Below are 54,746 nucleotides of genomic sequence, written 5' to 3' on the forward strand. Positions count from 1 at the left end.
CATCGCCCAGGCTGTCACTGATTATGAAGAACGCGACGGGCAGCGCGCAGAGATATGGAAAACAAGGTTTGCTTTTCGTTAAACCCATACAAAGGCAAGCCAAGCATAGTTGGAGCAAAAACAACTGTTTATGCTGAACTACGCAATGATCTATTCCGTAGAGGCATCGGCATTGTAAATCGTCTTACCCCACAAAAAAAATTTTCGTGGGGTAAGGTGATGATCACGAACACACGGCAACCGGAACAGCCGCCTGCACTGACCTTTTGGGACTTAAAAAGCGATCCGGCCTCCAATCTCTTTGGATCAACCGAACTCAAGCCCACTGGCAATAAGACCTATTGGTGCGGTCGACACCGGGTCGGCAAAGGAGTTATCGATCAAAGTATCGCTGAACACAGTGACCATCTCAGAGATCTGACATCCCGCCACAGGACAATCGTCGTGGCTGCGGTTACGAATTTGTTTTCTACTGCAAGTTTCTCGAGATTCACGCACATCCCGCGTCCTTCAATATTCTTAACATCTCCGCCTTTTCGTCTGCGCTCGCGGCTTCATCCCGCAGCATGATCTCAAAGGCGTCACGACGTTCACAAATGATCGAGATGCCGATCGCAGGAAGCGCAGCTTCAATGAATGTCCTCGCTGACGGTATGACACTCGAGTCGACGCGCATAACGATAAACGAGGATACAGAATTCCGGTCCGATCCGGCGTGCTGCTCGAAACTGAAATGGGCGCCATCAAACCTATCTTTGACAATGTCGTATAGCACCCGCAGTTTGTCAGCGCGCCTCTCGATAGCCAGCCGATCCTCCTCCTTAAGCTCCCTAATTTTGATTTCTTTCATATTCATCTGATCCTCTCCGCTTGCGTCTCCGATCCCAGCACCAGGAACTTGGCGTTTTGTGAATACGGCCCACATTCAGGAGTCACGTGCGCCGAATTCTCCTCAAATGCATCGGCCCAGATCTCATATTCCTCTTTAGTAGCCTCATCAGGTGACAACGCATTGTGCAACGCAGATACGACGCATTCACTGGCGGCTTTACGCAACAAACGACCTTTGGTTTCCCGTCGCCCCAAGAGCTTCTTTGCATGGTCATCACACATGCGAGAAATTTTACTCTTGGCTCTCGGCAACAGCAAAAGGGCGGAGCGTAACCAAGTTATAGGCTTTTGTTTTACAACAATTCTTTTTCTGGGGGTTTTTCCCGACAACTTGATTTTTGGATTTCTCGGGGGGCGTAGCGTAACCAAGGCTTGTGAGAGATGATGGAAATTCCCGACCCGCCGTCTCTCAGGCCTCTCCATGATTGCACTCTCGAAGCTGGAACAACCCCAGAGCACTCACGACTTCGCGCTTCGTCGCATCGGTTCGCTCGCGGGCCCGCTCAGTGCCGTTCCGGATGACATTCAGAACATGGTCGCGATGTTCAGACAAATGCGCCCGCTGCTCGCGGATGGGTGCAATGAACGCCTGCAATATGTCTTCCAACCGTGCCTTGATCTTACCATCGCCAAGGCCGCCGCGTTGATAATGCGCCTTGAGATCTGCCAGATCATCCTTGGCCTCATCAAAGGCATCCAGATAGTTGAAGACCACATTGCCCTCGACCTGACCGGGATCCTCTACGCGCAAGTGGTTCGGGTCCGTGAACATGGCCCGGACGGCGCTACGGATCTCGTCGGGAGACGCAGAAAGCGAAATCGCATTGCCTCCGGACTTGGACATTTTCGCCTTTCCGTCAATCCCTGGCAGCCGGCCGGATTTGGGAATGACAGCGCACGCTTCAGGCAGAACCACCGCGCCTGCGGTTGCATTTATCCTGCGCACCAGCTCGTTTGTTTGCTCGATCAGGGGCGCCTGGTCTTCGCCGACGGGCACGACCGTAGCCTTGAATGCGGTGATATCCGCCGCCTGTGCTGCGGGATAGCAGAGAAAGCCGGCGGGGATGTTTCTGCCGAAACCGCGTGCCCGGATTTCATCTTTGATCGTCGGGTTGCGCTCCAGCCTCGCGACGGTGACGAAGTTCAAATAGAGCATCGACAGCTCCGCCAGCGCAGGCAGGTGCGATTGCAGGCAGATCGTTGTCCGCTCGGGGTCGATGCCCACAGCCAGATAGTCCAGCGCGACTTCGATGACGTTGCGACGCACCTTGTCGGGATCATGCGCGTTGTCGGTCAGGGCTTGCGTGTCCGCCAGGAGCAGGAATTGTTCATGGCTGTCTTGATAGCGCAGGCGATTGGAAAGCGATCCCGCGTAGTGGCCGATATGCAGCGGCCCCGTGGTGCGGTCTCCGGTCAGTATGACAGGTTTGGTCATATGGGTGTCCTCGTAGATTGTGAGGCACCGCATTGGGGAGCATGGATACAAAAAGACCGCCCAAGCGGCGGCCTCGGAATAGATGGTATTGTCCGGCCGCGTTATTTCGGGGCCAGCCACCAGAGTGTCGAAAGGAGCATCAGGTTATCCATGCCGACAGCAGTATTGCCGGAAACGAATGCCGTCAAGCTGACACTGTGGGTGATTCAACCGCAGATCGCTTCACATAACACCCGTTCAGCGACGCTCGTGGTTCGTGATCCGGCGCGGGTTGAAGACCTTCACGAAGAAAAAGATGGTCCGCAGTATTCTGCCATTGCCTCGATGTTTGTGTAGCTGAAATCTCTGTAACCGATTTTGTTACACTGAAGTGTGCCAGACAAGCTTACCTGTCTCCAACTGACCTTCACTCATATCCTCTCTCGGGCACCAGATAGAAAAGCCATGCTCATGCTCTCTTAGAATGCCCAAAGCGTCATCAGATCGGAAAGTGATCAAACAATCCATGCCGCGCAGTTCAACAGGATGCGTTGACGGGGGCAATGCGCGTCCAAACAAACGATGGAACCGGTATCCCGTGAGGACATCGGACAGAACACACTGTAGATACGAAGGTATGTCAGCGAGGTCACCCTTGTCGATACCGTCTTTCCTGTTTTTGACGTATGCCCTCAGATGCCGGGAAATGAACGCTTCGCGGCTTGGTGCAAGCGCCCATTTCATCGAAACTTCACCAAGTTGTTCAGCAAATGCTCTGCGCTTCTCGAGGATGCTCTTCAGTTCACCCTGGTCGATTGGAGCATCAGGTGGCATCGCCTTTGCTTTCGCCACAAATTGATCGAAAGCTTCAAAAAATTCAGGGCCAAACCTTTCCATTGCCGCATAGTGCTGTGCCATCCGCTTGTCATGGCCTTCCAGGGGAGGCGAGTTTTCGTCACGTTGTGACATCTTCTGATTAAACTCCTGCCGCCACTTGTCGTCATAAGTGCGGTTGTAGGCAACGCGCTGGGCTTCGCCTGCTGCAATTCCCCAATTGGTGATCCACTCTTCGGCGGGTGGGTCGATAAACGCGCGGTCCTCGCCAGCGTCCATCTCGTAATGCAGATCGAGCGCCCAACGCGGGAACGTCTTTCCAAGATTGAAGAACCCGGCATCATTCAGATCCGGAAGATCCTCCGGGGCCTGCCTTGGCTGCGCTTTCTGCATCTGCTCCTCGGTCAGCTGAACAACGCGATAGCTACCCGTATCCTGGCGCAGGAAAGACACAAACAGAAGCAGCGCCCCACTGTCATTCAATTTGACAGGCTTTGGCTCTAACAAGGCACCAAGGTCGATCTGAAGAACAAAATGCATCGGTCTCCCGTCAGGGTCGCGCGGCCATGCGTGAGCAATCGGCAAAAGCGGCAAACCACCAAACCAGGATGTTGCGGATTGGTTTGCCTCAAACGGTGAGCGGAGGTGCAAAAACCAAGTGGGCAGTTCCGCGGCACGATCAGCCTCACCATCCATAGCGAGAAGTTCGCTGTTTCGGAAATCATCGTCCTTGGTGTTCCAGACGGTTTCCTTCTCGGGTGTTGTGTTCAGCTTTGTTTCTTCCGGCCAGTGCTTGACAAGAAGACCGACAAAACAAAGGGCAATGAAAAAGAACAGGCACAGAACGCCTTGCGCCAATGATATTTCACGTAGCTGGATGCCAATGGCGGCAATTGCCACAAACATGAAAGCTGCCGCGAAGAAAAAGGAGCTTATTATCTTTTGCATGGGTGGATCGTTCAATTGTTGCTCTCAATTGATCCACATCTAAACTTGAACTTTAGCAACCTAAAGCAGAATTAGACGCGACTAAAATTCGACCTTCCGTCTGTCGCCAACGTCGAAGTTAAAAGGGCTACCACGCAACTGGCGCCGGGGCCTTACTTGTGTCCCACCACACGGAATGCGCCGCCAGGAGACACGCCGCAGATACTCGTCAACCGGATGCCGCAGTTCAGGCCGCCGCGTAGTGCCTAAACACTTCCGTAGTGCCATCCTTTAGGATCAGGAAGACCGAATAGGCCTCTCGCTCAAGCCCAACGATCGGAGGCCCGGTCGGTCGCCGAGAGAGCGTGCAAGAAAGAAGGCCCCGCTCGACGTTTTATTGGCTCAGAAGTGAATGACGGTGGATGGCCGGCCAAACAATCAAACGACAAAAAAGACTTTACCGGTTGAGTTTTCGACAAACGGTTGAACTCAAGACGTTGCGAAGCATAACCTGACAGATACGATAATAATTCAAGAGATTACAAACAGATGCCAGACCCTAAATTGCAATCGATGGAGTGGTCGGAACGTGCCCTTGAGGCGTGCGATAATCTGGACTTCCCTGAGAACTTTGAGGCCGCAGAACTGTTGTTCAAACAAGCTTTCGAACTGGATCTGTTACAGCCGCTCGATGAGTTGCATGTCAAGCGCGCGGGTGACTATGCACGGGTGCTCACTGAACAATCAAAATTTGATGAAGCAAAAAGCGTAATAAATCGGACCCTGAGCAGGACTTCACGCTATTCAGATGTTGAAGAACTTATGGTTGTCGAATTGCTGGCAGCGCTCGCTAACTTCGAAATGCAACAAGGCAATCTGGAAGAGGCGGAAGCCAATCTGAATGAAGCTGTTACACTTCGGCGCCAGCTTGGCACCACGCTTAAGACGGTGGACCAAACCAGAGAGAAAAATCTGGCGGAGGTTAGAGCTCTGTTGGGACGCCCGAAAGATCTGGAAGCACAGCTGCAAAGCAAATTAGATTCGCATCGCGCCACCCCCCTGGAAGCACCAGGTGGTTACAACACAGTGCTGGAAGAACTTTCTGCCATATTGATCTCGCAACACAGATACGATGAAGCAAGACAGCTGATCGCAGAGGGACGCGAGCTTCGTATCAAATGCCGGCAATCGATCTCGGCACCAGATCAATGGGATCGAATGGAAGAGACAATTAGGTCTCGACCCAGCCGCAGCTATTAGGCCGAGGAACGTTGCCAACCAAACTCCTCTCAAGGCTTTTCAGCCCTGCGATATTTGAGGTCTCCGGGCTGCTAAGCCATGCTACCGTCGCGCACTTTGGTGACACTTCTGCTTTGCAGACCGAGTGACGTTTCTACTTGGTTGCAACATCGTAGTTCGTTTTGTAGCCAAGCTCTGCCGCATGATGCTTGCTGGAGCATTACAGACGTAATTGCAATCGACGGATTTCGAGGTTCTTTTTGCTCTCCCCAGCGCGCCTGGATTGGCGTCCGCCAAACTGGCAGGCGGTGGCGTTGCGGACAGTCGAGAAAACGTAGCGAAGGCACCCTTTGTTGCGCTCCACCAACGCCGTTCGGTTTCTGGAATGAATTCGGGGTGCCGCCAAGTGAGTTTGGCCGATAGCAGATATACTGAAATTGGCTTCGTTCAGCCTTCGTGGCTTTGCTGGCACACAGCTTTGTAAATCTCCACGTCACTTTCTGTCGGCAGGTCGCCAGTGGGCGCTTCAAGTCGCTCAATCTGGTCGAGAGAAAGTCCCGAGACATCCGCTAGCGCGTCTTTCGTGAGCCCCGCCAGCTTTCTCAGTTTCAAGAGCTCCAGGGCAAGGTCCGTCTTCTCCTGATATTGCGCGAGAAACTCTTTGAGTTCTGGCCTCTCCGCCAGGATCTCCTGCTTCAGTTCTTCGACGCTCATACTGATTCCTTTCCCAACCAACCCCTCCAAATCGGTGCCATACTACCAAAAACTGCCTGTCCGGGCACCCCTTGCGGAGCCATCTTCGAGTCCGGTGGACAGATGCTCCGTGTAAAGCCCGTCCAATCCGCCGATGGTATGTTGACACATCCAGGTTCGAACAGTCCAAATGCAGCGAAAGTCAGAAAGGCTCCGGCGATGTCGAAACAAAGCAAGACTTTATCACGGATTCTGAGACACGAGCCCGAACTCGTTAGCTTGTCCCTGATGCCGGGCGGATGGGTGCGCGTTGACGATCTTCTGCGGGGGATGAAACGGAATGGCCAATCACTGAGCGTCGAGGAACTGCACAAAATCGTCGAGGAAAACGACAAGAAACGGTTCACGCTTTCGGAGGATGGAACTCTTATAAGGGCCGCCCAAGGGCATTCCGTTGAGGTCGATTTGGGTCTCGAAGCCGTAGCGCCGCCGGAAACCCTGTATCATGGCACCGCCAGATCAAATCTCGACAGCATATTCAGCGAAGGTCTGAAACCAGGTAGGCGGCAACAGGTCCACCTTTCTCCTGATCCTGAAACCGCTGAAAAGGTAGGGCAACGGCACGGGAAACCGACCGTCCTTCGAATAGAAACTGGCAGTATGCATCGGGATGGTTATGCGTTCTATCGGGCGGACAATGCGGTTTGGTTGACGGATTTCGTTCCAGCGCAATACTTGGGTTTCTAATCCGACCGCGATACTTGCAAAACGGACGGGCAGCTGAACCCAGCGGGCTTACTGAATGAACATGGTGATGGAGGGCAACGGTCGTGAGCAATCCATCTATGAAACAATGGTTGTCGCTCACCACAAGCACAAGCTGCACTGTTGAGATCGGCAATGCGTTGGCAATGATACAAGCTCCGTCAATTGCTTGCCCTTGGCAACCAGAAATCAAGCATCCTCCTCGCCCTTGGTCGTTGCATCGGTATCTGTCTCGATTGCCTCCGTCAGAGCATCCCTTTTGGGTTTCAGCTCGCCTGGAACGTCGAAATTTGGGTTGCGGCCATCCTCAATCCGTTCAAGAATGGCACTTACTGCTGAAGCGGCAACAGCTTCTTCAGCCACTGCCTCTGCGCTGTCACGACACCAAACATTTGATCTTTTGATTTTCTGTTTCAGCAAATCGTCCGGACAGCGCTCCAATTCGTCTGCAGGAACAAACTTGCGCAGAAGTGCAATCAGGTCGGCGCGGCTGAGAGATTGGAGCTTGCTGTCCATTCTGAGACCATAATCCAAAACGAGGCCCAGAGCCATGTTTGGTAAGGACTTCGCCAAAAGCTGACGGAGCCAGGCGGCGGCTGAAAATTGCAGATACCGCCCGTTGATATCTCATGCAAAAAGGTGATCTGAACGAAATCAACAATCGCCGTGTGCTCTGCTGCTCATGCTGGCAATCGGAACTGAATAGTAGGCGGTCCCTCGCAAACCTCAGGAAGAGATCAGTCCCCTGCCGTCCCGGTAAACCTGCTTCCAGGGCAGAATGGAAAAGGAGGCCCTGAGACCCGTGGGCCAAAACGGATCGGCGTGGATCAGCTTCTCGACCTCACTTTGATCCTCTGCCTCAACGATCCAAAGACCATCGCGCCCTCTGTTCTCACCATCCGTCAGGGGCCCGGCGGCTTCCACGGCCTCGGCGTTGTCTTCGAGGAAAGCTATATGCTCCTTCATGAGAGCCGCCCGAATACCGGGATCGGCATCTGTGGCATCTTCAAACAGGACTATGAATTTCATTGCGGACCCTCACTTTGCTGTGCCGAGTGATTATGGCATGGCAAAGTTGCTGTTTGGCAAAGACCTTTTGCCAATCTATTCTGCAAAAATGCAGGATCATGATTGGGATGATTTCAAATATCTGCTCGCGCTGCACAGAACGGGCACGCTGTCAGACGCGGCGCGGCGGTGCGGTGTGAATGAAACGACGGTCGCACGGCGTTTGAAACGGCTGCAACAGGCGCTGCGAGTGACCCTCTTTGTCCGAAATGAAGCGGGTCGCCACCAATTGGCGGAAGCAGCGCAGCAAATACTCGATCACGCTGAAACCATGGAACGCGAAAACACGGTGCTAACAGAGCATCTGGACCAGTCCTCCGGCCAGATTGGAGGCACGATCAGGATCAGCGCCGTTCCGGTGATCATCAATCACGTCATTCTGCCTCACCTCGGAAAGCTGGGCGACAAGCATCCACACCTGGCTGTCGAGCTGGTTCCTGAAGCACGAAACATCGACCTGACAAAACGCGAAGCCGACTTGGCTATCCGTTTCTCCCGTCCCGAACAGGGCGGCTTGGCGACAATGGCCCAAAAACTCGGCGAATTGGGGTTTGATGCGTATTGCGGATCGCAGCTCACACCAGAACAGCAGGATGACGCAGACTGGATTTGCTATGACGACGCATCCGCCTCCCTTCCGCAGGCGCGATGGACAGAGGAGCTTCGAAAGCGCCTCAAACAGCGCCCAAGCAGATTCCGGGTATCGGACATCGATACCGCTCTTGAGGCGGCGGCCCGAGGTTATGGGAAAGCTGTCCTGCCTAAACTCGTTTGCGAGGGTAACAAAAGGTTTCGTTGTATCGGCGCAGAGACATCGAGATCGGGCATGGCGCGAGATGTGTGGCTGCTATCGCATTCAGATGAAGCGCGTTTGTCGGTAACCACAGTCAAGTCCTGGTTGGGCGAATTGCCTTGGGCCTGATCACCGCTCGAATGCATTGCCACGTTAGACATCGCCGGTCACCTTCAGATCTGCGTATAGGGCCTCCACTGGCGTGAAGGGCGGGATACCGGCGCAGCTCATCAATTCGTAAAATGGCGTTGAAACCTGTTCGGGGAAATTGAGTTCGGCGACCATGGTCAGGCTTCGCAGCTCCGCCAGCGCAGCCAGTGTGTCGAAGCTGATATCGCCGGAGGCCAAAAACTGAACGACACGGGGAAGAGCAGCTTCAACTTCAACAGCAAGCTGCGGAGTTCGCGCAAGTGCATCCGCAAATGCCATTCCTATCCGCTCTGGCATTGCACTTTCAAAGAAGGCCAAGGCCTCAGAAGATGCCAGCTCGGGAACATTCAAGCGCGGCATGCGTGGATAGCACAGAGCGTTTAGTGCCGAGGATACCGTCTCGCGCCATTTTTCCAATTCCAGACCGGTGTCATAGGACGATAGCAATGGCGTGCCAATTGCATCAAAATGACGAATGATTTCTGTGCTGTCCTGAATCAGCGTCTCACCATCCACCAAAATCGGAACGGTCAATCTGTCGACCCAACCCTCAAGCTCGGCTGGAACCTGCCCCGGCGCCACATAGACGAGTTCGGGCGACAGATCCTTCAGGCCAGCCATTATGCGGGCGCGCACGCAAAATGGACAGGTTTCAAAGACAAAGAGTTTCATCGACGTTACTCCGCCACCCTCACAGGTAGACAACGCCAAAACGTTCCTCGATCAGCTTCAGATCTCGCACGCCGGTTTCATTCTGGCGAGACGTTTCGGCCATGAAGTCCTCGGCCCAATCGCCGGGGAAGATGTAGCTGATCAGCTTGGCGGTCGTATCGCCCACGTTTTTCATGTAGTGGGAGACACCGCGCGGGCATTGGATGCTGGCGCCGGGCCCGGCCCTGAAAACCTCATCGCCGATTTTGACCTCAAGGTCACCTTCGATGATGTGAAAGGTCTGGTCTTCCCATTTGTGGTAGTGATCGGGGATGCAACTGCCGGGCGCGATTTCGCCCGCGCCGAAAACATACTCGGACTGGGTGTCCTCTTTGCCAGCCGCGACCGAGGTGTATTCGTTTTCGGCCATGAAATACTTACGGCCTTCATGCCAGCCGCTGATGACCGTCTTCTTGCCAGTAGTTTCGGTTTTCTTGGGCATGTCATGCTCCGTTTTCGGGTCATTTGGGTAGGGCAGGACCGGGCAGTGACACTGCCCGGTCTGTTTAGGTCAGTGGCCGTGCCAGATCGAATAGGCCATGCGCTCCACATGGGCAGACAGGTTCTGGTCATACATGAACCAGTGGCTGAACTCGGGCAGCTCGACCGTTTCCTTCAGTTCCTCGACCGTCTTGCCCGCAGCAAGACCCTCCGACACGGCCTTGAAAAGCGCCTCGTTGAAAGCCAAATCCTCGGCCAGTTGCTCCGGCGACGACATCGGCATGTGCCCTGATATGACCGTGTCGAATTCCAGTTCGGTCGTCACGCGGCGCAGCGTGTTTAGCGAACCCACGTAGTCATGCGTGTTCAGGCGGCCGGGAAGGTTCACGAAACCCTGAAGGTGCCAGTCGACCGCCATGAGAACCTTGTCTTTTGGCATGTAGATGGCGCTGTTGCACTGACCATCGTTCGAACCGTAGTAGCGCATTTCGACGACCTTGCCGCCAAGCTCGATCCGGTATTCGTCCCCTTCATAGGTTACGTCAGGTTGCACGACCCGGTTTTCCAGATCACGGCCCAGCAATTCGGCGCACCCTTCATGCGTGATGAACTCGGCGCCTTCGTCCTTGAAGATTTGTCCTCCGCGGGAATGGTCGAAATGGGGATGGGAATAGAGCACCTTGACCACGGGCTGATCCGTCAGCTTTGCAATTTCGGCCCGCATTGCTTCGGCGCGGAATTCCTGGTTGGGATCCACGACGATGACGCCGTCATCGGTGATCACGATCAGGCTGGAATAATGCGCCATGTGGAACTGATAGACACCATCTTTCAGCTCGGTCATGACAGGTTTCATCTCGTCATCAGCGGCAATTGCGGCGCTCGCAAAGGCGGTTGCGGCCGCAAGGGCTGTGAGAATGCGTTTCATGGCAAGGGCCTCCTATTGTCTGGGAGGCTATATATCATTGATGAATGCAGGTATAATTGGAGCAGTATGCAATAGAGAACTTACTGAAAGTATCTAATGGATAAGCTCAGGAAGATGGCTGTGTTTGCCCGCGCGGTTGAACTGGGCAGCTTCGCAGCCGCTGCGGCGGACAAGAACGTTACCCCTACGATCGTAGGCCGACATGTGGCCGATCTTGAGGCGATGCTGGGTCTGCGGCTTATCAACCGCACCACACGGTCGATGGAGGTGACCGACGCGGGTCAGCGTTACTATCATGGCTGCAAAACCATGCTGGACCAGATGGCGGAACTGGAACAGGATGTTGCGGATCGAAAAGGCGTCGGTCCTTCGGGCATTGTCCGCGTGGCAGCGCCCGAAGGCATGGGCACTCTGCTGATGGATGCCGCTGAAAGCTTCCAGAAGCTCTATCCGCAAGTGTTGTTCGATCTGGTGTTCGACAACGATCAGACTGATTTTGTCAGTGCAAAGGTCGATCTTGCGATCCGGTTGGCGATCTCGCTTGAAGACAGCTCCCTGATTGTGACCAAACTGACCGATACCCGGCTGAGTTTGTTTGCTGCCCCATCCTATCTTGAAAGTTATGGCGTGCCGACCACCGTTCAGGAGCTCGACAATCATGCCTGTCTGGCGTTCGGCGGTTCGCGCTTTGGAGACAGCTGGCCGCTGTTAACAAAGACCGGCCTGCGCAAACTGCGACAACCCTGGCGCATGGTGATAAACCAAACCCACATCTACCGAGAGGCATTGATCCGGGGAATGGGGATCGGACTATTGCCGGAGATCATGGCCTTGGACCTCGTTGAGGCCCAGCGACTTTCCCAAATTTACCTGGATGACAGTTTTCCAGACGTCGGCGTTTTCGGCGTTTATCCCGACAAAGCATTCCAACCACACCGCGTCCGTTTGTTTCTCGAGCATTTGCGAACAACGCTCGCAGGAAACGAAGCGTGAAATGGTGAATTTCAGCCAAGAAAAGAAGACAGGTCGGCGATCCTGACAAGCGCTCCCCGACTGGTAGTTCCGACTTTCTTCTCACCAACAACATCAATTCCAGAGGTCTGAAGACGTGCCCTCACGCGCAACCATTCCGGCTTCTTGCATGAGATTGAACTGATTTTTGCCAACGCCGAGGAACGCCATTGCATCTTTCGCTGAGAGGTATTTATCCCGACCTGCAATCAGGACCTCCACTTCGTCTCGAGGCACCATGGTATGTTTGTGTCCGTAGCCGGATGTCGATTGACGGCCACGGAGCGCGCCAGCAGCAACAGCTGCCACAACGCGTTCTGCTCTCACGCCAAGCTGCCGACTTGCCTCGGCCGCGGAGATCCATGCTCGGTCACCCGACACACCGACCGAGTAAGAGCCTTCAAAGTGCTGACCAACAGTCTGATGAAGACGATCATGGAACGGCTTATATTCGCTGAAATCTCCACTATGACGGAGTCGCAGCCTGCGGCCGCCTCGCGCCAATGTCCTTTCTCAACATCTCCTCCCAGAGAATAGTAAAGAAAATCCATGATCGTAGATTTACCAGAGCTGTTCTGGCCGCGAATAATGTTTAGTCCACGGTGGAAGTACTCATCAAAAACAGCACTACCTGACTTGACGATCTTTAGACGTCTAATCATCAGGTTCGGGTTAAGCTGTGTCATATCGAAATTCCCCAAGACCAGATCTATCTTTAAGCCCACCGGGTCCAGAAACGCTTATTTGCAAGAAATCGTCGACCAAAATCCTCAGCAGTTCTTTATGCTTGTCTGTGGCAAGATTTAGAGCCTCTGTAAGAGGCTGCGGTATCCTGCTTTCGTGAAGCAAAACGTATCGTCTGTTGCTTATTGTGGACAGGGTGACAATCTCTTGCTTACTAAGCGCGCTCAGAGCGGAGTCTTGAACTACTGACATCCGATCGAACAGGACACTTGATTCTGGTAGGGCGGCATAGCGGACATCAGGCAATGCCCTCACCAACCCATTTATTCTCTTCGTTAAGCCAGAGATTTCACGTGGCGCGCGAAATTCCGATAGCCTCTCAGGGAAGCACGAATAGAAGTCAGCGATCCTAAGCCAGTCATAGTCATACTTCTCACAATCACCAAAACGAAGAAGCGTCAGAAATCGAAACGCCGTGTGATAAGGATCATATGAAGCCGAGTATGAAACGTTTAGCATGATTGCCACCTGATGTGGCAGCGCTCAGCGAGCCAATTTATCATGCCTTGAATATCCCCCTTATCCATGAAGGGGCGCTGATGGCATCAATATCTTCCAGAGTGGGCTGTATTATGTCCTCATGAATTATTGCATTCACTTTTGGCGGGAAAGCATAAACGCGGGCGGCATAATCTTGGTTTCAAAGACTGTCATGATCCTCATCAACAGACGAACAAAGAGCATCTGAGCCGATTGATAATGCGTATACTTTTCAATCATTTGTTCAAAGGCGAGTAGGTCTCGTTCAGCACTCGTCCACTCATCTGCTCGGTCGACAGCATCAAGCTTTTCACGCAGACCCTTTAGGTCAGAGTCCTCGCGATTCGAAATGAGATATTGAAGCTTATCAATATAGCCGTTGTAAGTTTTCTGATCCCGCATCTCATCTTCGATGCGTTGAGCGAGCGCTGTCATCTGCGAGTTCGCTCTCGGTGTGTCTTGCCCCACCCTGCTACCTACCACTTTCTTCCAAATATATACCCTCGGCACACCTTGTGGATGCTCTCACACATGCGGCTCATAATTGTCATCACTTAACGTGACAAATCCAGGGAGTTCAGCCTTTCGGTGATCTGGTTCGGTGGAGATTCGTGTCAATTCAAGAGGTTCGCAGATCATTCAGAAGTCCTTTGCCGCTTCTAAACTAACTCACAGCCTCCTTCCACCTTATGCATGCGCTGGTATCGCGATAAGGTGCAACTTTGAAGTCCTTGGCGCAAACCGCGTTCCAAAAACTGCCATAAGCATTGCACTCTATGAGTGGCATTTAGCAACACTCATAAATCCTCACCTGATACCTGTATCGCTTCGGATTTTTGGGCTGCTTCAACATAATCCACACAATCCGTCTGAGACACCAAGGCGAACGATTATGCGCGATCCTACACCGATCTAAAAATCCAAATTCTCTACGCTCAGGGCATTCTTCTGGATAAACTCGCGGCGCGGTTCGACAACATCGCCCATGAGTTTGGTAAACAGGTCATCCGCTTCGACCATATCATCTACGCGCACTTGCAAAAGGGTCCGCGCATCCGGGTCCAGCGTTGTTTCCCACAGTTGATCCGGGTTCATCTCACCCAGGCCCTTGTAGCGCTGGAGAGAGAGGCCCTTTTCGCCCTCTTCAAGAATAGCGCGTAGCAGATCCAACGGTCCGTGGATCACCTGCGAGCGATCACGGCGAATCAGATCGGCCGGAGTGCTATAGATCTCTTGCAGACTTTGAGTGAAACTGCCGGTTTTGAGAGCCTCGCCCGAGCGCAACATGGGGCCGTCCAGCGTGCGCACCTCCTCGACACCGCGCAGAATGCGTGCGAGGCGGATACCGTGATCCTGCGTGATCCGGCCTTGCCAGCCGCGTTCGTATTCCAGCGCAATCAGGTCGAGGCGGGCCGCGACTTTGTCGGCCACGCCTTGCAGGTCGGCGTCAACGGCTCCCGGCACAAAGGCGCCAGCCACAGCGGCCTGCTCCAGAATGTGACGCGGATAGTGTGTTGGGAAGGCATCGAGGACGCGCTTGAGTTGACGCGCTTCGTCAACCACCCGGGTCAGGTCCTGACCAATGATCTCTTCGCCTGAGCCCAGCTTAAGCACCGCGCCTTCTACGCCCTGATTGATCAGGTAGTCATCGAGCGCGGCCTGATCCTTCAGGTAAACCTCTGATTTACCACGCGAAACCTTGTAAAGTGGCGGCTGCGCGATGTAGAGGTACCCGCCTTCAATCAACTCCGGCATCTGTCGGTAGAAAAAGGTCAGAAGCAGTGTCCGGATATGCGCGCCGTCCACGTCCGCGTCGGTCATGATGACGATCTTGTGGTAGCGCAGCTTCTCGATATTGAACTCGTCACGTCCAATCCCGGTGCCCAGCGCCATCACAAGGTTCCCGATCTCTTGCGACGACAGCATCCGGTCAAAACGCGCGCGTTCCACGTTCAGAATTTTCCCGCGCAGGGGCAGAACGGCCTGAGTCAGCCGGTCTCGGCCGGTTTGCGCAGAACCACCGGCAGAATCACCCTCGACCAGAAAGACTTCGGTCTTGGACGGGTCCTTTTCGGAGCAGTCTTTCAGCTTGCCAGCCAGATAGTTCACATCCATCGCCGTCTTGCGGCGGGTCAGTTCACGAGCCTTCCGCGCGGCCTCGCGGGCCAGAGCCGCCTCGATGATCTTGCCGACGATTGTCTTGGCCTCGTTCGGGTTCTCCTCGAACCATTCGGCCAGTTTCTCGTTCATCAGACCTTCGACCGCCGGGCGCACCTCGGAACTGACCAGTTTGTCCTTGGTCTGGGACGAGAATTTCGGGTCGGGCACTTTGACCGACAGCACACAGGTCAAACCTTCGCGCGCATCATCACCCGTAAAGCTGACTTTTTCCTTCTTCGCGATCCCGCTGGATTGCGCGTAGTTGTTGATCGTCCGGGTCAACGCGCCCCGAAAGCCTGCCACGTGGGTGCCGCCGTCGCGCTGCGGAATGTTGTTGGTGAAGGGCAATACGGTCTCATGGTAGCTGTCGTTCCACCACATCGCGATCTCAACGCCAATATCATCGCGCTCGCCTTTGATGTAGATCGGTTCCGGCATCGCAGCCGTTTTCGAACGATCCAGATACTTCACGAACTCCTTCACGCCGCCCTCGTAGAACAACTCAGTCTCAAGCCGCTCCGCAGGACGCTCGTCGATCAGGATGATCCGCACGCCCGAATTCAGGAAGGCCAGTTCGCGCAGGCGCTTTTCCAGTGTCTCGAACGAGTATTCGAGGTTCGAAAACGTATCGGTCGAAGCCAAAAAGCGCACCTCGGTGCCAGTGTGATCCCCACACTCACCGACCACTTTCAGATGCTCGGCGGTTTCGCCGCCTTCAAACCGCGCCACATGCTCTTTACCGTTCCGCCAGATGCGCAGTTCCAGCCAATCCGACAACGCGTTCACCACCGACACACCGACACCGTGCAAGCCGCCCGACACCTTGTACGAGTTGCTGTCGAATTTACCGCCAGCATGTAGCTGGGTCATGATGACCTCGGCAGCCGAGACCCCCTCTTCGGCGTGAATGTCCACCGGAATCCCGCGGCCGTTATCACTGACCGAAACGCTGGAATCGGCATGAATTTTCACAGTCACATGGTCGGCATGACCCGCCAGCGCCTCGTCAATCCCATTGTCGACAACCTCATACACCATATGGTGCAGACCCGAGCCATCATCCGTGTCCCCGATATACATTCCGGGGCGCTTGCGAACAGCCTCTAAACCTTTGAGAACTTTGATGGAATCTGCGCCGTATTCCAGGGGTGCCTGTGCGTCTTCGGACATGCCGTTAGTACCTATATTATTTTCGTAACTTATACGTTCTCTGGTGGGGATTGTCACGCGATCCCCCAATATTTTGTGTGCGTATTGGCAATTTCGCGCAGATCAGAGACGATCGATATCAGCCGCAATATCCTCGGCGATCGCAAGCGCATCCACGTCGTTGCGTTCGGCTGTCAGACGCAGCCCCAGGAGGTCGGATTGATAACGTGCTGCCAGCCGGTCTGGGTCATGCGGCCGACCAATTTCGCCAGCCTCTTGTGCCCGACGGAAAAGCGCAGAAAAACAGGCTCGCATTTCGGCAAGATGTGCATCTGCCTTTTCTGCCAGATCATGATCTTTCGCCTGCAGTTCCGCATATGTTTTGGCCAGCATACAGGCCCTTGCAGGCATCCCGGCGCCCTCGGCCACAAGACGCGGCTGCGTTTGCAGCGCGGCCTTCGGCCCCAGTTCATCGGCCAACTTACGTAACCGCGCAACGCCATCCGCCGCATACCGCTGCAACGCCAGCGCATAGAGCGCGTCTTTGGAGCCGAAGGCCGCATAAAAGCTTCCCGGCTTCAGTTTCAGTTCGCGCTCCAGATCTTTCAGGGACGTCCCTGCCCACCCCTGACGCCAGAACAAATCCCTGGCCCGCAAAATCAGATCATCCCGGTCATATTCAGGCTTTCGGGGCATATTCTCACCAATTCTTGAACGTTTGCTCAAATATATACTTGAGTGATCGCTCAATAAACCCTATTTCCGTATCACCGCACCCAAAAATGGAGCTCCGAAATGGCCGACTTCCCCTCCCACGACCTTGAAACCGCCCCCAAAGGGTCCAAACCGCTGCTGGAAAGATCTCAGGTCGCCTTCGGTCGCCTGCCCGGCCTGCACAAGGTGATGGCGGAAAGCCCACAGCATCTGGAAGGCTATCAGGTTTTGCACGGGCTGTTCCTGCAGACTGACTTTGATAATGACGAGAAGACCGTCGTCTGGCAGACGATCAATGTAGAAAACGAATGTCACTATTGCGTGCCTGCACATACCGGCATCGCGAAGATGATGAAGGTCTCGGACGACATCACCGAGGCGTTGCGCAATGAAACTCCGCTGCCCTCGGCCAAGCTGGAAGCGCTGCGCACTTTCACCCTGCAAGTGATGGAGACCCGCGGCAACCCCACCGAAGAACAACTGCAAGCGTTCTTTGACGCAGGTTACTCGCACCGCGCGGTTTTGGATGTGGTTCTTGGTCTGGCGCAGAAAACCATGTCGAACTACGTCAACCACATGGCCAAAACACCGGTCGACGAGGTGATGCGCAGCTTCCTGTGGGAGCGCAGAGTCAGCGAGCCTGCCTAAGCGCTAACGACCGAACCCTCATCGCCTTCGGTAACGACCAGCGTTTGGGCCCGGTCCCCCAATTCCGCAAACAGCTCAGGCCCGGTGCCCGTCATCCAGGCCTGCGCACCCAGCGCGCAAATCTCATCGTAAAGCGCTGCCCGCCGACCGGCATCGAGATGCGCCGCCACCTCATCCAACAGCACAATCGGTGGCGCGCCCACCATGCGCGCCAGCGCCCGTGCGTTCGACAGGATCAGCGAGACCAGCAACGCCTTTTGCTCACCGGTTGAGCAATCCTTGGCCGGAACGCCCTTTGCAGCAAAGACTCCGTACAAATCTGACCGATGCGGCCCGACCAGAGTGCGACCCGCTGCCAGATCACGAAACCGGCTTTCATTCAAAGCCTCGCGCAAATCCCCTGCCGTCTCCGGCATCGCGCCTTCGGTCTGCACCAGCTCAAGCTCCGCCGATGGAAAGGCCGTCTCTGCTTTGTCCTGCGCGGTGCGCAGATGCTCCAGTGCAAGCAAACGCGCTGCGTGGATGCGATGCCCCATCTCGGCCATCTGCCCTTCCAGCGCCGCATACCAATGGGCATCCCGCACCTGCTCTTTCAGCAACCGGTTCCGCTCGCGCATCGCTTTTTCGTATGTTAGAGACGCTTCGGCGTGGGCGGGATCAAAACTCAGCGCGATCCGATCCAGAAAACGCCGCCGCCCTTCCGCACCTTCGATCCAGAGACGATCCATCGAGGGGATCAACCAAACCACCCGCGCCAGCTTTCCCAGCTCGATCTGGCTTGAGGCTTTCTCATCAATCCGCACCTGCCGCGCGGCGCCGCCTTCGGACCAGGTCTCGATTTCAAACTTCTGCCCTTGCGCCTGCAACAGCCCAGAAAGCTTCCAACCCAGCGCCTCGGGGCGCCGCGTCATCTCAGCCGCGCTCGCGCGCCGCATCCCGCGCCCGGGCGAAAACAACGACACCGCTTCCAGAATATTGGTCTTCCCGGCCCCGTTCGGCCCATGGATCGCCACCGGCCGCCCGTCCAAAGATAACCGCGCCAGCTTGTGAGACCTAAAATGCGAGACCGTAAGCTCGGTCAGGGCCAATCCCATGACCCCTCCCTTCTTCTGTTCAAAAATACCTCCGCCGGAGGCATCGCGCGCCAGCGCGATCAGACGCGCATCGGCATGACGACATAAACCGCGCTCTGATCATTGCCTTCCCGCATCAGAGTCGGGTCACCTGCCGAATTGAACATGAACACCGCATTCTCGCGATCCACCTGCGAGGCGATTTCAAGCAGGTATTTTGCGTTAAAGCCGATCTCAAGACGCTCATCTCCGTACGCAACGGCCAACTCTTCCTCAGCCGCACCGCTATCCGGTGCATTCACCGACAGAACCAACTTATCCGAGTCCAACTGCAGCTTGACGGCGCGGGACCGTTCGGATGAAACGGTCGCCACACGATCAACAGCCTGAGCGAATTCAGCGGCATCCACTTCCAGCTTGCGTGTGTTTCCCTGCGGGATAACACGCGTGTAGTCCGGGAAGGTGCCGTCAATCACCTTCGACGTCAGCGTAATATCCGGCGTCGCAAACCGCACCTTGGTTTCGCTGACCGAGACGGCAATATCCATCTCATCATCATCCAGAAGTTTGCGCAGTTCACCCACAGTCTTACGGGGAACAATCACACCGGGCATGTCCGCAGCGCCATCCGGCAGGTCAGCGTCAATGCGTGCTAGGCGGTGGCCATCGGTAGCCACGCAGCGCAGCACCTTGCCGCCCTCAGAGCCATCCGCCACGTGCATATAAACGCCGTTCAGATAATACCGCGTCTCTTCGGTCGAGATCGCGAATTTCGATTTGTCGAACAACCGCCGCAGTAACGCCGCCGACGCGGTGAAGTTCGATTGGTATTCCGAGGACGCCATGACTGGGAAATCTTCTTTCGGCAGCGTCGCCAGCGAGAAATTCGAACGGCCCGCTTCAACTGTCAGTCGACCCGCCGCACTATCGGCAGTCAAGGTCACCAGCGCTCCATCGGGCAGCTTGCGCACAATCTCATGCAGCGTTGTGGCGGCGACAGTTGTCGCTCCAGCTTTCTCGACCTGCGCAGGTGCCTTGTCGACAACCTCGATATCCAGATCAGTTGCTCGGAACAGCGCCTGATCGCCCTCGGCTTCGATCAGCACATTGGCCAGGATCGGGATGGTGTTGCGGCGTTCCACAACGGATTGGGCCTGCGAAACGGCCTTGAGAAGGGTGCCGCGTTCGATGCTGATCTTCATACCCTCAGTTCCTCTGGCTTGAGTGCGCACATGGGCGGGACTGGCAAGTTACCGGTTCAGCCCTGAGGCACAAGGATTTTTTATGATTTTCTGGGTTGGAATAATCAAACCGTCAAGGCCCACCGGCCCGGCCACCGTCAGTTCGCGCGCGATCGTGGATTATTGCGCACATGAAAATGCCCCGGCCGGCTGGCACGGGACGTTTTCAAAACAGACGCAATTCAGGCTTCCAGTGCCCGGCGCAACATCTCGACATCTTCGGCAATCTGGCCATCGGTCAGCTTCAGCTCTTCGATGCGTTTGACACCATGCATGACCGTGGTGTGGTCGCGTCCGCCAAAACGGCGGCCAATCTCAGGCAGCGACCGGCTGGTCAACTGCTTGCACAGATACATCGCCACCTGACGCGGGCGCGCATAGGACCGCAAGCGTTTCGGGCCAATGATATCGCTAAGGCGGATATTGTAATAATCCGAGACCTTGCGCTGAATCTCTTCGACCGTGATCTTACGCTCGGACGCACGCAGTACATCGGCCAGACAATCCTGCGTCAGCTCCATATCGATCTCGCGCCCGACCAGCGAGGCAAAGGCGAACAGGCGGGTCAGAGCGCCTTCCAGCACGCGCACATTGGTCGAAATACGATGCGCGAGGAACTCCAGCACGCCGTCGGCAATGGTCAGATCGGGATAGGTGCTGCTGTAATGCTGAACTTTGTTCTGCAAGATACCCAGGCGCAACTCGTAGTCCGTGGGGTGCAGATCGACCACAAGGCCGCATTGCAAGCGCGATTTCACGCGATCCTCAAGGTCCTTGATCTCGCCCGGCGCGCGGTCGGCCGAAATGATGATCTGCTTGTTCTGATCCACCAGCGCGTTGAATGTATGGAAGAACTCTTCCTGCGTCGAATCCTTGCCCGCGATGAACTGCACGTCATCCACCATCAGCACATCGACCGAGCGGAACAGATGCTTGAAATCCATCATACGACGTTCCCGCAGGGCCTGCACGAAGCGATACATGAACTGCTCCGCCGACAGATACAGGACGTTCAACTCGGGGTGTTTGGTCTTCAGTTCCCAAGCGATAGCGTGCATCAGGTGGGTCTTACCAAGGCCGACGCCGCCGTAAAGCACCAGCGGATTAAAAGTAACCGGCCCGCCTTCGGATACGCGGCGCGCTGCCGCATGGGCGAGTTCGTTGGGCTTGCCGACAACGAAGCTGTCAAAGGTAAATCGTGCGTCCAGCGGCGCCGCCTGTAAGGCTTCAAGCGCATCACTGGGCGTATCTGGCACGGCGGGTCGGGGTTCGGGCGCCAACGATGGCTTGGCATCTTCTGCCAGTGTGGGGCGCGCTGACGAGTTGGCTGCCGTGCGGAACGCCAAACGCTGCACCTTTTCACCCGACGTGTTCAGTTCATAGAGAATAAGGTCTGCGAAATTCTGACTGACATAGTTGCCCATGAAATTGGTCGGCACCGAGAAAACCGCAACACCATCCTGCAACTCCTGAAACTCCAGAGGTTCAATCCAGGTGGTAAAGTTGTTTTTCCCAACCGCCTTCATCAATTTGCTACGCAGTTGTCCCCATTTCTCTTGTGTCATTCGGCGCCTCACGCATCCCATCTTTATTGGCCTTGCGGCCTTATCAATATGTCCCGTTTTCCGGGTCTTATGGCGCTCACACACAGGGACACACTTCGCCAAACCTGTTGGTCTGGCGGGTATGCGCGAATATCATCATCGTACATCGCAGCACGACCCCAAAAATGGGGCGCACCCGGAAACCGGGTTGCGCGTGACATTCCAATTTTTCGACAGGGCCAAGATCATCGGAAAACCCGAGACCCAGAGCAGATCGTCCATCCAGCCGAAGCCGGTTTTCGAACATTCGTTCCGTGATCCGTCTGATGCCCGTCAGTCAGATCGCTGGAACAGCCTGTCCCCCCAAGCGAGTGAATCGCTGACATCAGTCGTAGCAAGAGCCCAAGGGTCCGGGCAACGAAACTCTGATATTGACTCGGGGTTCGGGGCGAAAGAATCTCTCGGCTTCGTGAAGACGCGGCTTTCCGGCAACAATGGAAAAGGCGCCGCAATACGCGACGCCTTTTTTGCATATCAACGCTTGACGCGTTTTAGCCGAGAATCAGCCCAGCGCTTTAACGCGTGCCGACAGGCGCGACATTTTGCGGGCTGCGGTGTTCTTGTGGAAGACGCCTTTGGTGACGCCGCGCATCAGCTCGGGCTGAGCCGCGCGCAGGGCTGCGGTGGCCGCGTCCTTGTCACCGGATGCGATCGCTTCTTCAACTTTGCGCAGGTAGGTGCGGATGCGCGAACGGCGTGCTTTGTTTACGGCGAAACGCTTTTCGTTCTGACGAGCGCGTTTTTTTGCCTGGGGCGAGTTAGCCATGTGTCTCTGACCTTTGTTCGGTACGATTTCTAAAGTTACGCGCCACGGGAAGAACCGGACCGGATCGAGATCACGAGTGTGAGTCGGGCCAGAGCGGGCCGCACGCGCATGTATGACGGCGGTCTCTATCCAAGTTTTTGGGCTTTGCCAAGCTGATTCTTACATCGACGACCGGACAAAAAAAGGCGGGACCAAGCCCGCCTGATTTCACTGAATGCCCTTTGCGCCTACTTATCGCGGAATTGCGCCGCACGTTTTTCAAGAAACGCAGCCATGCCTTCCTTCTGGTCTTCGGTGGCAAACATCGAATGGAACACCCGACGCTCAAACAACATACCTTCGCTCAATGGCAACTCGTAGCTGCGGTTCACAGCTTCCTTGGCAGCGATGGCTGTGATCTGTGATTTCTCTGCGATCTTCTGCGCCGCGCCGGTTGCTTCTTCGATCAGCTTCTTGGCGGGAACAACGCGACTCACCAAGCCAGCACGCTCGGCTTCTTCAGCGTCCATGAACCGGCCTGTCAGGTTCATGTCCATCGATTTGGACTTTCCGACAAAGCGGGTCAAACGCTGGCTGCCGCCGAGCCCTGCGATGACGCCCAGATTGATCTCGGGCTGGCCGAACTTGGCCGTATCCGCCGCGATGATGAAATCGCACAGCATTGCCAGTTCACACCCACCGCCCAGCGCATAACCTGCGACCGCCGCGATGATCGGCTTGCGGATCGCGGAAACCCGGTCATTGGCATCGGCGAAGAGGTTGATGTTGAACACGTCGACAAAGCTCATCTCGGACATCTCCTTGATGTCCGCACCCGCGGCAAACGCCTTGTCCGAGCCGGTGATGATGATGCAGCGCACCTTGTCGTTGCTGTCTGCTTCTTCCAGCGCATCGCACAATTCACCCAGCAACTGGGTGTTCAGCGCGTTCATCGCGTCGGGTCTGTTAAGCTTGATTAGGGCGACGTGGTCTTCGATTTCGACGATGATCGTCTCAAAAGCCATGAGGTGTAAGCTTCCGGTTGTTCCGTTCAGATACGATTCATTATCACGCGAATTCGCTGGATCAAGTTATCTTTGGCATTGCGCACAATAGAAGGATGAGCGACCCGATTGGGTGATTCTCTTGATTTCACCACCACATCCTTCGGTCCTGCAGGGTGCGCCCTCGCGCCCGTATACATCGAAGCTGTGTTGAAAATATCCAAGTTCTCCATCGGCTTGCCGGAAATCCCGCAGGGATGAACCACCCGCTTCAATCGCATCTTGCAGCACCTGCCGGATGATCGGAACCAACGCGGCAACTCGTGGCGCGGAAATCTGTCCGGCTTTGCGACGTGGCGACACCTTGCCGCGATAAAGCGCTTCGCAGACGTAGATATTGCCCAGCCCGGCAACGATTCCCTGATCCAGCAGCGCGGATTTGACCGGAGTGTTCTTGCCCCGGAATGCATCAATCAGGTGCTGTTCATGAAAATCATTGCCCAGCGGTTCCGGCCCCAGAACCGACAGCAGTTTGTGATCTTCCGCAATTGATGTCTGCAAAAGGTCCATCGCACCAAACCGGCGCGGATCGTTGAAGGTAATGCGTGCGCCATTGGCCATGTGAAACACAACATGGTCATGCTTTTCCGGCACCGGGTGTTCATGCGCAAACTGCCCCAGAGGATCGCCTGAAACCGTCATCCGCCCGGACATGCCCAGATGTATCAGCAGGGTTTCACCGCTGCTCAGATCGGCGAGGATGTATTTCGAGCGCCGACGCAGCCGATCTACCCTCTGACCCGTCAACCGTTGGGCCATGCGATCCGGAAAGGGCCAGCGCAAATCCGGGCGGTTCACATCCGCGCGTTCGATCACAACCCCTTCCATTGCTGGGGCAAGGCCGCGTCTTACTGTCTCGACCTCGGGCAATTCGGGCATTACATGGCTCCTATTCCAAAGGGCCGCATTGTGCCCGGGTTCCAGAGCCCTATAACAGAGGCGAAATTCGACAAACGGCAAGGCAAATGTCCGACAACAGCGACAAGACCACTCATTTCGGGTTTGAAACCGTCCGCGAGGCTGAAAAGGCCGGTCGCGTACAGGGCGTGTTCAACTCGGTCGCCTCGAAATATGACGTGATGAACGACGTCATGTCGATGGGCATCCACCGGGTCTGGAAAGACGCGATGATGGACTGGCTGGCCCCGCGCCCCGGTCAGCGGCTGTTGGATGTGGCGGGCGGCACGGGGGATATCTCGTTCCGGTTCCTCAAACGCGCAGGCCACGGCCACGCCACCGTTCTGGACCTGACCGAGCCGATGCTGGTTGAAGGCCGCCAGCGCGCCGAGGCCGACCAGATGGCCGACAGCCTCAACTGGGTGGTGGGCGATGCGATGTCCCTGCCGTTCGAGGACAATACGTTCGACGTCTACACAATTTCCTTCGGCATCCGGAATGTTACCCGCCCGCAAGAGGCATTGAACGAGGCCTATCGCGTGCTGAAACCCGGTGGCCGCCTGATGGTGCTTGAATTCAGCCAACTGCCCAATGACGGGCTGCAGAAGCTCTACGACCTCTACAGCTTCAATGTCATTCCACGCATGGGCAAGCTGATCGCCAATGACTACGACAGTTATCAGTATCTGGTCGAATCGATCCGCAAATTCCCGGATCAGCAGACCTTTCTGAACATGGTCCGCACCGCCGGGTTCGAAAACGCCAAGTACCGCAATCTCAGCATGGGTATCGCGGCACTGCATTCCGGCTGGAAGATCTGACACATGCGCGGTCCTCACAACATCATTCGCCTGATCCGGACAGGCGCCACGCTCGAACGCACTGGTGCGATGAACGTGGTGCTTGATGCCTTCGAAGCTCCGCGTGCTATCCGCATTCTTGCGCATGTTCTGGGCAAGCCCTTCCAGTGGTTAGGCTACAAGGGCGATCCCGAGATGCCGCCTGCCACACGCGCGCTGACCGCCCTTGGCCCCGCTTACATCAAGTTCGGGCAGGTTCTTTCGACCCGACCCGATGTTGTGGGCGATGAATTGGCAGCACAGCTACGCGTTCTACAGGATAAGCTTCCGCCCTTTTCAAAGGCCGAGGCCATGGCCGAAGTAGAGAAAGAGCTTGGCCAGCCGATGGCCAAGATTTTCAGTGACTTCAGCGAACCCATTGCTGCGGCTTCGATCGCGCAAGTTCACAAGGCCAAGCTGAACAGCACCGGCGAGGATGTGGCGGTCAAGGTCCTGCGCCCGAATATCGAACGCGCCTTCCGGAAGGATGTGGACGCCTTCTATTTCGCGGCTCGCATTGTCGACTTGTTCGCCCCCGGCGCGCGTCGCCTGCGCCCGATGGAGGTGATCGAACACTTTGACGGGGTCGTTCGCGGCGAGCTGGATTTGCGCCTTGAAAGCGCCGCCGCCTCGGAATACGCCGCCAACACCAAGGACGACGCCGGATTTTGGCTGCCGCCAGTGGTCTGGTCCCTTTCCGCACGACGCGTCATGACGCTCAGCTGGGCCGATGGCATCGCGCTGGGCGACAACGATGCGCTGGATGCCGCAGGTCACAACCGCAGCGATCTGGCCGAGCGTGTCCTGCGCCTGTTTCTGCTGCACGCCCTGCGCGACGGCTACTTCCACGCCGACATGCATCAGGGCAACCTCAAGGTCGCCGCGAACGGCGACATCATCGCCTACGACTACGGCATCATGGGGCATATCGACGAATACACCCGCCGGGTCTATGCCGAGATCCTCTTTGGCTTCATCCGCCGCGACTACAAACGCGTGGCCGAGGTCCATTTCGAGGCCGGCTATGTCCCCGCCAACCAGGACGTCGACGAATTCGCCCGCGCCCTGCGCGCTGTCGGAGAACCCATCTTCGGCATGGACGCAACCCATATCTCCATGGGCCGGCTTCTTAGCTACCTGTTTGAAGTCACGGAACGTTTCGGCATGGAAACCCGGACCGAGCTGATTCTGCTGCAACGCACCATGGTTGTCGTCGAAGGCGTTGCGCGCTCACTTGATCCACATATGAACATCTGGGAAGTCGCCCGTCCGGTGGTCGAGGATTACATCAAACAATCCATCGGCCCCCGCGCGGCGCTGCGGGACTTTGGAAAAACCGCCATGGTCCTTGCCCGTTTCGGCCCGCGTCTGCCAGCGCTGGTGGAAAACGCGCTCATTGCGCAGACTCACAAGGACGAACCCCAAGGCACCGTTCTGTCGCAACTGATATGGCCCGCCGCCATCGGCGCCGTTGTCGGGGCCGTCCTCACCCTGGTGATCACCGGCCTCAGCTAGATCCGATCCCACTGCTTCATCTGGCCAGAAATATCCTCGGGGGGAATCGCGCCCGGGGCGCGATGGGGGGCAGACAGCCCCCCTGCCCGGATCAGAGCCGCTCAATCGCTATCGCAATCCCCTGCCCGCCGCCAATGCACATTGTCACCAACCCTTTGGACCCGCCGGTACGCTCCAATTCGTACAGTGCCTTCAGTGTAATGATTGCCCCGGTCGCGCCGACCGGATGTCCCAGAGCGATCGCTCCGCCATTCGGGTTCACTTTCGACGCATCCAACGCAAGCTCTTGATTGACGGCCAGAGCCTGTGCCGCAAAAGCTTCGTTACTTTCGATCACATCGAAATCACCCGTCGATAGACCTGTCTTCCTTAACAGGTTCTGAACCGCCGGAACCGGTCCGATCCCCATCACCTCGGGACGTACCCCGGCATGAGCGTACCCCAACACGCGAGCCTTGGGCTTTAACCCGGCCTTTTCAGCAGCATCCGCCGTCGCCAGAACCATAGCCGCAGCCCCATCGTTGATACCCGAGGCGTTCCCTGCCGTGACACGCCCGTCCTTCTTGAACACCGGGCGCAACCCGGCCAGAGCCTCGGCGGTGGTGGCCTTCGGATGCTCGTCCACCTTGAAATCGACCATCTCGCGTTTGACCTTGACCTGTACCGGCGCGATCTGACTTTCGAAATATCCTGCTTCTATCGCCGCAGCAGCGCGGGTCTGGCTGGTCATCGCAAACGCATCCATCTGCTCGCGACTGATCTGATGTTCGTCGGCCACATTCTCAGCTGTTACACCCATATGGCCGGTGCCGAACGGGCAGTTCAGCGCCCCCAGCATCATGTCCAGCGACGAGACATCTCCCATCTTTGCGCCCCAGCGTGCCTGCGGAACAATGTAAGGACTGCGCGACATGCTCTCGGCTCCACCTGCAACAGCGAATTCCGCGTCACCTAGCATCAGAGACTGCACCGCCGACACGATTGCCTGCGCCCCCGAGCCGCACAGTCGGTTTACGTTCATCGCCGGAGTCCCATTCGGAATGCCCGCCTGTATCGCTGCTACGCGTGACAGGTACATATCGCGGGGTTCAGTGTTGATCACATGACCGAAAACCACATGCCCGATTTGCCCACCTTCGACACCCGACCGCTCAAGCGCGGCTTCGGTCGCCACGGTCGCTAAATCAATCGGCGCCGTCGAAGCCAGCGCACCGCCAAAAGTACCGATGGCAGTACGTGCACCATCCAGAATAACGATATCGGTCATGGATCATTCCTCCTGAGTTTGGCCGTAGTATGCACCCGCAGAAACCCTCTGTCGCCTGAGACGTCCCGTCACAGACGGAATTGACATCTATCGATTCAAGGCGCATGAAATTCCGTCATGACGGACAAAACAGACGATATCCTGACACGCCTTCCGACCCGCCTGAAAGAAGCGCGCCGGGCCCAGGGCCTTTCCCTCGAAGCGGTCGCGAATCTCAGCGGCGTATCGCGATCCATGGTCAGCCAGATCGAGCGCGGAGAAAGCAGCCCCACAATTTCGACCTTGTGGAACCTGACCCGAGCTCTGCAGGTGGATTTTGCCGGGTTGCTGGAAGACACGAAGACAACCGACCAGATCGAGGTTCTTAGAAACGCCGAAGTGCCCAGCATCGATAACATGGGAGAGAACTGCCGCATCCGCATCCTCTCACCGCCAGAAGAGGCCGGCGGTCACGAGGTCTATGACATTCAGTTCGACAAAAACGGTGCCCTGAACAGTCAACCCCATGCGCGCGGTGCACGGGAACAATTGACCGTGTTGGAAGGGGCAGTTCGAGTTACGTCAGGCGCGGCAGTGAGCGAACTCAGGCAAGGTGATACAGCCCGATATGCCGCTGACGTCGCGCATTCCATTTCTGCCGACAGCCCTGCGCGTGTTTTTCTGATCGTAAAGAACGCCTGACCCAGCAACAATCCGCCTTCACGGATATTTTTCCGTAATTTCGTAAATCCCCTATTTGGGATATTCTTCCGTTATGTTAGAAGCGCGACTCAGAGCTAAGGAGATCGCCATGGCAGATGCATTCCTGTCCCACATCACGGACACCCTTAAGCAGATCGAATCCGAAGGTCTGTACAAGCGTGAGCGAATGATCACCTCGCCTCAGGGCGGTGAGATTACCGTGGGCGGAAAGCAGGTCATCAACCTGTGCGCCAACAACTATCTGGGCCTGGCCGATCACCCCGCCCTGATCGACGCCGCCAGAAACGCCATGGAACCAAAAGGGTTCGGCATGGCCTCGGTCCGCTTTATCTGCGGCACGCAGGATATTCACCGTGAGCTTGAGCAACGGCTGGCCAAGTTCCTGAACAAAGATGATTCAATTCTGTTCGCTGCCTGTTTCGATGCCAATGGCGGGCTGTTTGAGCCATTGTTAGGGCCTGAAGACGCCATCATCTCGGATAGTCTGAACCACGCTTCAATCATAGATGGCGTAAGGCTCTGCAAGGCCAAACGCTATCGCTATCTGAACAATGACATGAATGACCTCGAGGCTTGGTTGAAACAGGCGCGCGAGGACGGGGCGCGGCATATCATGATCGCCACCGACGGTGTATTCTCGATGGATGGCTACCTAGCCAATCTCCCGAAGATCCGCGAGCTGGCCGACAAGTACGACGCCATCGTCATGGTCGATGACTGCCACGCTACTGGCTTTATGGGGCCGAACGGGGCCGGAACACCGGATCACTTTGGCGTCGACGTGGATATTCTGACGGGAACCTTGGGTAAGGCACTTGGGGGGGCAATCGGCGGTTATATCGCCGGGCCGCAGCCAGTGATCGATCTGCTACGGCAGCGGGCGCGGCCCTATCTGTTCTCAAATTCGCTGCCGCCATCCATCGTTGCTGCCGGACTTGAGGCGATCCGTCTGGTCGAAGAGGGCGACATGCTGCGTGCCCAACTGTTCGGCAATGCGAAATACTGGCGCGCCGGGCTTGAGAAGCTAGGGTTTGACCTGCTGCCGGGCGAACACCCGATCATTCCGGTCATGCTGGGGGAAGCGACATTGGCACAGGACATGGCCTCGCGTCTATTTGACGAAGGCGTCTATGTTTCGGGCTTCTTCTTCCCGGTCGTCCCGCGTGGTCAAGCGCGGATCAGAACGCAGATGAATGCGGATCTAACAAAGGATGAGTTGGATCGCGCGCTCGCGGCCTTTGGCAAGGTCGGCAAGGAATTGGGGGTGATCTGATGCGACCCAACACGATGAAAGCACTGGAAAAATCCAAGCCCGAGGAAGGGCTTTGGATGGTTCAGGCCCCAGTGCCCGAGATTGGACCGGACGAGGTACTGATCCGCATAAACAAAACCGGCATCTGTGGCACAGATATCCATATCTGGAACTGGGATGACTGGGCTGCAGCCACAGTACCAGTGCCGATGATCACCGGCCACGAATTCGCAGGCGAAATCGTCGAGATGGGGCGCAACGTTACCGGGCTTGAGATCGGCCAGCGCTGCTCGGGCGAAGGGCACTTGATCGGAACCGAAAGTCGCCAGAGTCGCGCTGGCAAGTTCCATCTGGACCCCGGAACGCGAGGCATCGGCGTAAACGAACAAGGTGCCTTTGCGCAATACCTGAAACTGCCCGCCTTCAACGTGATTCCTTTGCCAGATGATGTGCCGGATGAGATTGGCGCCATCCTCGACCCGCTGGGCAACGCGGTTCATACCGCGCTGAGCTTCGATCTGCTGGGCGAGGATGTTCTGATCACAGGCGCCGGCCCAATCGGCATCATGGCAGCAGCCGTCGCCCGCCATGCCGGTGCGCGAAACGTCGTGATCACCGACATCAATGCAGATCGGTTGAAACTGGCGGAGCATGTGGTGCCGTCGATACGTACGGTTGATGTGACCGCCGAAGAGTTACCCGATGTCATCACCGAGCTGGGGATGAAAGAAGGCTTTGACGTGGGATTGGAGATGTCGGGCTCGCAGGCAGCTTTGGATCAGATGGTCGAAGCGCTGGTCATGGGCGGTAAGATCGCGCTGCTGGGCATCCCGCCGGGCCAATCTCCGGTCGACTGGAGCCGCATTGTCTTTAAAGCCATCACCATCAAGGGCGTCTACGGCCGCGAGATGTTTGAAACATGGTACAAGATGATTGCTATGCTGCAGAACGGTTTGGACGTAAGCCGCGTGATCACCCATCAGTTTGGTGTTGACGATTTTGCCGAAGGATTTGCAGCGATGAAGTCGGGCCTGTCCGGCAAAGTTGTTCTGGACTGGACCTGACCCTCTGGATAGTTGCAAAACTGGCCCATACACAGGGATCGCGCAACCAACCGGAGGAGCAAGATGGGCAGCACGAAAGATGACCGACTGCTGGAACGCGGAATCGAGGAGTCTCTGGTCACAGATTTCGCTGAGACGCATCGCAAAAGCTATGGCGACTTTCTGCAACTCAAGACCCTGCTGAATCTGCAAAAGACCTTTCAGGATCCTGCTCAGCCCGATGAGATGTTATTCATCATCATACACCAGGTCAGCGAGCTGTGGCTGAAGCTGATGCATCACCAGTTGGTCGAAGTGCGACGCTTCCTGCAGCAAGATGATTTCGGCCCGGCGATGAAGAATCTCGACCGGATCAAGGCCATCCAGCGGCAGTTGGTCACCGCCTGGGAAACGCTGCTGACCATGACGCCCGCCGACTACATAACGTTTCGGCAGGCTTTGGGCAATTCCTCGGGGTTTCAAAGCTATGGCTATCGTCAGATTGAGTTCATTCTGGGGAACAAGGACGCCTCGACCCTGAAAGTGCACGCGCATGACCCAGAGGTCATGGAGATGCTGAATGCCGCATTGTCCAAGCCATCGCTATACGACGAGGTATTGCACATGCTGTCCCGTCAGGGGTTCGATGTTCCACGAGACCTGATCGAGCGGGACTATGCGCAACCCTATTCGGGCGATCCGCGCGTGGTGAAACTCTGGGTCGAGGTGTTCCGCAACACAGACAAGTACTGGGACCTCTACGCGCTGGCAGAGAAGCTGATGGACGTGGAATCCCTGTTCCAGCGCTGGCGCTTTGATCACGCAACCGCTGTGGAACGTGTGATCGGAATGCAACCGGGCACTGGCGGGTCCAGCGGCGTTGCCTTCCTGCGTAAAGCATTGGAGTTACGCTTCTTTCACGACCTTTACGACATGCGGACCGAGCTGATGTATAGCAAGCGGGACTAAGCCATGCTGTATCGTGGTTTTTCTCAGACAGAGTTGGAACAGCAATACTCTCCCAGTTCCATGATCGGAGGTGATCTGTCGCCTTACCTTGCAAGCTATGCCGCGCTCAGCGCGCAGGCGCGGGCAGATCTAGAGGTTCATGAAGATCTTTCTTATGGCGCATCCGCTTCACAGGTAATGGATTTCTTCCCGGCTGCAGGTGCCGGGGCGCCGCTCCACGTGTTTATCCATGGTGGCTATTGGCAGGCGCTCGGCCATCGCGAATCCGCGATGATGGCACCTCTGCTGCATGAGAACGGGCAGGCCTTTGCGACGCTGAACTACACGCTCGCCCCGCAAGCCCGCTTAGGTCAGATGATCGAAGAATGCCGTGACGCGTTGCTGTGGTTGGCATCACAAGCCGAAGCGCTGGGATTTGATCCGTCGAATGTTACCCTGTCAGGCCACAGCGCCGGGGGCCATCTGGCGGCTATGGTCATGGCGACCTGTTCAAATGCTCTGGCTCAGGCCGGGTTGCGTGTGCGCAATGTGATCCTGATCAGCGGAGTTTTCGACCTTGAGCCGATCAGTCTGACTTCCGTTAACGAGCCACTGCAACTCAGCAAGGTTGAAGTTCACGACTTGTCGCCCTGCCTCAACCTGCCGACACCGGGCCCGCGATACCGCGTGACCGTGGCTGAACGCGATACGCCCGAGTTCATACGCCAAAGCCGCGACTACGCGGAATTGCTGCGCAAGGCCGGGCACTCGGTCAGTTTTGATCTGCAGTTGGGCAAGCATCATTTCGATATCATCATGCCGTCGGGCACGTTTCTGTCATCTCGGGTCGATTAAGTGCTCTTCCCTGATGCAAAACAGCGGCCCGACAGGCCGCTGCTTTTGTTTTGATCTGGTGTCCGGATCAGTCGAGTGTCCGGGTCACTTCTTCGCGTTCGAAGATTTCGATCACGTCGCCGGCGCGGATATCGTCGTAGTTTTCGAACGCCATACCGCATTCCTGACCCGACTGAACCTCGGCCACTTCATCCTTGAAGCGCTTGAGCGTCTTCAGCGTGCCTTCGTGGATGACCACGTTGTCGCGCAGCAGGCGTACGCCAGCCGAGCGGCGGGCAACACCTTCGGTGACCAGACAGCCTGCAACTTTGCCGACGCCGGTAACCTTGAAGACCTCTTTGATCTCGGCGTAACCGATGAACTTTTCGCGGATCTCGGCGCTGAGCAGACCAGAGGCCGCCGCTTTCACGTCGTCCACGAGGTCATAGATCACCGAGTAATAGCGGATCTCGACACCTTTCTGGTTCGCGGTGTTCCGGGCTGACGCGTTCGCACGGACGTTGAAACCAAAGATCGGAGCACCGGAGGCTTCGGCCAGACCGACATCCGTCTCGGTGATCGCACCAACGCCCGAGTGCAGAACGCGTACGCGCACCTCGTCGTTGCCGATCTTCTCCATCGCCTGAACGATGGCTTCGGCAGAACCCTGCACATCCGCTTTCATCAAAATCGGCAACTCGGTGACGTTTTCGTCTTCCTTGGCCTTCTGCATCAGCTGCTCAAGGGTGGTCGCGGCACCAGCGGCGGCGCGTTTGTCCTTGGCGGCCTGCTCACGATAGGCGGCAATCTCACGAGCCTGTGCTTCGGTCTCGGTCACGTTCAGAACGTCGCCCGCTTCAGGCGTTCCGTTCAGACCCAGAACCTCAACCGGAACCGAAGGACCAGCTTCTTTGACGCGGTCGCCCTTGTCGTTGATCAGCGCACGGACTTTACCGTACTGCTCACCCACAACAAAGATATCGCCCTGACGCAGCGTGCCGTTCTGAACCAGAACGGTGGCGACGGGGCCACGGCCTACATCCAGCTGCGCCTCAATTACGGCACCTTGAGCAGCGCGGTCGGGGTTAGCTTTCAGTTCCAGAATCTCGGCCTGCAGCGCGATGGCTTCCAGCAGTTCATCCAGGCCCTGGCCGGTCATGGCAGATACTTCAACGTCCTGAACTTCACCGGACATCTTCTCGACAATCACTTCGTGCTGCAGCAGATCGGTGCGGACCTTGTCTGGGTTGGCGTCAGGCTTGTCGATCTTGTTGATCGCCACGATCATTGGTACTTCGGCCGCTTTGGCGTGGTTGATCGCCTCGATCGTCTGCGGCATCACTGCGTCATCTGCAGCAACGACAAGTACCACGATATCAGTGACCTGAGCCCCGCGCGAACGCATCGAGGTAAAGGCCGCGTGGCCCGGTGTATCCAGGAAGGTCAGCGTGGTGCCACCATCGGTTTTCACCTGATAGGCGCCAATATGCTGGGTAATACCCCCGGCTTCGCCAGCCACAACACGCGCGTCGCGGATCGCATCCAGCAGCGAGGTCTTACCGTGGTCAACGTGACCCATGATGGTGATGACCGGCGGACGTGGCTGCAGATCGTCATCGCTGTCTTCGACCTCTTTGATGACGTCTTCAACATCCGAATCAGAGACACGGGTGACCTTGTGGCCAAACTCTTCGATGATCAGTTCGGCGGTATCAGCGTCGATGGTCTGGTTCTGCGTGACCATCATACCCATCTGCATCAAGGATTTGACAACGTCAGCCACGCGCTCGGCCATGCGGTTGGCCAGCTCCGAGACCACGATCGCTTCGGGCAGTTGTACGTCGCGGATCACCTTCTCCCGCTCGACCGTACCGCCCATGGCCTTCTGGCGCGCACGCTCCTGCTTGCGCTTCATGGCGGCCATCGAGCGTTGGCGGTTGCCTTCGCCACCAGTGGCCTGACCCAGTGTCAGCTTGCCCGAGCGACGGTTGTCATCACGGCCCTTGCCACGGTTGCCACGCTGATCGCGTTCGCGATCCTGCTTGCGCGGGGTCGCCGCAGGCGCCGGTTTGCTGGCCGGGCTACGCGCCGCTTTGGGTTCCGCAGGTGCAGGCGCTGCAGCAGCACGCTGGGCCGCTTCTTCCGCCTCTTTGCGCTTGCGTTCTTCTTCCTCGGCTTTGGCACGTGCCTTTTCCTCGGCTTCGCGCTGTTCGCGTTCCTTGGCCTCTTGTTCGGCCCGACGGCGCGCGCGTTCTTCCTCGCGCGCTTTTTCTTCGGCCTCGCGGGCGGCTGCCTCTTCGGCCTCACGTGCCTTGGCGGCCTGCAACGCCTTCATGCGGCGGGCCATTTCCGCGTCGGAAATTCCTGCCGGACGACGCGAAGGATCACCCGCCGGAGCGGCACCGCCACTTGGTTTGGTCGCGCCCGGCTTGGGTACGACCACGCGTTTGCGTTTGGTCTCCACCACGACATTCTTGGTGCGTCCGTGGCTGAAACTCTGTTTCACATTTCCGGGGCGTGCCCCGCCACGAAGACCCAATGTCTTTTTGCCGTCACTATCGCTCATAAAGCTTCTTACCCTTCCGCGCGGCCCTCGCCGCCGTCATCCGTTTCGCGCAAGCCACGCAGGCGCTGCGCTTCCTCTACAACACGTTTGGCGAGTCCGCCAGAGGCCAAGGCCGCATGAATCACGGTTTGGCGCCCAAATGCCGCCCCAAGCTCATCCGCAGTCAGCCAGCCGATGTATTTCCCGAAGTGCGGCGTGCTGAGTTTCGACTTGCCGCGCCCCGATCCATCCGAGGCCTGAATCAGCACCTGGGCCTCTTCCCGGTCCAGCCACGATTTGACCTTTTCGTACCCGGCGACCGCGTCGCCGGACTTGCGCGCCAGACTGATCAGCTCGATCACACGACGCGCCACCTGTTTTTCAACCTCATCGGTCAGATCTTTGGCCGCGCTCACCTGCGCCTTGAACCCGCGCGAGAACAGTTTCTTGCTCACGGCCTTGTCCAGCGCGGCGCGATCTGCCGCCACGTAGACCCCGCGCCCGGGCAGTTTCGCCGCAACATCGGGAAAGACCTGACCGTCCGGCCCTGCCACAAAGCGGATCAAGCCATATTTAGGCTGAATCTCGCCCGTGGCGATGCACTTGCGTTCAGGGCCTTCCGACCGATCCTTATGGACGCCACCGCGACCCATGTCAGCCACCCGAGGCCTGAGATCAGGCCTCGACCTCCTCATCGGTTGCTTCGCCGTCTTCTTCGGCCTGCTCCAGCTCGGCCGGATCAACCCAGCCCAGCATGATGCGTGCGGTCATGACCAGATCCTGTGCCTCTTCCAGCGTCACGCCGAAGGGCTCCAGCACACCATCATCCTTGATGCGTTCGCCATCGACCGTGGTCCAGCCACCGGCCAGTTCCCAGTCGGCGCAGGTTGCGAAGTCTTCCAGCGTCTTCACATCATCCTTGGCCAGCGCCTCTACCATCTGGGGTGTCAGGCCTTCGAATTCAATAAGGCTGTCTTCGGCGCCCAGCGCACGGGCCGCATCCAATGCCGCCTTGGCTTGCGCCTCAAGGAATTCGCGCGCACGGGTCTGCAGTTCCTGCGCTGTACCTTCGTCGACGCCATCGATGACCAACAGTTCGTCGATCTCGACATAGGCGACTTCTTCGAGATTGGTGAACCCTTCCGAGACCAGCAGTTGGGCAAAGAACTCGTCCAGATCGAGGCTTTCCATGAACAACTGTGTGCGGGCTTCGAACTCTTTCTGACGACGCGCCGATTCTTCGGCTTCGGTCATGATGTCGATGTCCAGATTGGTCAGCTGGCTGGCCAGACGCACGTTCTGACCGCGGCGACCGATGGCCAGCGAAAGCTGCTCTTCCGGGACAACCACTTCGATCTTTCCGGCTTCTTCGTCCAGAACCACCTTGGACACTTCTGCAGGCTGCAGCGCGTTCACGAGGAAAGTCGGCTGATCTTCGTTCCACGGGATGATGTCGATCTTTTCACCCTGCAACTCGTTCACAACGGCCTGCACGCGGCTGCCGCGCATACCAACGCAGGCACCCACGGGATCAATCGAGCCGTCATACGAGATCACAGCGATCTTGGCGCGCGAGCCGGGGTCACGAGCCACGGCCTTGACCTCAATGATGCCATCATAGATTTCGGGCACTTCCATCTTGAACAGCTCAGCCATGAATTCCGGCGCGGTGCGCGACAGGAAGATCTGGTGACCGCGCACTTCGCGGCGAACCTCTTTGATATAAGCACGCACACGGTCATTCGGGCGATAGCTTTCGCGGCCGATCTTGTCGTTGCGGCGCAGAACGGCTTCGGCACCGCCCAGATCGACGATGACATTGCCGAACTCTTCGCGCTTGACGGCACCGTTGATGATGGTACCTGCGCGATCCTTGAATTCTTCGTACTGACGATCCCGCTCGGCTTCGCGGACCTTCTGCAAAATCACCTGCTTGGCGGACTGCGCCGCGATACGGCCCATTTCAACCGGCGGCACCTCTTCAACGAAGACATCACCGACCTCAGGGTTTTCCATATATTGTTTGGCCTGCTCGACGGTGAACTCAGCCTGATAGTTCTCAAGCTCTTCATCCTCGACCACGGTGCGCACGCGGGTAAAGGTCGCCTTGCCGGTTTTGCGGTCGATCGACACCCGGATATCCATTTCCGCGCCGTAACGGCTCTTGGCGGCACGGGCGAGCGATTCCTCCATCGCTTCGACAACCAGACCGGGGTCGATCATCTTTTCGCGGGCCACGGCCTCGGCGGTCTGCAGCAGCTCCAGCTGGTTGGCTGAGGTGATTGCCATCAGTTCGTCTCCTCTTCGGACCCTTCGGTCTCAATCTCGTCGAAAGCGTTTTCGTTCAGGGCACCGGCGTCTTTGCGCTGGCGCAACATTTCCTTGATCAGATCATCGGTCAGCACGAGCTTGGCATCGCTCAGCCAGTCGAATTGCAGACCAATGGTGATCGTCTCATCACCTTCGGGAATGTTGATCAACACCTCATCCCCCTCGATCCCGGCCAACTCACCCTTAAAGCGGCGGCGGCCATCGATCAGTTCAGCGGTTTCGATCTTGGCCTCATACCCTTCGAAAGTCTCAAAATCCTTGAGACGGGTCAGAGGGCGGTCGATACCTGGGCTGGAGACTTCCAGTGTATAGGCATCAAGGATCGGGTCCTCGACGTCCAGAGTGGCACTGACCGCGTTTGAAATCTCGGCGCAATCATCCACTTCAATGCCACCATCGGGCTTGTCGGCCATAATCTGCATCGTGGTGGTCTTGCCGCTCATCAGGCGGATGCGCACCAGCTCATACCCCAGATCCTCGATCACGGGGGTGATGATCTCGGCCAGTCGCCGGTCAATGGCTGCTTTGGCTATCAGGTCGTTTGTCATTCAGGTTCTCTACCCTTCAATCGGGCACAAAAAAACGGGCGCGCGGCCCGTCGAATTTTCCGGTGGAGCCCCGGACCAGAAGTCCAACGCGCCGCTGTTGCAACTGCATATACGCAGGAGTTTCCGAGTCTGCAACCCCTGGCGCAAATCGTGATCGGATTTACGCCAGCCACCACCGTTCGGCGATGCGACCATCATCCAACGCATGGGCCTGCGCGATCTGGCGGGGCATACCCACATGCGCTGCCGCGGCCAGTGCCATTTTCGATTCGCCGGGGTGGTAACGCAGCCCCCTCTGGCCATTCAGGCCGTCCGGGTCCGGCATTGCCGCGACATCTACATAGCCGTCCCGCAAAGCTTCGGCCCGCACGGCAGCATCGGGAATCACGATAACCTCAATCGCATCCGCCCAACCTGCACGGCCCTCTTTGTAGTGCCCTGCCACCTTGCGACCCAGAAAATGACGCCCGTCCTCGGCACGCTCAGCACGATAGCAACCGGTACCATTGGCGGCGTGTAACGGTGTTATGGATTGTCCGTCACGTGTAATCGCGAAACGGCTGTCTGCAAGCCGGAAAGGCAAACCCGGGTTGGCCACGGGCAACTCCAGCCGCAGACAACCAGCGCTCAGCGCCTCGGCTTGCCCGAACTCATCAAGAATCGGCAGGATTTCCTGAACAGTCAGCAAACCCCCGTCGTGAAACACCACGTCCTTGCGCAGGTCAAAACTCCAGACCTTTGCGCTGGAGTCGGTCTGCCAGCCTGTTGCCAGCTCTCCTCGCAGGGTGCCGTCTGGGGCAATCTCGGTCAGCGTGTCAAATACAGCGCCCCTCGCCACCTGCTCAAGGCTGTCGTCCCGTGGAACGGCCAGCCGCAAGGTGCCCCCGGATTTTGGAGTATCGGCCAAGGATGCCCCTGTTGCCGCCAGCAAGGCGGCAGCGGCACCAGAGGCGAACAAGGCACGGCGGTCAATCCGGGTCATGCCGCACCCTCGGCCACGCGGTCCATGATCCGGACCAGTTCAACGCTTATCCCCGGCTCGGACAATGCGTGCCCCGCCTGACGCACCATCTTCAACTCAGCGTCGGGCCAGTGTTGCGACAGTTTCCAAGCAGCTTGCGGCGGGCAGATCATGTCGTATCTACCCTGCACGATATGACCGGGGATATGCGCAATACGATCCATCTGATCCAGTATCTGCCCGTCATATTCAAGAAAGGCTTTGTTCCTGAAATAGTGGTTCTCCAAACGCGCAAAGGTACGCGCGTACTCGCCCGGGCTTTCCCCCACCGATCCGTTGGTGTGGATCGAGGCCAGCGCGTTTTCCCAATGCGACCAGGCACGGGCATATAGAATCTCGGTCGCGCGGTCACCGGAAAACAGGCGCTTGTGATAGGCGTTGATGGCGTCCTTCACCTCATGCTCGGGCAAGAGAGAGGTGAACTTGGCCCATTGTTCAGGCCAGAACTTGCCAGCGCCGCCGCCATAGAACCAATCCAGCTCAGCCTGCGTCGCCAGAAACACACCGCGCAGCACCAGGCGATTTACGCGGTCCGGGTGAGTCTGCGCATAAATCAACGCCAGCGTCGCACCCCAACTGCCGCCGAAAGCGATCCAATCCTCAATTTCGAACAGTCTCCGCAACCGTTCGATATCCGCGATCAGATGCCAGGTCGTATTGTCTTCGACCGAAGCCGTAGGACGCGACCGGCCACATCCGCGCTGATCAAAGAGAATCACCCGATAGACATCCGGATCGAAATAGCGCCGCATCGCGGGGCTGCAGCCGCCACCCGGGCCACCATGCAGCACCACAACCGGTATCCCATTGGGATTACCGCATTGTTCCACATAGATACGATGCCCATCGCCCATATCGACCACGCGCTGATCGAACGGATCGATCGGCGGATAAAGATATTGAACTGCGCGCTTTTGGTCCGGGTACTTGTCCATTATGGCCCTATATAGTCCTTAAGCGTAAAAGAGCACACGGAGACAGGAATGCAAGCGCATCCGAACACGGTTGACCCGTCAGAGATCGCAAAATTCGAGGCGATGGCTGCGGAATGGTGGGACCCCCACGGGAAATTCAAGCCCCTGCACATGCTGAATCCGTGCCGTCTGGATTATATCACACAGCAAATCGCGGGCGAGTTTGACCGTGATTTGAGCGTCTCGAAACCGTTCGAAGGCTTGCGCCTGCTTGATATCGGCTGCGGCGGCGGGCTGCTGAGCGAACCCATGGCCCGTCTTGGGGCCGAGGTCATCGGAGCCGACGCCGCCGAGGGCAACCTGCCCGTCGCCCGCATCCATGCGGAGCAATCGGGCCTGCAGATCGACTACCGCCACACCACCGCCGAGGACATGGCAGCCGCTGGCGAGCAATTCGACGTGGTGCTGAACATGGAGGTGGTCGAACACGTTGCCGACCCGTTGGGGTTCCTGACCGCATCGCAGCACTTGCTGAAACCGGGCGGCCTGCTGATCTGCTCGACCATCAACCGCAACCCGAAATCCTATGCGATGGCCATCTTCGGGGCCGAGGTTGTCATGCGCTGGCTGCCGCGCGGCACGCATGAGTGGAACAAGTTCATCACCCCCGATGAGTTGTTCGACCTGCTGCGCCAAGCCGGGCTGGAACCGGTGGACCGCAAGGGGTTCGTCTTCAACCCGATCCTGTGGAGTTGGTCGATCTCGGATCGGGATTTGAGCGTGAATTATGTGACGGCGAGTGTTAAGCCGGGGTGAGTTGGGTGTTCACACCCATCATTTCGACGACAAATCAGGCGCGGTGGGTGCAAGCACCTATCCTACAAGACGCGGCAGCGCTTGAGGTTGAAGTCTTCCGCTAGGTTTTCTCGCTGAAGAGCATGAGCAAATCTGTCGCTTATGAAGAAAGCGTCGTTGAAGCACTTCTCTACCCAGATATCTGGACCTTCAAGACACGCCGATCCTAACGCAACATCATCATCAGCCCAGTCTGCTAGGCCGCGTCTGACTCTCCGCCTGTCTTCTTCTGGCCAGGATCTGGGTGCACCTGATTTCTCTGTTCTCGGAGATTGCTCTGCCAAAAACGTATCCTTAACGTTTCCGATGTTCAGATAGCTGTGGTGCAAGTTCAGTGGGGTCTTTTGATCTTTCTTGAAAAACGACGTCGAATAAACTGCGCCTTCGCCAATATCGAGCGTTTTCAGAACTTCGACGACTTCGGGAGAGATGAGAAAGAATCCTGCATTGGCAAAATGCCTGAGTTTTTGAGGGCGGCCATTTCTAGCAATGGTCTTCTTTGGGAACTTACTTTCGTCCAGAGCCAATCCTCGTTCATTCCGCAATGCTGACAGTCTTGCTTCTTCAAGAGTTTCATCGCTCAGGTACAAATCGCCGATAAAATCACAGTAGTACGATGTTCCGATGATGACATCGCATCCCCACGCTACTTTATCCATTGTAATTGACCATCCGCGACACCCCTACTCCCCTTCCAACTGCAACCGCAAATCCCGCAGCACGGGCAGGGTACTGCGGACGCGCTCCAGCCCCAGCTCTCCGACTACGCGGTTGATCAGCGGGGCAATCGACGAAATCGCCTGATCGCGGGCGCGGCGACCGGCGGGGCTGATGGCGACCATCTTGCGGCGGGCGTCGTCCCAGTCGGGGCGGATGTGGATGTATCCGGCCCATTCCAGCTTGGCCAAAGTGTTGGTCATCGCCCCGCGCGTCACATGGAATGTGTTGGCCAGCTGCGCCGGGCTGCGTTCGTCACCAACGAAGACCAGATGGTTCAGCACCGAGAAATGCGAGATTTCCATGCCCTTGGGCAGCACCCGGCTCAGCCGGTTGCGCAATAGTTGGTCTGCAGTCAGAATCTCGCTGAACAGCGTGACCGCAAGGGCATTGTGTTCGTCTGTCATGGCTCTCTGGATCAGGGCCCATCGAAGGACCGCACGTGCTGCAATGAGGGCACGCGGCGGCGCGCCTCTGTCACAGAACTATCATCCAAATCGAAAATGTGAATGCCCGGATTGGCTGCTGCGTCGATCAGCACCTCTCCCCACGGGGCCACAACCATGCTGTGACCATGGGTATACCGTGTTTTTCCCCGCGTTTTCGGATGCGCGCCTGTCTGCGCAGGCGCCAGCACCCAGCAGCCGTTCTCTATCGCCCGGGCACGCAGCAGCGATTCCCAGTGCGCCGCCCCGGTGACCGGCGAAAACGCCGCCGGGACGGTGAGAATCCGCGCACCCGCGTGCGCCAGTGCGGCATAGAGATGCGGAAAGCGGATATCATAGCAAATCGTCAGGCCGACCTTACCGAAATCGGTGTCGGCCACCACCGCTTTCTCACCAGGGCGGTAGTTCTTTGATTCTCGAAAGGTCTCGGTCTCGGTGACCTGAACGTCGAACATATGAATTTTGTCGTACCGCGCCACGATCTGCCCTTGCGGGTTGATCATGAAAGACCTGTTGGCAAACCGCCCATCGGCGTCGTGCGTCCTGATCGCCAACGAACCGATCAGCAGCCATACTCCCAGCGCTGCGGCCTGTTCCCGCAGGCCAGCCAAGGTGATGTCATCTTCTTCATGCTGCAGAACCTCACGCTGTCGCGTGGTGCTGGTGGACACGCAATTCGTCACCTCGGGCGTCAGGATGAATTGCGCACCCTGATCGGCCGCTTCGACCATCATGGCGCGCACCATGTCCAGATTTTCAGCCGGATCGTCCGACGAGGTGATCTGCAGCAGAGCGGTTTTCATCAGGCCGCGAGCAAGCGATCCAGCTTGCCCTGACGTTCAAGTTCATAAAGGTCGTCGCACCCACCAACATGGGTTGTGCCGACAAAAATCTGCGGCACAGTGCGCTTGCCTGCCGCACGCTGGATCATTTCGGGTTTGCGTTTTGGGTGCATCAACACGTCGATCTCATTGAATTCGACGCCTTTCTGTTTCAGCAACCGTTTGGCCGCGTGGCAAAAGCCACAAAGCGGCGACGTGTAGATCTCAACCGGCTTCATTCTTCGTCCCTTTAGAATTCACGTAATCTTCCGCGAATTAGGCATCCTTGGCAACGCGCGCCAGTACCAACACGAAAATATGATTTGCCCCTGACGCGCGGCAGACACGCGCGCAGGCCTCCAGCGTCGCGCCAGAAGTCATCACGTCATCGACCAGAAGAATATCGCGCCCCCGGAGCAGACCTTCCCGGCTGCGATGCACACTTACGGCATTGGCAAGCGCAATAGAGCGTTCGACCGCCGTTTTGCCTTCCAGAACAGGCGTACGTACAATGCGCACCAGTAGATCGGGGCACACGGTCAGACCGGTTTCCCGGCCCAAATGTTGCGCCAGAAGGGCCGATTGGTTGTACCGGCGCCGGATCAGGCGGGTCCAATGCAGCGGAACCGGTGCGATCAGCATATTCGGACGCATCAGCACCCGCCCGGTTTGCGCCATCCAGCGCGCTGCAGGACGCGCAAGTTCCGGGCGATCACCGTGTTTCAACGCGAGCACCAGCGCCTTGGCACCCCCCTGATACAGCAATGCGGCCCGCCCATCCTGCCAGGAGCGCGGAGTTCTGAGGCAATCGTCGCATTCGATCCGGTGCCCGTCCCGCGCGCCGGGTACCGGCACACCACAGCATTCGCAAACCGTTCCGCCGATAAACGGCGTATCACGCCAGCAAGGACCGCAGAGTCCAAAGTCCGATTCGGTCAGCACTCCGCACGCAAGACAGCGGGGGGGATAGATCATCTCAACAGCGGTTTGAATCCGCTGGCGAATGCGATACTTGCGGCTCATGAAACTGCCGTCCACAACTGCACCCTCTCTGTTTGACCGCTCAGTGCTTGCGCATCATCGCAGCCGCGCAAGGGATGAGGCCCTGTTCCTGCACCGCACCGCCGTTGACGAAGTGCAGGATCGTCTGTCCATGGTTAACAAAACCTTTAAGGCACCCGTCGTTGTGACCCCGTTCCCGCATATCTGGGAGGATTTGTTAACGGGTGCCCGGATCATCAGGGATGAGGACGTACTGGATTTGACGCCCGGCGGGCATGATCTCGTGATACACGCGATGGCACTACATTGGGCCAATGATCCGGTTGGCCAACTGATCCAATGCCATCGCGCCCTCAAACCCGACGGGTTGCTGCTGGCCGCATGTCTGGGCGGTGACACCCTGCAAGAATTGCGCGCAGCTTTGAGTCAGGCTGAGATTGAGGAAACGGGCGGCCTCAGCCCCCGAATCGCACCAATGGCGGAACTGCGTGATCTGGGTGCGTTGCTGCAACGGGCCGGACTTGCCCTGCCCGTTGCCGATAAGGCTTCTCTCTCTGCAGAATACCGCGATCTGATACACCTGATGCATGATTTGCGGGCCATGGGGGAAACCAACGCGTTGACAGATCGGCTGAAACACCCCACTCGACGTACTGTTTTCGACAAAGCGCAAGACATCTACGCCGCGCATTTCAAAACGCCCGAGGGCCGCCTGACAGCAACATATGAGCTGATCTGCTTAACCGGCTGGGCCCCGGACGACAGCCAGCCCAAACCCCTGCGCCCGGGATCGGCCCAGATGCGCCTCGCCGATGCGCTGGGCACGGATGAGGGCAAACTGCCCGATTGACGACCGGTCGATTCCCTTTATCTCAGGCCAGACACCATAATTCAGGAAGCTCCAATGTTTGATGCCACTCGCCCCGCCCATGCGCCCGCAGACCACCCCAAGGTCAAAACGGGCCGCGTCGGTATTCTGTTGGCCAATCTGGGGACGCCGGATGACTTCAGCTATTGGCCCATGCGGCGCTACCTGAACGAGTTCCTGTCGGACAAGCGGGTGATCGACTACCCGGCGTGGAAATGGCAACCAATTCTGCAAGGTATCATTCTGACCAAGCGCCCCTTCAGTTCGGGTGAGGCTTACAAGTCGATCTGGAATCACGACAAGGGTGAAAGCCCACTGATGACGATTACCAAGGGCCAGACGATCAAACTAAGCGAGGCGATGCACGCCCGCTACGGCGATCAAGTCATGGTCGACTTCTGTATGCGCTATGGCAGTCCATCGACACTCTCAAAGGTTCGTCAGATGGTGGCGGAAGGCTGCGACCGAATCCTTTTCTTCCCGCTCTATCCACAATATGCCGGAGCCACGACAGCCACCGCAAACGATCAGTTCTTCCGAGCGTTAATGAAAGAGGCTTGGCAACCGGCCAGCCGTACTGTCCCTGCGTATTTTGATGAACCGGCTTACATTGATGCTTTGGCAGGCTCGGTCGAGCGTGCCTACGCAGCGATGGAGGTCAAACCAGATATCCTTGTCTGCTCTTATCACGGAATGCCCGAACGCTATCTGCAGCAGGGCGATCCCTACCATTGCCAATGCGTCAAAACCTCAAGGCTGCTGAAAGAGCGTCTTGGGTGGTCGGATGACCAACTGGTATCGACCTTCCAGTCGCGCTTTGGGCCAGAAGAATGGCTAAAACCCTACACCGTCGATCACGTGGCTGATCTGGCGCGGCAAGGCAAGAAGAACATCGCCGTTATCGCGCCCGCGTTTTCTGCCGATTGCATCGAGACTTTGGAAGAGATCAACGAAGAGATCAGGGAGAGCTTTGAAGAGGCGGGCGGCGAATCGTTCACCTACATCCCCTGCCTCAATGACGACGATTCGCATATCGCGGCGCTGGGCAAGGTGATCCAAGACAATCTGCGCGGCTGGCTGGACTGAACGCACGCGTTTGCCGGACATGAAAAAAGGCGGTGGTTTGCACCACCGCCTTTTAAATCGATGAAAGTCTCGTCGACTTAGCCTGCGGCAACAGCTGCAGCAACAACAACCAGCAGGATCAGCGGCAGGATGATGCCCTGCGACGAACCTTGGGTTTCTTCAACGACTACAGGTGCTTCAACAACCGGCTCTTCCAGGTTGCCAGCATATGCGGTCGAAGCAGCAGCAGTCAGAGCAGCAGCGAGAACGAGTTTCTTCATATTAACCTCCAGAATTTGCGCGATTCCAAATATCGAAACCGCACATCTAAGACTTACCTCGTGAGTTTTTCTAATCAGCTATGCCGACCGAATGCAATTGCAACTTGCCCGGCAAGCGGGTTCGTGCGCGAAAATGTCGTCAAATTAGCAACACTTGCGTGCCGACCTTGGTCATTGAGAACAGCTCGGCAATGTCGTCGTTGAACAAGCCGATGCAACCATTCGACGATCGGCGGCCGATTTTGCGCGTGTCATGGGTGCCGTGGATGCGATAGTATTTCCAACCCAGGTACAAAGCATGTGTTCCCAACGGGTTATCGGGTCCGGGCGGGATGTAATCCGGCCATTCCGGGTTACGCTTTTTCATCGACGGAGTCGGCGACCAGCTTGGCCCTTCCACCTTGCGGATGACACTGGTCCGCCCGCGGCGGGTCAATTCCTCGGTCAAAGGCACCGATGACGGATAAAGTTTGTATACAGATTGATCATCTGACCAATAATGCAGCGCCCGCGATACGGTATCGACCAGAATGGCGCCGTTGTTGGTGTTCGAGAAGTAAGGTCGCCAGTCCAGCGCCCTGAAGCCGGACACATTGCGACGCACCTGAGGTTCAGGTTCGGGCGCCGGGCGCAATGGGTCACCGGGAATATACTGAGCAAGCGCAGGCGAGGCCATGCTGGCGCCAGCGCCCGCCAGAAATACGCGGCGCGTCGGAGTAAGAATGTGTTTCTTGACCATGTAGAGCGGTCCTTTGCTAACAGCGAATGCAAAATCTGAGGTATTTTATGGCCAGAATGCTTCAGTCGCAAATCAAACCGGCAGATTCATGCAAGGTTCGGCCATTGTGCGTTTGCTCCGGGCGGTCAGGCAGGCTATTTCCCTTGTCGACACAAAATTCAGGCCGATCATGACACGTATTCTTTCCATTCTGATGATTTGTTTTGCCGCTTTGGCGGCGTGTACCGATTCGGGCACCACGATCGGTGCTGATGGTAGACCGTTGCCATCCGTTTATAAAATCCGGGGCAATCCTGAGAAACTGCAGTTCAGAATGCTGGATTCGGTCAATGCGTTACGACAGGCCTCTGGTCTGCAGCAGGTGCAACTGAATTCACAACTGAACGCAGCTGCCGCAACCCACTCGAAAGACATGGCCCGGCAGAACCGGCCCTGGCATTTCGGATCAGACGGATCATCTCCGATAGATCGTGCTGCCCGGGTCGGGTATTTCGGCACCTTTCTGGGCGAAGCGATCTCGGAAACTTATGAAACCGAGACTGAGACGCTGGCCGCATGGATGCAGGAACCCGGTCCACGTGCCGTTATTATGGACCCGAAAGCCACCCAGATGGGCTTTGCCTGGCATCAGGAGGGCGGTGGAAAAATTTGGTGGACGCTGGAAATGGGAACCGGCGGCTGATCAGGCCGATTGCCAAAACCCAAAAAAGAAGCCCCCGAAAATCGGGGGCTTCTTTTTTGTTGTTCGCAGGGGAATTCAGGCCGCTTGCATTGACTGGGCTTCTGTCAGAATGGCATAGAGCTTCACCGGATCGGGATTGGCCCGCAGCTTTGCGCAGACGGATTGCTCACGCAACGTGCGGGACACCAACGCCAGCGCCTTGAGATGTTCAACCCCCGCTTCCTCTGGTGCAAACAGCGAAAACGCCAAATCCACGGGCTGACGGTCAACCGAGCCAAAATCGATGGGTTTCTCCAGCATGACAAACACACCCGAGACCGATTCCAGTTCGGAAAGCCGTGCGTGCGGAAGCGCGACACCATGACCAACGCCGGTTGGGCCAAGGCTCTCCCGCTCAAGCAGGCTGTCAACAATCACCTGCGCATCCAGCCCAAGCGTTGCGGCGCCTACATCGCCAATTTCCTGAAACAAACGCTTCTTACTGGAAGCAGCGGAGAGTACACGCACCGCTTCGGGCTTCAGAATGCTCGAAAGCTCCATCATTTTGCTCCTAAGCCATGCCCCCGGCTATTCGGGGGCAGGCCGATTAGTCTTGCCTGTTACGGATCGATCCAACCGATATTGCCGTCCTCGCGGCGATAAACGACATTCAATCCGTCCTTGTTCTCATTCCGGAACACCAGCACCGGAGCACCGGCGAGTTCCATCTGCATGACGGCTTCACCAACACTGAGCGATGGGATCTTGGTTTCCATCTCAGCCACAATCATGGGCTGCAGCGATTCGGGTTCGTCAGCCGTCTCCGATTCGTCAGAGGCGAGGATATAAGAGGACGCGCCAAAGAGTTCAACCGGCTCGGACCGATCCTTATGGTGGTCTTTCAGGCGGCGCTTATAGCGTCGCAGTTGTGTCTCCATCTTGTCGCAGCAGCCTTCGAACGCCGCGTAGATCTCGGTCGCGTGCGCCTTGGCCTGCGCGGTCAGCCCGGTCGACAGATGCACGGTGGTTTCGCATACATATTCATGCGCCGAACGGGAAAAGACGACGTTGGCGTCCGTTGGCCGCTGGGCGTATTTGCCCACAACCTCGCCCAGTTCGGTCTGCACATGGGTCTGCAGGGCCGCACCGATGTCGATCTGTTTTCCGCTGATTTGGTAACGCATGTGATCTCCTTCACAATTCACACCCATTCTGACGTCGCGTTGCGCGACTGACTTGTTTTTATCGGGTGGGGGGTATCGGCATGTTCTGCGGTTGCCGCTGATCCTGCCCTTCCAAGAAGGGACATCGAGATCCAGACTGGAACCGAAGAATTGCCATAAGCCAATTGAGCCAAGAGGTGAGGGAAGAGTCAATCAAAACAGGTGTGTATATACGTGATTTCCGTCATGCGTCAGGCGCATTTCCGCATAACCTCATGAAATACGGAAGTTTTCGCCCAGATACACGCGGCGAACATTTTCGTTTTCGACCACTTCATCGGGGGTTCCGGACATCAGCACCTGACCGTCATGCAGAATATAGGCCCGATCCACAATCTCCAGCGTTTCCCGGACGTTGTGGTCCGTGATCAGAACCCCGATACCCCGTTTCTTCAGATCGGCCACCAGATGCCGGATATCACCGACGCTGATCGGATCGACCCCGGCAAAGGGCTCATCAAGCAACAGATACTTCGGGTCGGCGGCCAGACAGCGCGCAATCTCGACCCGTCGGCGTTCCCCGCCCGACAGGGCCAGCGCCGGAGCGCGTCGCAGGTGTTCGATCGAAAAATCCGACAGCAGCTCCTCAAGCCGCTCTTTGCGGCGATGGGCATGTTTGACGGTTATATCCAGAACCGAGGCGATATTGTCCTCGACACTCATACCGCGGAAAATCGACATTTCCTGCGGCAGATAGCCGATCCCCAAGCGGGCGCGGCGATACATGGGCAGGGTCGTGACATTCTGCCCATCAATCTCGACAGTGCCCGCTTCGGGGAAAACCAGCCCGGCCACCGAATAGAACGTGGTCGTCTTGCCCGAACCGTTCGGACCCAGCAACGCCACCACTTCGGACCGGTTCAGGTTCATCGAGACATCGCGGATGACGGTCTTCTTGCGATAGGACTTGCGCAGCTTCTCGATCTTCAGACCGGACGAGCCTTCGGCGACGGAGAGTTCGGGCCGGTTCATCAGTTGCCACCCTGCTGCAGGATGGTCTTGACCCGTCCCGACATCGTCGCGGTCCCGGTCGTAAGGTTTGCGATCATTTCGTCGCCGCTGATAACGCTTGGTCCCTGCGTCAGCAGCACATTGCCCTTCATCTCAATCACGCCGGAATCGATGGTGTATTCCGCCCAATCACCCTCGGCCGCGTCGGGCGGGCTGACCAGCACAACGTTGTCCGTTGCTTCCATCCGTTCGATGGCCGAGCGTTCTTCGTTGTAGATGACAAGAACGCGATCCGCAGTCAGGCGCATCTCACCCTGAATGACGATGACATCGCCGATAAACTCGGCCGACCCGTCCTCCTGATTCACGTTCAGCGTCTCGGATGTCACTTCGACCGGCAAAGTCGGATCGGCATTGACCGAGCCGAACGCCACCTGTGCCTCCTGCGCAGAGACAGGCGCAGCGCCCGCTGCCACGGCAAAACACAAAACGGCGACACGTAAATCGAACACAAGTTATCTTTCTGCTTTTTGCGGCTCGTATATCAGCTTCACGCCGCCTGTAAAAAGAATATGGACCGGACCATCGTTTTTTTCGGTTCCAAATGTCATTCGTCCGGCCGTGAAGTCGCCAATCGGGCCGGTTCCGTCAATCTGGCCGGGGCTGTCACCCCGAATTTCGTCCAGAGACGTATTCAACAGATCGGTCGTGACCTGGATGCCGTCTCTGGTGGTGATGACCACATCCCCCACGAAGGTCGCGGTGCCCTTGTCTGGTCGGATTATGCCCGTGTTGGATTCAAGTGTAATCTCGCCACCGTTGCTTAACCCAAAGCGGCCCTGAACTTCGGCTGCCGTCGGAGTGTTGCCTTCGCTACCCTGACTGGCGCGGCGGGCTTCGACCCGGATTTCTTCGCCTTTGCGGGTCACTCCCTTGTAATCAGGGCTTGTGACGACCTGATCGGTCAGCCGGTCGTCGATATCCTGATCGCTGAATGGTACCGAAACATTGGTGTCGATGCTGCGCGACAGAAGAAAAACGGATGACAGCAACAAAATCGCCACGAGTGGCAGCAGCACCTTCAGGAACTGCACCCATCGGGAATGGCGATCGACGTCAGCCATCTGGTTACCCCAAACCTACGCGCAGACAGTCGTGGATGTGCAATATCCCTTCGGCCCGGCCATCAGCCTCGGGATCGACAACAAAAAGGCAAGTGATTTTCGGGCTGTGCATGGTCATCAGCGCAACAGCCCCCTCGGCCAGCTCGTCAGGCCCGATTGTACGCGGATCAGGCGTCATCACCTGATCGACCGTCAGATCCAACAGCCCCTGCATGTGCCGCCGCAAATCCCCGTCGGTGACGATACCCAGCAACCGTCCCGCAGCATCTGTTACGCCGACAACACCAAAGCCTTTCTGGCTCATGACCAGAAGTGCTTCGCTCATCGCGGTACCAGAGGGGACGACGGGCGTATCAGAGTGCATCAGATCACGCACCTTGCTGAGCTGTGCGCCCAGTTTGCCGCCCGGATGGAAATCGCGGAAGTTTTCAGGCCGGAAATCCCGATACTTCATCAACGCAATCGCCAGAGCATCGCCCATCGCCAGTGTCAGCGTGGTCGAGATCGAGGGTACCATGCCAAAGCCGCAGGCCTCTCCCAGAGACGGGATCAGCAGATGCACGTCCGCTTGTTTCATCAGCGTGCTTTGCGGTTTGCTCGACAACCCGATCAACGGAATGCCAAAGCGTCGTGTAAAGGCCAGAAGGTTCGCCAGTTCAGGCGCTTCGCCGGAATTCGAGATGGCAAGAACCACATCGCCTTTCGAGACCATGCCCAGATCACCATGGCTCGCCTCGGCAGGGTGGACGAAATACGCCGGTGTTCCGGTGCTGGCCAGCGTCGCCGCGATCTTGTGGCCGATATGGCCGGATTTGCCGATGCCACTGATGATAATGCGGCCCGTCGCCTGCAGGATCAGTTGCACAGCCTCGGCAAAGTGCTCATCCAACCCTTCGGCCAGAACGTCCAGTGCACGGGCTTCGTCGGCTACAACCTGACGCGCGGTTCTCAGAAATGCTTCGGTATCGGTCATGAGTGCGCAAAAATATCGGTTTCGGGCCAGCCTGCGAGGTCAAGCTTCGCACGTGTCGGGAGGAAATCAAAACAGGCTTGTGCCATCTCGGTCCGGCCTTCACGGGCCAACCGTCCATCCAGCGCATCACGCAGCTGGTGCAGATACAGAACATCCGAGGCGGCATAATCAAGCTGCGCGTCCGTCAAGGTTTCCGCGCCCCAATCGCTCATCTGTTGCTGTTTCGAGATATCGACGCCGATCAGTTCCTGACACAGGTTTTTCAGACCGTGCCGGTCGGTATAGGTGCGCACCAGTCGACTGGCGATCTTGGTGCAGTAAACCGGCGCGGCAAGTGCTCCAAAGGTGTGAAACAGTGCCGCGATATCAAAACGACCAAAATGGAACAGCTTCAATACGTTGGGATCTTCCAGCATCGCGCAGAGGTTCGGCGCAGATGATTGGCCTTTTTCCACCTGAACAATATGGCAGTTTCCGTCCCCGCCCGACATCTGGATGACACATAGCCGGTCCCGATGCGGGTTCAGCCCCATGGTTTCGCAATCGATGGCCACGACCGGGCCCATATCCAACCCATCGGGCAGATCGTTCTTGTACAAATAATTCGCCACGAGGACTTCCTTTGTGCGGTCTCGATCCCGAGATAGGAGGTTTCGCAGGCAAACTCAACGTCATCGCTTCGAGAGCGTTTTCTGTCAGACGTGCATCTTGACAATATCCCCATGGGGGGGATTAGGATCAATCATGACGACACACGCCCACAAATCGCATCCGCAGATCACGGCACGCCTGAAACGCGCGCACGGACACCTGGCCAAAGTAATCACCATGCTAGAGGATCAGGCGCCCTGTACGGATATCGCTCAGCAACTTTTTGCCGTGGAAAAGGCGCTCACCAATGCCAAACGTGCGCTGATCCACGACCATGTCGACCATTGCCTGTCCAGCGAAACCGATGACGATGGCGTCGAAGATTTCAAAACCATAACCAAGTATCTCTGACCGATGTTGAGTATTCTCACAAATCGTACCTATCGACATCTGCTGGCAGCCCAGATCGTCGCGCTGACCGGAACCGGGCTGGCGACGGTGGCGCTGGGGCTGCTGGCCTTCGATCTGGCCGGAGCTTCAGCCGGGCTGGTGCTGGGGACCGCGCTGACCATCAAGATGCTGGCCTATGTCACCGTCGCCCCGCTTGCCGCCGCCTTTGCCGAGCGCCTGGACCGGCGCAGGATGCTGGTGGTACTGGACCTCGTGCGCGCCATCGTAGCGCTCTGTCTGCCCTTCGTTACCGAAATTTGGCAGGTCTATGTTCTGATCTTCGTCCTGCAATCCGCCTCTGCCGGGTTTACACCCGCGTTTCAGGCCACCATCCCGGATGTTCTGACCGACGAGCAAGACTATACCAAAGCCCTCTCCCTTTCACGCCTCGCAGTCGATATGGAGAGCCTGCTGAGCCCGATGCTGGCCGCCGCCCTGCTGCTGTTCGTCAGTTTCAACAGCCTGTTTCTGGGCACCAGTCTCGGCTTTGTTGCCTCCGCTCTGCTCGTGGTATCCGCCACCCTGCCTTCACCCAAGCCATCCGAGCCGCGCGGTATCTATGACCGCACCACACGCGGCATCAGAATTTATCTCAAGACCCCGCGTCTGCGCGGCCTGCTGGCGTTGAGCTGGAGCGCAGCTGCGCTGAGTTCGATGGTAATCGTCAACACCGTCGTGATCGTGCGCGGCGATCTCGATCTGTCTGAGAGCGCCGTGGCAATTGCTCTGGCAGGGTTTGGCGGCGGCTCGATGCTGGCTGCATTCGCTCTGCCACGCCTTCTGAACCATATCTCTGATCGTCGCGTCATGCTCAGCGGAGCATCGCTGGCGACCGGCGCTATGGGAGCAGCGGCGGTACTTTCCTCCACCCTGCCGATAACGCTGTGGCTTCTGACCGCGATCTGGGTGTTGGTAGGTTTTGGATATTCCAGTACGCTGACGCCTTCGGGCCGTCTGCTGACCCGATCCGCCCATGCCGAAGATCGGCCCGCCGTTTTCGCCGCTCAGTTCACCCTGTCCCATGCCTGCTGGCTGGTGCTTTATCCTTTGGCCGGATGGCTGATGACCCGTTATGGTGCCACAGTGGCCATGGTCGGAATGACAGCAGCCGCAGCTCTGGGTCTGGTTCTTGTGCTAAGGGCCTGGCCCCGTAACGACGAAAAGGCGATGGTCCACAGCCACCCTGACCTTCCACCGGATCACCCGCATCTTTCCGGGCCCAAACCCCACGCACACCCGATCGTCATTGATGATCTGCACCCCCGTATGCCGAGCGAGCCTTGAGCCCGGGTGCCGAACTGCCATAAACCGGAACAAGCCCTGCCCGAACCCCGGAGCCCCAATGGACCAGCTTGATCGACGCATCATCGCCGCCTTGCAGCACAATGCGCGCGACTCGACGACCCGCATCGCCAACACACTTGGGGTCGCCCGCACCACGGTGCACGAACGCATCAACCGGATGGAAGAGCGTGGCGTTATCGCAGGTTATTCGGTCGTCCTGCGCGAAACCGAAGACACCCCCCGCGTGCAGATCATCGTCCTGCTCGAGGTGCAGCAGAAAGAAACCACACGCATCATCAAGCGCCTCGAAGCTTATCCCGAGGTTAAACTGTGCCTGTCGATCAATGGCGAGTTTGATCTGTTGCTCTCGGCCGACGCGCCGCGGATCGAAGACCTCGACATTCTAGTCGATGAACTCGCGCGGGTACCCGGCGTGCTACGCACCAACACCAGCGTGGTTTTCGGCCGGAAGATCGACCGAAACTGAGGCACGCTAACCCTCTGTAAACCGATGGTTGGCTAGCTTGGCCCGGATTGATCAGAATCCCGGAC

The 54,746-nt window shown here is 57.2% G+C and carries 63 protein-coding genes (1 of these 63 only partly in view); 21 read left to right on the forward strand and 42 right to left on the reverse strand.

Annotation, left to right across the window (positions count from 1 at the left end):
- A protein-coding gene (locus RA27_RS15570; RefSeq protein ID WP_039540955.1) for an NADH:flavin oxidoreductase/NADH oxidase family protein crosses the window boundary here: on the forward strand, nt 1-82 show its 3' portion. It extends 1,115 nt beyond the left edge of the window; the window shows 82 of its 1,197 coding nt (coding positions 1,116-1,197); its start codon lies beyond the left edge, outside the window; it ends in the stop codon at nt 80-82.
- Nucleotides 83-490: 408 nt separating this feature from the next.
- On the opposite strand, the gene RA27_RS15575 is transcribed toward RA27_RS15570, so the two are convergent.
- Genes RA27_RS15575 through trpS form a run of 3 tightly spaced genes read right to left on the reverse strand, consistent with a single transcriptional unit; the run spans nt 491 to nt 2,326 of the window.
- On the reverse strand, nt 491-856 hold the full coding sequence (locus RA27_RS15575; protein WP_152610713.1) for a hypothetical protein: 366 nt from the start codon (nt 854-856) through the stop codon (nt 491-493).
- Nucleotides 853-1,314, reverse strand: a complete 462-nt coding sequence (locus tag RA27_RS24095; RefSeq protein WP_152610714.1) for a hypothetical protein — start codon at nt 1,312-1,314, stop codon at nt 853-855. Before RA27_RS24095 ends, RA27_RS15575 begins: the two co-directional genes overlap by 4 nt.
- Complete coding sequence (gene trpS / locus RA27_RS15580; RefSeq protein ID WP_039540960.1) at nt 1,301-2,326, reverse strand: tryptophan--tRNA ligase; 1,026 nt, start codon at nt 2,324-2,326, stop codon at nt 1,301-1,303. Before trpS ends, RA27_RS24095 begins: the two co-directional genes overlap by 14 nt.
- Between trpS and RA27_RS24435 the strand changes: the two genes are divergently transcribed.
- Nucleotides 2,327-2,662: a hypothetical protein gene (locus RA27_RS24435; RefSeq protein ID WP_193746529.1), complete on the forward strand. Its 336-nt coding sequence runs from the start codon at nt 2,327-2,329 to the stop codon at nt 2,660-2,662.
- A gap of 24 nt (nt 2,663-2,686) precedes the next feature.
- On the opposite strand, the gene RA27_RS15590 is transcribed toward RA27_RS24435, so the two are convergent.
- Nucleotides 2,687-4,102, reverse strand: coding sequence for a DUF1963 domain-containing protein (locus RA27_RS15590; protein WP_193746530.1), 1,416 nt, complete (start codon nt 4,100-4,102; stop codon nt 2,687-2,689).
- Between the two features lie 513 nt (nt 4,103-4,615).
- Between RA27_RS15590 and RA27_RS15595 the strand changes: the two genes are divergently transcribed.
- Nucleotides 4,616-5,326 carry a tetratricopeptide repeat protein gene (locus RA27_RS15595; RefSeq protein ID WP_039540967.1) on the forward strand — a complete coding sequence of 237 codons (711 nt, stop codon included), beginning with the start codon at nt 4,616-4,618 and terminating at the stop codon, nt 5,324-5,326.
- 426 nt (nt 5,327-5,752) lie between these two features.
- Here the strand turns inward: RA27_RS15595 and RA27_RS15600 are convergent, their stop codons facing one another.
- Nucleotides 5,753-6,019, reverse strand: a complete 267-nt coding sequence (locus RA27_RS15600) for a helix-turn-helix transcriptional regulator (RefSeq protein WP_039540969.1) — start codon at nt 6,017-6,019, stop codon at nt 5,753-5,755.
- A 198-nt stretch (nt 6,020-6,217) separates the two neighbouring features.
- Between RA27_RS15600 and RA27_RS15605 the strand changes: the two genes are divergently transcribed.
- Nucleotides 6,218-6,745 carry an RNA 2'-phosphotransferase gene (locus RA27_RS15605; RefSeq protein ID WP_039540972.1) on the forward strand — a complete coding sequence of 176 codons (528 nt, stop codon included), beginning with the start codon at nt 6,218-6,220 and terminating at the stop codon, nt 6,743-6,745.
- Between the two features lie 207 nt (nt 6,746-6,952).
- On the opposite strand, the gene RA27_RS15610 is transcribed toward RA27_RS15605, so the two are convergent.
- Entirely contained in the window at nt 6,953-7,315 is a 363-nt protein-coding gene (locus tag RA27_RS15610) for a hypothetical protein (protein ID WP_039540975.1), read from the reverse strand.
- A gap of 174 nt (nt 7,316-7,489) precedes the next feature.
- On the reverse strand, nt 7,490-7,792 hold the full coding sequence (locus tag RA27_RS15615; RefSeq protein ID WP_039540978.1) for a YciI family protein: 303 nt from the start codon (nt 7,790-7,792) through the stop codon (nt 7,490-7,492).
- Nucleotides 7,793-7,829: 37 nt separating this feature from the next.
- Between RA27_RS15615 and RA27_RS15620 the strand changes: the two genes are divergently transcribed.
- Complete coding sequence (locus RA27_RS15620) at nt 7,830-8,753, forward strand: LysR family transcriptional regulator (protein ID WP_052265318.1); 924 nt, start codon at nt 7,830-7,832, stop codon at nt 8,751-8,753.
- A 24-nt stretch (nt 8,754-8,777) separates the two neighbouring features.
- Here RA27_RS15620 and RA27_RS15625 read toward each other — a convergent pair whose 3' ends face one another.
- From RA27_RS15625 to RA27_RS15635, 3 genes are all read right to left on the reverse strand, one after another.
- Nucleotides 8,778-9,446: a glutathione S-transferase N-terminal domain-containing protein gene (locus RA27_RS15625; RefSeq protein ID WP_082025156.1), complete on the reverse strand. Its 669-nt coding sequence runs from the start codon at nt 9,444-9,446 to the stop codon at nt 8,778-8,780.
- 19 nt (nt 9,447-9,465) lie between these two features.
- A complete protein-coding gene (locus tag RA27_RS23220) occupies nt 9,466-9,927 on the reverse strand; it encodes a cupin domain-containing protein (RefSeq protein ID WP_052265319.1) in 462 nt (153 codons plus the stop codon).
- A gap of 69 nt (nt 9,928-9,996) precedes the next feature.
- Nucleotides 9,997-10,854, reverse strand: coding sequence for an MBL fold metallo-hydrolase (locus RA27_RS15635; RefSeq protein ID WP_039540983.1), 858 nt, complete (start codon nt 10,852-10,854; stop codon nt 9,997-9,999).
- 96 nt (nt 10,855-10,950) lie between these two features.
- Here RA27_RS15635 and RA27_RS15640 point away from each other — a divergent pair, with 96 nt between their 5' ends.
- A complete protein-coding gene (locus RA27_RS15640; protein WP_039540986.1) occupies nt 10,951-11,847 on the forward strand; it encodes a LysR family transcriptional regulator in 897 nt (298 codons plus the stop codon).
- 93 nt (nt 11,848-11,940) lie between these two features.
- Here RA27_RS15640 and RA27_RS15645 read toward each other — a convergent pair whose 3' ends face one another.
- From RA27_RS15645 to RA27_RS15665, 5 genes are all read right to left on the reverse strand, one after another.
- Nucleotides 11,941-12,174, reverse strand: coding sequence for a hypothetical protein (locus RA27_RS15645; protein WP_039540990.1), 234 nt, complete (start codon nt 12,172-12,174; stop codon nt 11,941-11,943).
- A 14-nt stretch (nt 12,175-12,188) separates the two neighbouring features.
- Nucleotides 12,189-12,551: an ATP-binding protein gene (locus RA27_RS15650; RefSeq protein WP_152610716.1), complete on the reverse strand. Its 363-nt coding sequence runs from the start codon at nt 12,549-12,551 to the stop codon at nt 12,189-12,191.
- A 652-nt stretch (nt 12,552-13,203) separates the two neighbouring features.
- On the reverse strand, nt 13,204-13,524 hold the full coding sequence (locus tag RA27_RS15655; RefSeq protein ID WP_039540994.1) for an ABC-three component system protein: 321 nt from the start codon (nt 13,522-13,524) through the stop codon (nt 13,204-13,206).
- 477 nt (nt 13,525-14,001) lie between these two features.
- Nucleotides 14,002-16,419 carry a DNA topoisomerase (ATP-hydrolyzing) subunit B gene (gyrB, locus tag RA27_RS15660; protein WP_039540997.1) on the reverse strand — a complete coding sequence of 806 codons (2,418 nt, stop codon included), beginning with the start codon at nt 16,417-16,419 and terminating at the stop codon, nt 14,002-14,004.
- Nucleotides 16,420-16,521: 102 nt separating this feature from the next.
- On the reverse strand, nt 16,522-17,094 hold the full coding sequence (locus RA27_RS15665) for a TetR/AcrR family transcriptional regulator (RefSeq protein WP_039541000.1): 573 nt from the start codon (nt 17,092-17,094) through the stop codon (nt 16,522-16,524).
- A 99-nt stretch (nt 17,095-17,193) separates the two neighbouring features.
- Here RA27_RS15665 and RA27_RS15670 point away from each other — a divergent pair, with 99 nt between their 5' ends.
- On the forward strand, nt 17,194-17,760 hold the full coding sequence (locus tag RA27_RS15670) for a carboxymuconolactone decarboxylase family protein (protein ID WP_039541003.1): 567 nt from the start codon (nt 17,194-17,196) through the stop codon (nt 17,758-17,760).
- Here RA27_RS15670 and recF read toward each other — a convergent pair.
- The 6 genes from recF to mutM form a co-directional block, all read right to left on the reverse strand.
- Nucleotides 17,757-18,854 carry a DNA replication/repair protein RecF gene (gene recF / locus RA27_RS15675; protein ID WP_039541006.1) on the reverse strand — a complete coding sequence of 366 codons (1,098 nt, stop codon included), beginning with the start codon at nt 18,852-18,854 and terminating at the stop codon, nt 17,757-17,759. The two genes, RA27_RS15670 and recF, sit on opposite strands and share 4 nt — an antisense overlap.
- 59 nt (nt 18,855-18,913) lie before the next feature.
- Complete coding sequence (gene dnaN / locus RA27_RS15680; protein WP_039541009.1) at nt 18,914-20,035, reverse strand: DNA polymerase III subunit beta; 1,122 nt, start codon at nt 20,033-20,035, stop codon at nt 18,914-18,916.
- A 221-nt stretch (nt 20,036-20,256) separates the two neighbouring features.
- Nucleotides 20,257-21,639, reverse strand: coding sequence for a chromosomal replication initiator protein DnaA (gene dnaA / locus RA27_RS15685; RefSeq protein WP_039541012.1), 1,383 nt, complete (start codon nt 21,637-21,639; stop codon nt 20,257-20,259).
- A gap of 541 nt (nt 21,640-22,180) precedes the next feature.
- A complete protein-coding gene (gene rpsT / locus RA27_RS15695) occupies nt 22,181-22,444 on the reverse strand; it encodes a 30S ribosomal protein S20 (RefSeq protein WP_039541017.1) in 264 nt (87 codons plus the stop codon).
- 227 nt (nt 22,445-22,671) lie between these two features.
- Nucleotides 22,672-23,448: an enoyl-CoA hydratase gene (locus RA27_RS15700; RefSeq protein ID WP_039541019.1), complete on the reverse strand. Its 777-nt coding sequence runs from the start codon at nt 23,446-23,448 to the stop codon at nt 22,672-22,674.
- A gap of 66 nt (nt 23,449-23,514) precedes the next feature.
- Nucleotides 23,515-24,366: a bifunctional DNA-formamidopyrimidine glycosylase/DNA-(apurinic or apyrimidinic site) lyase gene (gene mutM, locus RA27_RS15705; protein WP_039541022.1), complete on the reverse strand. Its 852-nt coding sequence runs from the start codon at nt 24,364-24,366 to the stop codon at nt 23,515-23,517.
- An 86-nt stretch (nt 24,367-24,452) separates the two neighbouring features.
- Here mutM and ubiE point away from each other — a divergent pair, with 86 nt between their 5' ends.
- Together ubiE and ubiB are read left to right on the forward strand one after the other, a co-directional pair.
- Nucleotides 24,453-25,205, forward strand: coding sequence for a bifunctional demethylmenaquinone methyltransferase/2-methoxy-6-polyprenyl-1,4-benzoquinol methylase UbiE (ubiE, locus tag RA27_RS15710; RefSeq protein ID WP_039541026.1), 753 nt, complete (start codon nt 24,453-24,455; stop codon nt 25,203-25,205).
- Between the two features lie 3 nt (nt 25,206-25,208).
- Nucleotides 25,209-26,738 carry a 2-polyprenylphenol 6-hydroxylase gene (gene ubiB / locus RA27_RS15715; protein WP_039541028.1) on the forward strand — a complete coding sequence of 510 codons (1,530 nt, stop codon included), beginning with the start codon at nt 25,209-25,211 and terminating at the stop codon, nt 26,736-26,738.
- Between the two features lie 91 nt (nt 26,739-26,829).
- Here the strand turns inward: ubiB and RA27_RS15720 are convergent, their stop codons facing one another.
- Nucleotides 26,830-28,005, reverse strand: coding sequence for an acetyl-CoA C-acyltransferase family protein (locus tag RA27_RS15720; protein ID WP_039541031.1), 1,176 nt, complete (start codon nt 28,003-28,005; stop codon nt 26,830-26,832).
- Nucleotides 28,006-28,122: 117 nt separating this feature from the next.
- On the opposite strand from RA27_RS15720, the gene RA27_RS15725 reads away from it, so the two are divergent.
- The 5 genes from RA27_RS15725 (at nt 28,123) to RA27_RS15745 (ending at nt 32,805) form a co-directional block, all read left to right on the forward strand.
- Complete coding sequence (locus RA27_RS15725; RefSeq protein ID WP_039541034.1) at nt 28,123-28,686, forward strand: XRE family transcriptional regulator; 564 nt, start codon at nt 28,123-28,125, stop codon at nt 28,684-28,686.
- A gap of 109 nt (nt 28,687-28,795) precedes the next feature.
- On the forward strand, nt 28,796-29,980 hold the full coding sequence (locus RA27_RS15730) for a glycine C-acetyltransferase (RefSeq protein WP_039541037.1): 1,185 nt from the start codon (nt 28,796-28,798) through the stop codon (nt 29,978-29,980).
- Nucleotides 29,981-29,994: 14 nt separating this feature from the next.
- A complete protein-coding gene (tdh, locus tag RA27_RS15735) occupies nt 29,995-31,023 on the forward strand; it encodes an L-threonine 3-dehydrogenase (protein WP_039541322.1) in 1,029 nt (342 codons plus the stop codon).
- 63 nt (nt 31,024-31,086) lie between these two features.
- Entirely contained in the window at nt 31,087-31,971 is an 885-nt protein-coding gene (locus RA27_RS15740) for a tryptophan 2,3-dioxygenase family protein (protein ID WP_039541042.1), read from the forward strand.
- A 3-nt stretch (nt 31,972-31,974) separates the two neighbouring features.
- Complete coding sequence (locus tag RA27_RS15745) at nt 31,975-32,805, forward strand: alpha/beta hydrolase (RefSeq protein WP_039541043.1); 831 nt, start codon at nt 31,975-31,977, stop codon at nt 32,803-32,805.
- Nucleotides 32,806-32,872: 67 nt separating this feature from the next.
- On the opposite strand, the gene infB is transcribed toward RA27_RS15745, so the two are convergent.
- The 6 genes from infB to pip all read right to left on the reverse strand — a co-directional run bounded on the left by infB (nt 32,873) and on the right by pip (nt 40,164).
- Nucleotides 32,873-35,350, reverse strand: coding sequence for a translation initiation factor IF-2 (gene infB / locus RA27_RS15750; RefSeq protein WP_039541046.1), 2,478 nt, complete (start codon nt 35,348-35,350; stop codon nt 32,873-32,875).
- An 8-nt stretch (nt 35,351-35,358) separates the two neighbouring features.
- Nucleotides 35,359-35,982, reverse strand: coding sequence for an RNA-binding protein (locus RA27_RS15755; RefSeq protein WP_039541049.1), 624 nt, complete (start codon nt 35,980-35,982; stop codon nt 35,359-35,361).
- Between the two features lie 22 nt (nt 35,983-36,004).
- The gene (gene nusA, locus RA27_RS15760; protein ID WP_039541051.1) at nt 36,005-37,618 is read right to left on the reverse strand and encodes a transcription termination factor NusA; all 1,614 of its coding nucleotides are present in this window, start codon (nt 37,616-37,618) and stop codon (nt 36,005-36,007) included.
- The gene (rimP, locus tag RA27_RS15765; protein ID WP_010442531.1) at nt 37,618-38,208 is read right to left on the reverse strand and encodes a ribosome maturation factor RimP; all 591 of its coding nucleotides are present in this window, start codon (nt 38,206-38,208) and stop codon (nt 37,618-37,620) included. The genes nusA and rimP overlap by 1 nt, the downstream gene beginning before the upstream one ends.
- A 160-nt stretch (nt 38,209-38,368) precedes the next feature.
- Nucleotides 38,369-39,190 carry a peptide ABC transporter substrate-binding protein gene (locus RA27_RS15770; RefSeq protein WP_039541053.1) on the reverse strand — a complete coding sequence of 274 codons (822 nt, stop codon included), beginning with the start codon at nt 39,188-39,190 and terminating at the stop codon, nt 38,369-38,371.
- Entirely contained in the window at nt 39,187-40,164 is a 978-nt protein-coding gene (gene pip / locus RA27_RS15775; RefSeq protein WP_039541055.1) for a prolyl aminopeptidase, read from the reverse strand. Before pip ends, RA27_RS15770 begins: the two co-directional genes overlap by 4 nt.
- 48 nt (nt 40,165-40,212) lie before the next feature.
- Here pip and ubiG point away from each other — a divergent pair, with 48 nt between their 5' ends.
- Complete coding sequence (ubiG, locus tag RA27_RS15780; RefSeq protein WP_039541057.1) at nt 40,213-40,959, forward strand: bifunctional 2-polyprenyl-6-hydroxyphenol methylase/3-demethylubiquinol 3-O-methyltransferase UbiG; 747 nt, start codon at nt 40,213-40,215, stop codon at nt 40,957-40,959.
- Between the two features lie 62 nt (nt 40,960-41,021).
- Here the strand turns inward: ubiG and RA27_RS15785 are convergent, their stop codons facing one another.
- The 5 genes from RA27_RS15785 to RA27_RS15805 are packed head-to-tail and all read right to left on the reverse strand — an operon-like array spanning nt 41,022 to nt 44,005.
- Nucleotides 41,022-41,657 (reverse strand): hypothetical protein, encoded by a 636-nt coding sequence (locus tag RA27_RS15785; RefSeq protein ID WP_039541059.1) that lies wholly within the window; start codon nt 41,655-41,657, stop codon nt 41,022-41,024.
- 24 nt (nt 41,658-41,681) lie between these two features.
- Nucleotides 41,682-42,122, reverse strand: a complete 441-nt coding sequence (locus RA27_RS15790; protein WP_037313149.1) for a MarR family transcriptional regulator — start codon at nt 42,120-42,122, stop codon at nt 41,682-41,684.
- A gap of 11 nt (nt 42,123-42,133) precedes the next feature.
- Nucleotides 42,134-42,964, reverse strand: coding sequence for a carbon-nitrogen hydrolase family protein (locus tag RA27_RS15795; RefSeq protein ID WP_039541060.1), 831 nt, complete (start codon nt 42,962-42,964; stop codon nt 42,134-42,136).
- On the reverse strand, nt 42,964-43,221 hold the full coding sequence (gene grxC / locus RA27_RS15800; protein WP_039541061.1) for a glutaredoxin 3: 258 nt from the start codon (nt 43,219-43,221) through the stop codon (nt 42,964-42,966). The genes RA27_RS15795 and grxC overlap by 1 nt, the downstream gene beginning before the upstream one ends.
- A 37-nt stretch (nt 43,222-43,258) precedes the next feature.
- Nucleotides 43,259-44,005, reverse strand: a complete 747-nt coding sequence (locus tag RA27_RS15805; protein WP_039541062.1) for a ComF family protein — start codon at nt 44,003-44,005, stop codon at nt 43,259-43,261.
- Between RA27_RS15805 and RA27_RS15810 the strand changes: the two genes are divergently transcribed.
- Both RA27_RS15810 and hemH read left to right on the forward strand, forming a co-directional pair.
- Nucleotides 44,004-44,834, forward strand: coding sequence for a methyltransferase domain-containing protein (locus RA27_RS15810; protein ID WP_039541064.1), 831 nt, complete (start codon nt 44,004-44,006; stop codon nt 44,832-44,834). The two genes, RA27_RS15805 and RA27_RS15810, sit on opposite strands and share 2 nt — an antisense overlap.
- 54 nt (nt 44,835-44,888) lie before the next feature.
- On the forward strand, nt 44,889-45,938 hold the full coding sequence (gene hemH / locus RA27_RS15815) for a ferrochelatase (protein WP_039541065.1): 1,050 nt from the start codon (nt 44,889-44,891) through the stop codon (nt 45,936-45,938).
- Nucleotides 45,939-46,015: 77 nt separating this feature from the next.
- Here hemH and RA27_RS15820 read toward each other — a convergent pair whose 3' ends face one another.
- Both RA27_RS15820 and RA27_RS15825 read right to left on the reverse strand, forming a co-directional pair.
- A complete protein-coding gene (locus RA27_RS15820) occupies nt 46,016-46,198 on the reverse strand; it encodes a hypothetical protein (protein WP_005979327.1) in 183 nt (60 codons plus the stop codon).
- Between the two features lie 139 nt (nt 46,199-46,337).
- Nucleotides 46,338-46,937 carry a L,D-transpeptidase gene (locus RA27_RS15825; protein WP_039541070.1) on the reverse strand — a complete coding sequence of 200 codons (600 nt, stop codon included), beginning with the start codon at nt 46,935-46,937 and terminating at the stop codon, nt 46,338-46,340.
- Between the two features lie 169 nt (nt 46,938-47,106).
- Here RA27_RS15825 and RA27_RS15830 point away from each other — a divergent pair, with 169 nt between their 5' ends.
- Entirely contained in the window at nt 47,107-47,619 is a 513-nt protein-coding gene (locus RA27_RS15830; RefSeq protein WP_039541325.1) for a CAP domain-containing protein, read from the forward strand.
- A 75-nt stretch (nt 47,620-47,694) separates the two neighbouring features.
- Here the strand turns inward: RA27_RS15830 and RA27_RS15835 are convergent, their stop codons facing one another.
- The 7 genes from RA27_RS15835 to RA27_RS15865 form a co-directional block, all read right to left on the reverse strand.
- Nucleotides 47,695-48,159, reverse strand: a complete 465-nt coding sequence (locus tag RA27_RS15835) for a PTS sugar transporter subunit IIA (RefSeq protein WP_039541072.1) — start codon at nt 48,157-48,159, stop codon at nt 47,695-47,697.
- 59 nt (nt 48,160-48,218) lie between these two features.
- On the reverse strand, nt 48,219-48,782 hold the full coding sequence (raiA, locus tag RA27_RS15840; RefSeq protein WP_039541074.1) for a ribosome-associated translation inhibitor RaiA: 564 nt from the start codon (nt 48,780-48,782) through the stop codon (nt 48,219-48,221).
- Between the two features lie 252 nt (nt 48,783-49,034).
- Nucleotides 49,035-49,793 (reverse strand): LPS export ABC transporter ATP-binding protein, encoded by a 759-nt coding sequence (gene lptB, locus RA27_RS15845; RefSeq protein ID WP_039541075.1) that lies wholly within the window; start codon nt 49,791-49,793, stop codon nt 49,035-49,037.
- Nucleotides 49,793-50,284: an LptA/OstA family protein gene (locus tag RA27_RS15850; RefSeq protein WP_052265320.1), complete on the reverse strand. Its 492-nt coding sequence runs from the start codon at nt 50,282-50,284 to the stop codon at nt 49,793-49,795. The genes lptB and RA27_RS15850 overlap by 1 nt, the downstream gene beginning before the upstream one ends.
- A 3-nt stretch (nt 50,285-50,287) precedes the next feature.
- Nucleotides 50,288-50,896 (reverse strand): hypothetical protein, encoded by a 609-nt coding sequence (locus RA27_RS15855; RefSeq protein WP_039541078.1) that lies wholly within the window; start codon nt 50,894-50,896, stop codon nt 50,288-50,290.
- Between the two features lie 4 nt (nt 50,897-50,900).
- The gene (locus RA27_RS15860; RefSeq protein ID WP_039541080.1) at nt 50,901-51,869 is read right to left on the reverse strand and encodes a KpsF/GutQ family sugar-phosphate isomerase; all 969 of its coding nucleotides are present in this window, start codon (nt 51,867-51,869) and stop codon (nt 50,901-50,903) included.
- Nucleotides 51,866-52,480, reverse strand: a complete 615-nt coding sequence (locus RA27_RS15865) for a ribonuclease D (protein ID WP_039541081.1) — start codon at nt 52,478-52,480, stop codon at nt 51,866-51,868. Before RA27_RS15865 ends, RA27_RS15860 begins: the two co-directional genes overlap by 4 nt.
- Before the next feature lie 133 nt (nt 52,481-52,613).
- Between RA27_RS15865 and RA27_RS15870 the strand changes: the two genes are divergently transcribed.
- From RA27_RS15870 to RA27_RS15880, 3 genes are read left to right on the forward strand one after another with little or no spacing between them, the layout of a single operon-like run.
- A complete protein-coding gene (locus RA27_RS15870) occupies nt 52,614-52,871 on the forward strand; it encodes a metal-sensing transcriptional repressor (RefSeq protein ID WP_039541083.1) in 258 nt (85 codons plus the stop codon).
- Between the two features lie 3 nt (nt 52,872-52,874).
- Nucleotides 52,875-54,194 (forward strand): MFS transporter, encoded by a 1,320-nt coding sequence (locus RA27_RS15875; protein ID WP_039541086.1) that lies wholly within the window; start codon nt 52,875-52,877, stop codon nt 54,192-54,194.
- 58 nt (nt 54,195-54,252) lie between these two features.
- Nucleotides 54,253-54,681 (forward strand): Lrp/AsnC family transcriptional regulator, encoded by a 429-nt coding sequence (locus tag RA27_RS15880; protein WP_039541088.1) that lies wholly within the window; start codon nt 54,253-54,255, stop codon nt 54,679-54,681.
- Nucleotides 54,682-54,746 lie beyond the last annotated feature (65 nt).

The sequence above is a fragment of the Ruegeria sp. ANG-R genome (assembly GCF_000813985.1).
Classification (GTDB): domain Bacteria; phylum Pseudomonadota; class Alphaproteobacteria; order Rhodobacterales; family Rhodobacteraceae; genus Ruegeria.

Bases quoted from the DNA above. Each gene is read 5' to 3' on its own strand.
- RA27_RS15575 (WP_152610713.1), bottom strand. From the start codon at position 856: ATGAATATGAAAGAAATCAAAATTAGGGAGCTTAAGGAGGAGGATCGG.
- RA27_RS24095 (WP_152610714.1), bottom strand. From the start codon at position 1,314: ATGGAGAGGCCTGAGAGACGGCGGGTCGGGAATTTCCATCATCTCTCA.
- trpS (WP_039540960.1), bottom strand. From the start codon at position 2,326: ATGACCAAACCTGTCATACTGACCGGAGACCGCACCACGGGGCCGCTG.
- RA27_RS24435 (WP_193746529.1), top strand. From the start codon at position 2,327: ATGGGTGTCCTCGTAGATTGTGAGGCACCGCATTGGGGAGCATGGATA.
- RA27_RS15595 (WP_039540967.1), top strand. From the start codon at position 4,616: ATGCCAGACCCTAAATTGCAATCGATGGAGTGGTCGGAACGTGCCCTT.
- RA27_RS15600 (WP_039540969.1), bottom strand. From the start codon at position 6,019: ATGAGCGTCGAAGAACTGAAGCAGGAGATCCTGGCGGAGAGGCCAGAA.
- RA27_RS15605 (WP_039540972.1), top strand. From the start codon at position 6,218: ATGTCGAAACAAAGCAAGACTTTATCACGGATTCTGAGACACGAGCCC.
- RA27_RS15610 (WP_039540975.1), bottom strand. From the start codon at position 7,315: ATGGCTCTGGGCCTCGTTTTGGATTATGGTCTCAGAATGGACAGCAAG.
- RA27_RS15615 (WP_039540978.1), bottom strand. From the start codon at position 7,792: ATGAAATTCATAGTCCTGTTTGAAGATGCCACAGATGCCGATCCCGGT.
- RA27_RS15620 (WP_052265318.1), top strand. From the start codon at position 7,830: ATGGCAAAGTTGCTGTTTGGCAAAGACCTTTTGCCAATCTATTCTGCA.
- RA27_RS15625 (WP_082025156.1), bottom strand. From the start codon at position 9,446: ATGAAACTCTTTGTCTTTGAAACCTGTCCATTTTGCGTGCGCGCCCGC.
- RA27_RS23220 (WP_052265319.1), bottom strand. From the start codon at position 9,927: ATGCCCAAGAAAACCGAAACTACTGGCAAGAAGACGGTCATCAGCGGC.
- RA27_RS15635 (WP_039540983.1), bottom strand. From the start codon at position 10,854: ATGAAACGCATTCTCACAGCCCTTGCGGCCGCAACCGCCTTTGCGAGC.
- RA27_RS15640 (WP_039540986.1), top strand. From the start codon at position 10,951: ATGGATAAGCTCAGGAAGATGGCTGTGTTTGCCCGCGCGGTTGAACTG.
- RA27_RS15650 (WP_152610716.1), bottom strand. From the start codon at position 12,551: ATGACACAGCTTAACCCGAACCTGATGATTAGACGTCTAAAGATCGTC.
- RA27_RS15655 (WP_039540994.1), bottom strand. From the start codon at position 13,524: ATGACAGCGCTCGCTCAACGCATCGAAGATGAGATGCGGGATCAGAAA.
- gyrB (WP_039540997.1), bottom strand. From the start codon at position 16,419: ATGTCCGAAGACGCACAGGCACCCCTGGAATACGGCGCAGATTCCATC.
- RA27_RS15665 (WP_039541000.1), bottom strand. From the start codon at position 17,094: ATGCCCCGAAAGCCTGAATATGACCGGGATGATCTGATTTTGCGGGCC.
- RA27_RS15670 (WP_039541003.1), top strand. From the start codon at position 17,194: ATGGCCGACTTCCCCTCCCACGACCTTGAAACCGCCCCCAAAGGGTCC.
- recF (WP_039541006.1), bottom strand. From the start codon at position 18,854: ATGGGATTGGCCCTGACCGAGCTTACGGTCTCGCATTTTAGGTCTCAC.
- dnaN (WP_039541009.1), bottom strand. From the start codon at position 20,035: ATGAAGATCAGCATCGAACGCGGCACCCTTCTCAAGGCCGTTTCGCAG.
- dnaA (WP_039541012.1), bottom strand. From the start codon at position 21,639: ATGACACAAGAGAAATGGGGACAACTGCGTAGCAAATTGATGAAGGCG.
- rpsT (WP_039541017.1), bottom strand. From the start codon at position 22,444: ATGGCTAACTCGCCCCAGGCAAAAAAACGCGCTCGTCAGAACGAAAAG.
- RA27_RS15700 (WP_039541019.1), bottom strand. From the start codon at position 23,448: ATGGCTTTTGAGACGATCATCGTCGAAATCGAAGACCACGTCGCCCTA.
- mutM (WP_039541022.1), bottom strand. From the start codon at position 24,366: ATGCCCGAATTGCCCGAGGTCGAGACAGTAAGACGCGGCCTTGCCCCA.
- ubiE (WP_039541026.1), top strand. From the start codon at position 24,453: ATGTCCGACAACAGCGACAAGACCACTCATTTCGGGTTTGAAACCGTC.
- ubiB (WP_039541028.1), top strand. From the start codon at position 25,209: ATGCGCGGTCCTCACAACATCATTCGCCTGATCCGGACAGGCGCCACG.
- RA27_RS15720 (WP_039541031.1), bottom strand. From the start codon at position 28,005: ATGACCGATATCGTTATTCTGGATGGTGCACGTACTGCCATCGGTACT.
- RA27_RS15725 (WP_039541034.1), top strand. From the start codon at position 28,123: ATGACGGACAAAACAGACGATATCCTGACACGCCTTCCGACCCGCCTG.
- RA27_RS15730 (WP_039541037.1), top strand. From the start codon at position 28,796: ATGGCAGATGCATTCCTGTCCCACATCACGGACACCCTTAAGCAGATC.
- tdh (WP_039541322.1), top strand. From the start codon at position 29,995: ATGAAAGCACTGGAAAAATCCAAGCCCGAGGAAGGGCTTTGGATGGTT.
- RA27_RS15740 (WP_039541042.1), top strand. From the start codon at position 31,087: ATGGGCAGCACGAAAGATGACCGACTGCTGGAACGCGGAATCGAGGAG.
- RA27_RS15745 (WP_039541043.1), top strand. From the start codon at position 31,975: ATGCTGTATCGTGGTTTTTCTCAGACAGAGTTGGAACAGCAATACTCT.
- infB (WP_039541046.1), bottom strand. From the start codon at position 35,350: ATGAGCGATAGTGACGGCAAAAAGACATTGGGTCTTCGTGGCGGGGCA.
- RA27_RS15755 (WP_039541049.1), bottom strand. From the start codon at position 35,982: ATGGGTCGCGGTGGCGTCCATAAGGATCGGTCGGAAGGCCCTGAACGC.
- nusA (WP_039541051.1), bottom strand. From the start codon at position 37,618: ATGGCAATCACCTCAGCCAACCAGCTGGAGCTGCTGCAGACCGCCGAG.
- rimP (WP_010442531.1), bottom strand. From the start codon at position 38,208: ATGACAAACGACCTGATAGCCAAAGCAGCCATTGACCGGCGACTGGCC.
- RA27_RS15770 (WP_039541053.1), bottom strand. From the start codon at position 39,190: ATGACCCGGATTGACCGCCGTGCCTTGTTCGCCTCTGGTGCCGCTGCC.
- pip (WP_039541055.1), bottom strand. From the start codon at position 40,164: ATGGACAAGTACCCGGACCAAAAGCGCGCAGTTCAATATCTTTATCCG.
- ubiG (WP_039541057.1), top strand. From the start codon at position 40,213: ATGCAAGCGCATCCGAACACGGTTGACCCGTCAGAGATCGCAAAATTC.
- RA27_RS15785 (WP_039541059.1), bottom strand. From the start codon at position 41,657: ATGGATAAAGTAGCGTGGGGATGCGATGTCATCATCGGAACATCGTAC.
- RA27_RS15790 (WP_037313149.1), bottom strand. From the start codon at position 42,122: ATGACAGACGAACACAATGCCCTTGCGGTCACGCTGTTCAGCGAGATT.
- RA27_RS15795 (WP_039541060.1), bottom strand. From the start codon at position 42,964: ATGAAAACCGCTCTGCTGCAGATCACCTCGTCGGACGATCCGGCTGAA.
- grxC (WP_039541061.1), bottom strand. From the start codon at position 43,221: ATGAAGCCGGTTGAGATCTACACGTCGCCGCTTTGTGGCTTTTGCCAC.
- RA27_RS15810 (WP_039541064.1), top strand. From the start codon at position 44,004: ATGAAACTGCCGTCCACAACTGCACCCTCTCTGTTTGACCGCTCAGTG.
- RA27_RS15805 (WP_039541062.1), bottom strand. From the start codon at position 44,005: ATGAGCCGCAAGTATCGCATTCGCCAGCGGATTCAAACCGCTGTTGAG.
- hemH (WP_039541065.1), top strand. From the start codon at position 44,889: ATGTTTGATGCCACTCGCCCCGCCCATGCGCCCGCAGACCACCCCAAG.
- RA27_RS15820 (WP_005979327.1), bottom strand. From the start codon at position 46,198: ATGAAGAAACTCGTTCTCGCTGCTGCTCTGACTGCTGCTGCTTCGACC.
- RA27_RS15825 (WP_039541070.1), bottom strand. From the start codon at position 46,937: ATGGTCAAGAAACACATTCTTACTCCGACGCGCCGCGTATTTCTGGCG.
- RA27_RS15830 (WP_039541325.1), top strand. From the start codon at position 47,107: ATGACACGTATTCTTTCCATTCTGATGATTTGTTTTGCCGCTTTGGCG.
- RA27_RS15835 (WP_039541072.1), bottom strand. From the start codon at position 48,159: ATGGAGCTTTCGAGCATTCTGAAGCCCGAAGCGGTGCGTGTACTCTCC.
- raiA (WP_039541074.1), bottom strand. From the start codon at position 48,782: ATGCGTTACCAAATCAGCGGAAAACAGATCGACATCGGTGCGGCCCTG.
- lptB (WP_039541075.1), bottom strand. From the start codon at position 49,793: ATGAACCGGCCCGAACTCTCCGTCGCCGAAGGCTCGTCCGGTCTGAAG.
- RA27_RS15855 (WP_039541078.1), bottom strand. From the start codon at position 50,896: ATGGCTGACGTCGATCGCCATTCCCGATGGGTGCAGTTCCTGAAGGTG.
- RA27_RS15860 (WP_039541080.1), bottom strand. From the start codon at position 51,869: ATGACCGATACCGAAGCATTTCTGAGAACCGCGCGTCAGGTTGTAGCC.
- RA27_RS15870 (WP_039541083.1), top strand. From the start codon at position 52,614: ATGACGACACACGCCCACAAATCGCATCCGCAGATCACGGCACGCCTG.
- RA27_RS15875 (WP_039541086.1), top strand. From the start codon at position 52,875: ATGTTGAGTATTCTCACAAATCGTACCTATCGACATCTGCTGGCAGCC.
- RA27_RS15880 (WP_039541088.1), top strand. From the start codon at position 54,253: ATGGACCAGCTTGATCGACGCATCATCGCCGCCTTGCAGCACAATGCG.